Origin of the sequence: Frigidibacter sp. SD6-1 (assembly GCF_030143255.1) — a bacterium.
GTDB lineage: Bacteria > Pseudomonadota > Alphaproteobacteria > Rhodobacterales > Rhodobacteraceae > TMP-24.
In genome coordinates, this window is record NZ_JARJNR010000001.1 from 840,081 (window position 1) to 896,349 (window position 56,269).

Annotated in this window: 53 protein-coding genes and 1 other RNA gene (2 of these 54 only partly in view); 31 read left to right on the forward strand and 23 right to left on the reverse strand. The window is 66.2% G+C overall.

Annotation, left to right across the window (positions count from 1 at the left end):
• The 4 genes from P0645_RS04055 to P0645_RS04070 all read left to right on the forward strand — a co-directional run.
• Positions 1 to 198: the 3' portion of a hypothetical protein gene (locus P0645_RS04055; RefSeq protein ID WP_284163272.1), read on the forward strand. Its footprint begins 537 nt before the window's first position; 198 of the gene's 735 nt are visible here — the last part of the coding sequence; the start codon falls outside the window, past its left edge; it ends in the stop codon at positions 196 to 198.
• Positions 199 to 210: 12 nt separating this feature from the next.
• The gene (locus P0645_RS04060; RefSeq protein WP_284163273.1) at positions 211 to 894 is read left to right on the forward strand and encodes an N-acetylmuramoyl-L-alanine amidase; all 684 of its coding nucleotides are present in this window, start codon (positions 211 to 213) and stop codon (positions 892 to 894) included.
• Between the two features lie 11 nt (positions 895 to 905).
• Positions 906 to 1,326: RNase P RNA component class A (gene rnpB, locus P0645_RS04065), an RNA gene on the forward strand.
• A 157-nt stretch (positions 1,327 to 1,483) separates the two neighbouring features.
• Positions 1,484 to 3,304: an ATP-binding cassette domain-containing protein gene (locus tag P0645_RS04070; RefSeq protein WP_284163274.1), complete on the forward strand. Its 1,821-nt coding sequence runs from the start codon at positions 1,484 to 1,486 to the stop codon at positions 3,302 to 3,304.
• 114 nt (positions 3,305 to 3,418) lie between these two features.
• On the opposite strand, the gene P0645_RS04075 is transcribed toward P0645_RS04070, so the two are convergent.
• The 10 genes from P0645_RS04075 to P0645_RS04120 all read right to left on the reverse strand — a co-directional run bounded on the left by P0645_RS04075 (position 3,419) and on the right by P0645_RS04120 (position 12,840).
• A complete protein-coding gene (locus P0645_RS04075) occupies positions 3,419 to 3,970 on the reverse strand; it encodes a fasciclin domain-containing protein (RefSeq protein ID WP_284163275.1) in 552 nt (183 codons plus the stop codon).
• 96 nt (positions 3,971 to 4,066) lie between these two features.
• A complete protein-coding gene (locus tag P0645_RS04080) occupies positions 4,067 to 4,723 on the reverse strand; it encodes an anti-sigma factor (RefSeq protein WP_284163276.1) in 657 nt (218 codons plus the stop codon).
• The gene (locus P0645_RS04085) at positions 4,720 to 5,262 is read right to left on the reverse strand and encodes a sigma-70 family RNA polymerase sigma factor (protein WP_284163277.1); all 543 of its coding nucleotides are present in this window, start codon (positions 5,260 to 5,262) and stop codon (positions 4,720 to 4,722) included. Before P0645_RS04085 ends, P0645_RS04080 begins: the two co-directional genes overlap by 4 nt.
• A gap of 65 nt (positions 5,263 to 5,327) precedes the next feature.
• Complete coding sequence (locus P0645_RS04090; protein ID WP_284163278.1) at positions 5,328 to 6,965, reverse strand: vWA domain-containing protein; 1,638 nt, start codon at positions 6,963 to 6,965, stop codon at positions 5,328 to 5,330.
• 160 nt (positions 6,966 to 7,125) lie between these two features.
• Entirely contained in the window at positions 7,126 to 9,162 is a 2,037-nt protein-coding gene (locus P0645_RS04095; protein ID WP_284163279.1) for an ASKHA domain-containing protein, read from the reverse strand.
• Between the two features lie 213 nt (positions 9,163 to 9,375).
• Positions 9,376 to 9,696 (reverse strand): hypothetical protein, encoded by a 321-nt coding sequence (locus P0645_RS04100; RefSeq protein ID WP_284163280.1) that lies wholly within the window; start codon positions 9,694 to 9,696, stop codon positions 9,376 to 9,378.
• A gap of 46 nt (positions 9,697 to 9,742) precedes the next feature.
• Positions 9,743 to 10,390, reverse strand: coding sequence for an aquaporin (locus P0645_RS04105; RefSeq protein ID WP_284163281.1), 648 nt, complete (start codon positions 10,388 to 10,390; stop codon positions 9,743 to 9,745).
• Complete coding sequence (locus tag P0645_RS04110) at positions 10,387 to 10,866, reverse strand: arsenate reductase ArsC (RefSeq protein ID WP_284163282.1); 480 nt, start codon at positions 10,864 to 10,866, stop codon at positions 10,387 to 10,389. Before P0645_RS04110 ends, P0645_RS04105 begins: the two co-directional genes overlap by 4 nt.
• A gap of 43 nt (positions 10,867 to 10,909) precedes the next feature.
• Positions 10,910 to 11,026 (reverse strand): entericidin EcnA/B family protein, encoded by a 117-nt coding sequence (locus tag P0645_RS04115; RefSeq protein ID WP_284163283.1) that lies wholly within the window; start codon positions 11,024 to 11,026, stop codon positions 10,910 to 10,912.
• Between the two features lie 2 nt (positions 11,027 to 11,028).
• Complete coding sequence (locus tag P0645_RS04120; RefSeq protein ID WP_284163284.1) at positions 11,029 to 12,840, reverse strand: extracellular solute-binding protein; 1,812 nt, start codon at positions 12,838 to 12,840, stop codon at positions 11,029 to 11,031.
• A 339-nt stretch (positions 12,841 to 13,179) separates the two neighbouring features.
• Between P0645_RS04120 and P0645_RS04125 the strand changes: the two genes are divergently transcribed.
• From P0645_RS04125 to P0645_RS04145, 5 genes are all read left to right on the forward strand, one after another.
• Positions 13,180 to 13,953: a 3-hydroxybutyrate dehydrogenase gene (locus P0645_RS04125; protein WP_284163285.1), complete on the forward strand. Its 774-nt coding sequence runs from the start codon at positions 13,180 to 13,182 to the stop codon at positions 13,951 to 13,953.
• Between the two features lie 159 nt (positions 13,954 to 14,112).
• Positions 14,113 to 14,502 carry a response regulator transcription factor gene (locus P0645_RS04130; protein ID WP_284163286.1) on the forward strand — a complete coding sequence of 130 codons (390 nt, stop codon included), beginning with the start codon at positions 14,113 to 14,115 and terminating at the stop codon, positions 14,500 to 14,502.
• 3 nt (positions 14,503 to 14,505) lie between these two features.
• Positions 14,506 to 14,793 (forward strand): hypothetical protein, encoded by a 288-nt coding sequence (locus tag P0645_RS04135; RefSeq protein ID WP_284163287.1) that lies wholly within the window; start codon positions 14,506 to 14,508, stop codon positions 14,791 to 14,793.
• Complete coding sequence (locus P0645_RS04140; RefSeq protein ID WP_284163288.1) at positions 14,793 to 17,522, forward strand: ATP-binding protein; 2,730 nt, start codon at positions 14,793 to 14,795, stop codon at positions 17,520 to 17,522. The genes P0645_RS04135 and P0645_RS04140 overlap by 1 nt, the downstream gene beginning before the upstream one ends.
• A 72-nt stretch (positions 17,523 to 17,594) precedes the next feature.
• Positions 17,595 to 18,680: a FliM/FliN family flagellar motor C-terminal domain-containing protein gene (locus tag P0645_RS04145; protein WP_284163289.1), complete on the forward strand. Its 1,086-nt coding sequence runs from the start codon at positions 17,595 to 17,597 to the stop codon at positions 18,678 to 18,680.
• 72 nt (positions 18,681 to 18,752) lie between these two features.
• On the opposite strand, the gene P0645_RS04150 is transcribed toward P0645_RS04145, so the two are convergent.
• From P0645_RS04150 to P0645_RS04160, 3 genes are read right to left on the reverse strand one after another with little or no spacing between them, the layout of a single operon-like run.
• Positions 18,753 to 19,160 (reverse strand): protein tyrosine phosphatase family protein, encoded by a 408-nt coding sequence (locus tag P0645_RS04150; protein ID WP_284163290.1) that lies wholly within the window; start codon positions 19,158 to 19,160, stop codon positions 18,753 to 18,755.
• A 14-nt stretch (positions 19,161 to 19,174) separates the two neighbouring features.
• Positions 19,175 to 19,612, reverse strand: coding sequence for a DUF6691 family protein (locus P0645_RS04155; protein ID WP_284163291.1), 438 nt, complete (start codon positions 19,610 to 19,612; stop codon positions 19,175 to 19,177).
• A gap of 1 nt (position 19,613) precedes the next feature.
• Positions 19,614 to 20,039 carry a YeeE/YedE family protein gene (locus P0645_RS04160; RefSeq protein ID WP_284163292.1) on the reverse strand — a complete coding sequence of 142 codons (426 nt, stop codon included), beginning with the start codon at positions 20,037 to 20,039 and terminating at the stop codon, positions 19,614 to 19,616.
• A gap of 130 nt (positions 20,040 to 20,169) precedes the next feature.
• Between P0645_RS04160 and P0645_RS04165 the strand changes: the two genes are divergently transcribed.
• On the forward strand, positions 20,170 to 20,529 hold the full coding sequence (locus P0645_RS04165) for a TraR/DksA family transcriptional regulator (RefSeq protein ID WP_284163293.1): 360 nt from the start codon (positions 20,170 to 20,172) through the stop codon (positions 20,527 to 20,529).
• Positions 20,530 to 20,593: 64 nt separating this feature from the next.
• Complete coding sequence (locus P0645_RS04170) at positions 20,594 to 22,687, forward strand: enoyl-CoA hydratase-related protein (protein WP_284163294.1); 2,094 nt, start codon at positions 20,594 to 20,596, stop codon at positions 22,685 to 22,687.
• A gap of 93 nt (positions 22,688 to 22,780) precedes the next feature.
• Here P0645_RS04170 and P0645_RS04175 read toward each other — a convergent pair whose 3' ends face one another.
• Entirely contained in the window at positions 22,781 to 24,826 is a 2,046-nt protein-coding gene (locus tag P0645_RS04175; protein WP_284163295.1) for a glycosyltransferase family 39 protein, read from the reverse strand.
• Between the two features lie 8 nt (positions 24,827 to 24,834).
• Positions 24,835 to 25,830: a glycosyltransferase family 2 protein gene (locus tag P0645_RS04180; protein WP_284163296.1), complete on the reverse strand. Its 996-nt coding sequence runs from the start codon at positions 25,828 to 25,830 to the stop codon at positions 24,835 to 24,837.
• 307 nt (positions 25,831 to 26,137) lie between these two features.
• Between P0645_RS04180 and bcoG the strand changes: the two genes are divergently transcribed.
• The 6 genes from bcoG to P0645_RS04210 all read left to right on the forward strand — a co-directional run bounded on the left by bcoG (position 26,138) and on the right by P0645_RS04210 (position 33,431).
• Positions 26,138 to 27,055 (forward strand): 3-dehydrocarnitine:acetyl-CoA trimethylamine transferase BcoG, encoded by a 918-nt coding sequence (bcoG, locus tag P0645_RS04185; RefSeq protein WP_284163297.1) that lies wholly within the window; start codon positions 26,138 to 26,140, stop codon positions 27,053 to 27,055.
• 68 nt (positions 27,056 to 27,123) lie between these two features.
• Entirely contained in the window at positions 27,124 to 28,575 is a 1,452-nt protein-coding gene (locus P0645_RS04190; protein WP_284163298.1) for a carnitine 3-dehydrogenase, read from the forward strand.
• Positions 28,572 to 29,324: an SDR family oxidoreductase gene (locus P0645_RS04195; RefSeq protein ID WP_284163299.1), complete on the forward strand. Its 753-nt coding sequence runs from the start codon at positions 28,572 to 28,574 to the stop codon at positions 29,322 to 29,324. The genes P0645_RS04190 and P0645_RS04195 overlap by 4 nt, the downstream gene beginning before the upstream one ends.
• 11 nt (positions 29,325 to 29,335) lie before the next feature.
• Positions 29,336 to 30,499: an acyl-CoA dehydrogenase family protein gene (locus tag P0645_RS04200; RefSeq protein ID WP_284163300.1), complete on the forward strand. Its 1,164-nt coding sequence runs from the start codon at positions 29,336 to 29,338 to the stop codon at positions 30,497 to 30,499.
• 73 nt (positions 30,500 to 30,572) lie between these two features.
• Positions 30,573 to 32,624 carry an acetate--CoA ligase family protein gene (locus tag P0645_RS04205; protein ID WP_284163301.1) on the forward strand — a complete coding sequence of 684 codons (2,052 nt, stop codon included), beginning with the start codon at positions 30,573 to 30,575 and terminating at the stop codon, positions 32,622 to 32,624.
• 3 nt (positions 32,625 to 32,627) lie between these two features.
• Positions 32,628 to 33,431: a carnitinyl-CoA dehydratase gene (locus P0645_RS04210; protein ID WP_284163302.1), complete on the forward strand. Its 804-nt coding sequence runs from the start codon at positions 32,628 to 32,630 to the stop codon at positions 33,429 to 33,431.
• Positions 33,432 to 33,552: 121 nt separating this feature from the next.
• Here the strand turns inward: P0645_RS04210 and betC are convergent, their stop codons facing one another.
• Entirely contained in the window at positions 33,553 to 35,055 is a 1,503-nt protein-coding gene (gene betC / locus P0645_RS04215) for a choline-sulfatase (protein WP_284163303.1), read from the reverse strand.
• A 95-nt stretch (positions 35,056 to 35,150) separates the two neighbouring features.
• Here betC and P0645_RS04220 point away from each other — a divergent pair, with 95 nt between their 5' ends.
• The 6 genes from P0645_RS04220 (at position 35,151) to P0645_RS04245 (ending at position 43,450) form a co-directional block, all read left to right on the forward strand.
• Positions 35,151 to 36,044 carry a LysR substrate-binding domain-containing protein gene (locus tag P0645_RS04220; RefSeq protein WP_284163304.1) on the forward strand — a complete coding sequence of 298 codons (894 nt, stop codon included), beginning with the start codon at positions 35,151 to 35,153 and terminating at the stop codon, positions 36,042 to 36,044.
• On the forward strand, positions 36,041 to 38,035 hold the full coding sequence (locus P0645_RS04225) for a CocE/NonD family hydrolase (protein ID WP_284163305.1): 1,995 nt from the start codon (positions 36,041 to 36,043) through the stop codon (positions 38,033 to 38,035). The genes P0645_RS04220 and P0645_RS04225 overlap by 4 nt, the downstream gene beginning before the upstream one ends.
• A 95-nt stretch (positions 38,036 to 38,130) precedes the next feature.
• Positions 38,131 to 39,717 carry an ABC transporter substrate-binding protein gene (locus P0645_RS04230; RefSeq protein WP_284163306.1) on the forward strand — a complete coding sequence of 529 codons (1,587 nt, stop codon included), beginning with the start codon at positions 38,131 to 38,133 and terminating at the stop codon, positions 39,715 to 39,717.
• A 304-nt stretch (positions 39,718 to 40,021) separates the two neighbouring features.
• Positions 40,022 to 40,978 carry an ABC transporter permease gene (locus P0645_RS04235; RefSeq protein WP_284163307.1) on the forward strand — a complete coding sequence of 319 codons (957 nt, stop codon included), beginning with the start codon at positions 40,022 to 40,024 and terminating at the stop codon, positions 40,976 to 40,978.
• The gene (locus P0645_RS04240; RefSeq protein WP_284163308.1) at positions 40,975 to 41,808 is read left to right on the forward strand and encodes an ABC transporter permease; all 834 of its coding nucleotides are present in this window, start codon (positions 40,975 to 40,977) and stop codon (positions 41,806 to 41,808) included. Before P0645_RS04235 ends, P0645_RS04240 begins: the two co-directional genes overlap by 4 nt.
• Position 41,809: 1 nt before the next feature.
• A complete protein-coding gene (locus P0645_RS04245; RefSeq protein WP_284163371.1) occupies positions 41,810 to 43,450 on the forward strand; it encodes an ABC transporter ATP-binding protein in 1,641 nt (546 codons plus the stop codon).
• A 74-nt stretch (positions 43,451 to 43,524) separates the two neighbouring features.
• Here P0645_RS04245 and P0645_RS04250 read toward each other — a convergent pair whose 3' ends face one another.
• Entirely contained in the window at positions 43,525 to 43,743 is a 219-nt protein-coding gene (locus tag P0645_RS04250; protein ID WP_284163309.1) for an N-(5'-phosphoribosyl)anthranilate isomerase, read from the reverse strand.
• A gap of 64 nt (positions 43,744 to 43,807) precedes the next feature.
• On the opposite strand from P0645_RS04250, the gene P0645_RS04255 reads away from it, so the two are divergent.
• Entirely contained in the window at positions 43,808 to 44,641 is an 834-nt protein-coding gene (locus P0645_RS04255) for an alkaline phosphatase family protein (protein WP_284163310.1), read from the forward strand.
• Positions 44,642 to 44,645: 4 nt separating this feature from the next.
• Here the strand turns inward: P0645_RS04255 and P0645_RS04260 are convergent, their stop codons facing one another.
• The 3 genes from P0645_RS04260 to P0645_RS04270 form a co-directional block, all read right to left on the reverse strand.
• On the reverse strand, positions 44,646 to 45,398 hold the full coding sequence (locus P0645_RS04260; protein WP_284163311.1) for a class II aldolase and adducin N-terminal domain-containing protein: 753 nt from the start codon (positions 45,396 to 45,398) through the stop codon (positions 44,646 to 44,648).
• Between the two features lie 11 nt (positions 45,399 to 45,409).
• Positions 45,410 to 46,354 carry an alpha/beta hydrolase gene (locus tag P0645_RS04265; protein WP_284163312.1) on the reverse strand — a complete coding sequence of 315 codons (945 nt, stop codon included), beginning with the start codon at positions 46,352 to 46,354 and terminating at the stop codon, positions 45,410 to 45,412.
• 84 nt (positions 46,355 to 46,438) lie between these two features.
• Positions 46,439 to 47,110, reverse strand: coding sequence for a hypothetical protein (locus P0645_RS04270; protein ID WP_284163313.1), 672 nt, complete (start codon positions 47,108 to 47,110; stop codon positions 46,439 to 46,441).
• Positions 47,111 to 47,317: 207 nt separating this feature from the next.
• On the opposite strand from P0645_RS04270, the gene P0645_RS04275 reads away from it, so the two are divergent.
• Positions 47,318 to 47,920 (forward strand): outer membrane protein, encoded by a 603-nt coding sequence (locus P0645_RS04275; protein WP_284163314.1) that lies wholly within the window; start codon positions 47,318 to 47,320, stop codon positions 47,918 to 47,920.
• A 55-nt stretch (positions 47,921 to 47,975) separates the two neighbouring features.
• Here the strand turns inward: P0645_RS04275 and P0645_RS04280 are convergent, their stop codons facing one another.
• A complete protein-coding gene (locus tag P0645_RS04280) occupies positions 47,976 to 48,824 on the reverse strand; it encodes a TPM domain-containing protein (RefSeq protein ID WP_284163315.1) in 849 nt (282 codons plus the stop codon).
• Positions 48,825 to 49,032: 208 nt separating this feature from the next.
• Here P0645_RS04280 and P0645_RS04285 point away from each other — a divergent pair, with 208 nt between their 5' ends.
• Positions 49,033 to 49,668 (forward strand): DUF6778 family protein, encoded by a 636-nt coding sequence (locus P0645_RS04285; RefSeq protein WP_284163316.1) that lies wholly within the window; start codon positions 49,033 to 49,035, stop codon positions 49,666 to 49,668.
• 14 nt (positions 49,669 to 49,682) lie between these two features.
• Here the strand turns inward: P0645_RS04285 and P0645_RS04290 are convergent, their stop codons facing one another.
• Positions 49,683 to 50,027 carry an MmcQ/YjbR family DNA-binding protein gene (locus P0645_RS04290; protein WP_284163317.1) on the reverse strand — a complete coding sequence of 115 codons (345 nt, stop codon included), beginning with the start codon at positions 50,025 to 50,027 and terminating at the stop codon, positions 49,683 to 49,685.
• A gap of 211 nt (positions 50,028 to 50,238) precedes the next feature.
• Between P0645_RS04290 and cysS the strand changes: the two genes are divergently transcribed.
• The 3 genes from cysS to P0645_RS04305 all read left to right on the forward strand — a co-directional run bounded on the left by cysS (position 50,239) and on the right by P0645_RS04305 (position 54,195).
• A complete protein-coding gene (cysS, locus tag P0645_RS04295) occupies positions 50,239 to 51,651 on the forward strand; it encodes a cysteine--tRNA ligase (RefSeq protein ID WP_284163318.1) in 1,413 nt (470 codons plus the stop codon).
• Between the two features lie 151 nt (positions 51,652 to 51,802).
• On the forward strand, positions 51,803 to 53,422 hold the full coding sequence (gene cimA, locus P0645_RS04300; protein WP_284163319.1) for a citramalate synthase: 1,620 nt from the start codon (positions 51,803 to 51,805) through the stop codon (positions 53,420 to 53,422).
• A complete protein-coding gene (locus P0645_RS04305) occupies positions 53,419 to 54,195 on the forward strand; it encodes a squalene/phytoene synthase family protein (protein WP_284163320.1) in 777 nt (258 codons plus the stop codon). The genes cimA and P0645_RS04305 overlap by 4 nt, the downstream gene beginning before the upstream one ends.
• A gap of 70 nt (positions 54,196 to 54,265) precedes the next feature.
• Here the strand turns inward: P0645_RS04305 and P0645_RS04310 are convergent, their stop codons facing one another.
• Complete coding sequence (locus P0645_RS04310; RefSeq protein WP_284163321.1) at positions 54,266 to 55,486, reverse strand: MFS transporter; 1,221 nt, start codon at positions 55,484 to 55,486, stop codon at positions 54,266 to 54,268.
• A 93-nt stretch (positions 55,487 to 55,579) separates the two neighbouring features.
• Here P0645_RS04310 and P0645_RS04315 point away from each other — a divergent pair, with 93 nt between their 5' ends.
• On the forward strand, positions 55,580 to 56,209 hold the full coding sequence (locus tag P0645_RS04315; protein WP_284163322.1) for a DNA-3-methyladenine glycosylase family protein: 630 nt from the start codon (positions 55,580 to 55,582) through the stop codon (positions 56,207 to 56,209).
• Positions 56,206 to 56,269 carry the 5' portion of an alpha/beta hydrolase gene (locus P0645_RS04320; RefSeq protein WP_284163323.1) on the forward strand. The gene runs 599 nt beyond the window's last position, so only the first 64 of its 663 coding nucleotides appear in the window; it begins with the start codon at positions 56,206 to 56,208; its stop codon lies off the right edge, out of view. Before P0645_RS04315 ends, P0645_RS04320 begins: the two co-directional genes overlap by 4 nt.

The following is a 56,269-nucleotide window of genomic DNA, read 5'->3' on the forward strand; positions in this document are numbered from 1 at the left end:
CAGCCGATCTATGACCGCCGCTCGGTGAAGGCCGAGGATCATCAGCGCGCCTGCCAGAATTACACCAGTGACGAATCCGCCCAGGAAGCCTTCCTCAAGGCGGGCGGACCCAAGCGCGATCCCAAGAAGCTCGATCCCGACGGCGACGGCTATGCCTGCGGCTTCGACCCGACGCCCTACCGCAACGCCGGAAACTGAGCGGGCGCGCCGGTGACGCTGCGGCCGCTGCCCTCCCCGAACTTCGGCGAACGGCGGGGCGGCGCGCGGCCCGATCTGGTGGTGATCCATTATACGGCGATGCCGACGGCCGCCGAGGCGCGGGCGCGGCTCTGTGACCCGGCGGCGGAAGTGTCTGCCCATTGGCTGATTGCCGAGGACGGGACGGTCGAGCAGCTCGTGGACGAGAGCTGCCGTGCCTGGCATGCCGGGGCAGGGGCCTGGGGTTCAGTGACGGACGTGAATTCCCGCTCGATCGGCATCGAGCTGGCCAACGCGGGCGACGCACCCTTCCCCGAGCCGCAGATGGCGGCGCTGGAAGGGCTGCTCGCGGCGATCCTCGCGCGCTGGTCGATCCGGCCCGAACGGGTGGTCGGCCATTCCGACATGGCGCCGGGGCGCAAGCGCGACCCCGGCCCGCGCTTCGACTGGCGGCGGCTGGCGCTGCAGGGTCTGTCGGTCTGGCCGGGCGCCTCCGGCGCTGGGTGGACGCCCGGGCCGCTTCGCGGCGCGCTGGACGCCTTCGGCTATCCGGAGGTGGGTGATGATATCCTGCTTGCCGCCTTCCGGCTTCGCTTCCGCCCCTGGGCGGACGGGCCGGAGGATGCGGAGGACCGGGCGCTTGCCGCCGACCTCGCCCGCCGCTTTCCCGTTGACGGCGGCGGGAGGAGCGCCTAACTCGACAGCGCGCGGAGGGCCGGGCGATCGCGGTCCCGGACCTGGTCCGGGGACGAGGAAAGTCCGGACTCCCTGAAGCAACGGTGCCGGGTAACGCCCGGCGGGGGCAACCCCAGGGAAAGCGCCACAGAGAAGAGACCGCCCCTGACCCCGGTCAGGGGTAAGGGTGAAACGGTGGGGTAAGAGCCCACCGCGGGACTGGCAACAGGACCGGCAAGGCAAGCCCCACCGGGAGCAATGCCGAATAGGGGTCTCGCGCGGGGCCTGGTCCCGGATCACGGTCCGGGATACCGCCGCAGGGCAGCTTCGGCCCGAGAGACCCGGGTTGGCAGCTTGATCCCGCCGGTAACGGCGGGGCGAGAGGAATGATCGCCCAGCCCCGGATCATGGGTCCGGGGTGGACAGAATCCGGCTTACAGGCCCTCCGCGCATTCTGGATCCCCCCGGGGCGGGGACCGCAGGCAAGGCCGGGGGCCAGCCCCCGGACCCCCGGGATATTTCGAAACGGAAGAGAGGCAAGCGGTTGCGACGCCCCCTTGCTGCACGGTTCACCGTTGACCGCCGCCGGGCGCGCGGATAGCTGACGCCCATGGCACGCGCACCGCTTCTTCAGCTCTCCTCGATCTCGCTCACCTTCGGCGGCAATCCGGTCTTTGACGGGGTCGACCTGACCGTGCAGCCCGGCGACCGGCTGGCGCTGGTCGGCCGCAACGGCTCCGGCAAGTCGACGCTGATGAAGGTGATGGCGGGGCTCGTGGAGCCCGACAGCGGCGCGCGCAGCGTGCCGCCGGGCGTCAGCGTCGGCTATATGGAGCAGGAGCCGGATTTCGGCGCCTTCGACACGCTTGGCGCGTTCGCCGCCTCGGGCCTGCCCGAGGGCGAGAGCTACAGGGTGTCGGTGGTCGCCGAAGGGCTGAAGTTCGATCCCGCAACGCCGGTCGCCGCGGCATCGGGCGGCGAGCGGCGGCGCGCGGCGCTGGCGAAGCTTCTGGCCGAGGCGCCGGAACTGATGCTTCTGGACGAACCGACCAACCATCTCGATATCGAGGCCATCGGCTGGCTGGAACGCGAACTGTCTGAAACCCGCGCGGCCTTCGTCGTGATCTCGCACGACCGGGCGTTCCTGAGGGCGCTGACGCGCGGCACGCTCTGGATCGACCGTGGTGATCTGCGCCGCAGCGACCGGGGTTTCGAGGGCTTCGAAGACTGGCGCGAGACGATCTGGGCCGAGGAGGACCTCGCCCGCCACAAGCTGGACCGCAAGATCAAGGCCGAGGCGAAATGGGCGGTCGAGGGGATTTCCGCCCGGCGCAAGCGCAACATGGGTCGGGTGCGCGCGCTGCAGGCGATGCGGGCCGAACGCGCATCGCTGATCCGCCGTAAGGGCACGGCCGACATGGCGCTGGAGGCGGGCCAGACCTCCGGGCGGCTGGTCGTGGAAGCGAAAGGCATTTCAAAAGCTTTCGGCGACAAGCTCATTCTCAGGCCGTTTGACCTGACGGTCCTGCGCGGCGACCGCGTGGCCTTCGTCGGCCCGAACGGCGTGGGCAAGACCACGCTTCTGAAGATGCTGACGGGCGAGGTCGCGCCGGACAGCGGCAACGTCCGCCTCGGCACCAACCTCGACATCGCCGTCTTCGATCAGGCCCGCGCCGCGCTCGATTTCTCGATGACGCTCTGGGACGGGCTGGTGAACGATCCCGACATGGCGGTCTCCGGCCGGTCCGACCAGGTGATGGTGCGGGGCGAGCCGAAACATGTGGTGGCTTACCTCAAGGATTTCCTTTTCGACGAGGCGCAGGCGCGGGCGCCGATCGGCTCGCTGTCGGGCGGCGAACGGGCGCGGCTTCTTCTCGCCCGCATCATGGCGCGGCCCTCGAACCTTCTGATCCTCGACGAACCGACCAACGATCTGGATGTCGAGACGCTGGACCTTCTGCAGGATATCCTCGGCGACTATGACGGCACCGTGCTTCTGGTCAGCCACGACCGGGATTTCATCGACCGGCTGGCGACCACGACCGTGGCGATGGAAGGGGACGGGCGCGCGACGCTCTATGCCGGTGGCTGGAGCGATTGTCAGGCGCAACGGGGGCCGAGGCCCGAGGAACGGCGGACACCGGTTGCGAAACCCGCGACCGACGCGACGCAGGCTGGTGCGGAGAAGGTGAGGAAAGGCGCGCAAGGCCTTACCTTCACAGAAAAACACCGCCTCGAAACCCTTCCCTCGCTGATCGAGAAGCTGGAGGCGGAGATCGGAAAACTGTCGGATTTCCTGTCCGATCCCGACCTGTTCGCCAGGGCGCCGGACAAGTTCCGCAAGGCCTCTGAAGGGTTGGCGGAGCGGCAGGCGGCGCTGAGCGCCGCCGAGGAGGAATGGCTGACGCTGGCCGAGAAGGCCGAAGCCTAGGCCGGAAAGCCGGAAGCCGCCTCTTTCGAGGCGGCCCCGCACCCGGCAAACCAAAGGTCGTACTGAAAAAGCACCCGGTCTGCGGTACGGCCCCGGCGGGGGCCGATCGCGGTCTTACATCTTCGGCAGAAGCACCGTGTCGATCACATGGATCACGCCGTTCGACTGCATGACATCGGCGATGGTCACCGTCGCCCAGTTGCCCTGTTCGTCGCCGATCATCACCCCGCCGCCCTCGGACTTGGCCCAGAGCTTGCAGCCGCCCACGGTGTCGATCTCATGCTTGCCGCCGTCCTGCTGGATCATCGCCTTGACCATTTCGGAATTGGCCTTTGCTGCAACGACATGGCAGGTCAGGATCTTGGTCAGCATGTCCTTGTTCTCGGGCTTCAGCAGATTTTCCACCGTGCCCGCGGGCAGCTTCGCGAACGCGTCATTCGTCGGCGCGAAGACGGTGAACGGACCTTCGCCGGCGAGCGTGTCGACGAGACCCGCTGCCTTCACCGCGGCGACGAGCGTGGTGTGGTCGGCCGAGTTCACGGCATTCTCGACGATATTCTTGGTGTCGTACATCGCGGCGCCGCCGACCATCGGGTTTTCGGCGAAAGCGGGCAGGGCGGTGCCGAGCGCGAGGGCGGCGATCGCGATGCGGAAGGTCGTTTTCATGGGTCTCTCCTGTCATGGCCGGAGGGACCATCCCCCCGTTCCTGACCGAAGTTACGGACGCTGCCAGAGGGAAGTTGCAGGCGGGACGAAATTTTTTCAGCTATCGCCGATCACGGCGGCAACGAGCAGCGGTCCCTGGGCCACGCCGGTGGGCGAGCCGCCCGTCGTCTCGAGCGTGACGGCGAGCGTCGTGCCGGGCGGCAGGTCGGCCACCGGCACCCTGACTTCCCCCTCTCGCAGGACGCCAAGCGAGATGGCGGCCTGTCCGGCAGGGATGATCCAGAGTTCATAGTCCTGCCCTTCGGCAGCGGCGGGGCCCGAGGCGCGGACGAAGGAAAGCTCGCCTTGGTCCTCGTAGAAGGCCGCGGCAATCGTCAGTGGCTGGTTCTCGCCGGTGAGCGTCGCGGTCAGCGTCGCCTGCGGCCGGGTCGCGGGCATGAAGGCGACGATGGCGACGGCGAGAAGCCCTGCCGTCAAGGCGCCGAAGAGTGGCAGGCGCCAGCGCCGGACCGGCGTCGCCACGGGGAACAGCCGTGTCTCGATCCGTTGAAGCAGGTCCGGTGGCGGATCGACCGGCGCATATTCTGCATCGAGCGGCGCGAGATGCGCCTGCCAGCGCGCGACGAGCGAGGCGAAGTCCGGATCGGACGCGATCAGCCGCTCGGCCTGAAGCCGGTCGGGCAGGGGCAGGGTGCCGAGCGCATATTCGGCGGCCAGCCCGTCGCGGTCGTCCATGTCCGGACCCTCGCTCATGCCTCAAGACACTCCCTCAGTCTCATCAGCCCCCGGCGCAGCCAGGACCGCATGGTATTCAGCGGCACCGCGTGGCGCGCCGCCAGTTCCTCATAGCTCGACCCGTCCAGATAGGCGCCACGGATGGCGTCGGCGCGCGCGGGCTCCAGCGTGCCGAAACAGTCTGATATTCGTCCCGCCTCTTCCTTCGCGATCAGTTGCGCCTCGGCACCGGGCGACGGATCGCGGATGGCAAGCGCGGCCTCATCGCCCTCGGATGCCGCCGGGCGGGCGCGCAGACGGTCGATTGCATGATTGCGGGTGATGGCGATCGCCCAGGTCATGCCGCGCGCCTTGGCGGCGTCGAAGCGCCGCGCGTTCAGCCATATCCGTGTGAAAGCTTCCTGCACCGCATCCTCGGCTTCGCTTCTGCTGCCAAGGATACGGAAGGCGACGCCGAAAAGTTTCGCTGAGGCCGCCGAATAAAGCGCGCGGAAGGCGGCGCGGTCGGCATCGGCCACGCGAAAGATCAGGTCTGCGATCGGATCGCCTTCATTCACCTGCGTCCCGGCCTCCTGCGCCGGCGCCGCGATCTTGCCGGTTCAGACATGGACAGTCCAGCGCTTCATGGCAGGCTGACGGCCGTTTCGGTTCGCTCGCCCGGCTTGACCACGGCCGGTGTCTCCAGTTCGGTCTCGCCCTTGCGGGTCAGGACGATGACATCGCCCGCCGGTATCGCGACATTGATCGCCTCGCCATAGGCATAGTGAAGCGACTTGCGGTTGCCGTTGATGTCGGTCCTGGCCTCGAACACTTCGATATATTCCGCGCCGGGGGCAGTGACGGCGAGGACGCCGGCATTGAGGTCGACCTTCACGTCGCTGCGCTCGCCGACCTTGATCGCGAAGGGGGTCTCGGCCTTCGCGGCGCCAAGGCCAACGACCGCAACATAATCGCCTGCGGGCAGATTGAACTGGGCACCCGCGCCGTAGGTGTAGGCCACGGACTTGCGGTTGCCGTCAATGTCCTTCTTCGCCTCGAATATCTCGACAAAATGGTCGCCGCCTTCGACCATCAGATCGCCGGAATAGAGCGCGTCGACCACGGCAAGACCGGTGCCAAGGATGACCTCCCTGGTCAGGGTCTGACCGGCCTCGATCACGATCGTCTCGTTGACCTCGGCGGCGCCGAACTGGGCCTTCAGAGCATATTCGCCGGCAGGGAAGACCCATTCGGTCTGGCCGTAGCCAGATTCGCCGACATCCTCGGGGCCGCGCACCTCCCAATAGGCGTCCTTCTCGACCTCGCCCTCGGCCGTCGCCTTCAGCGTAAGCTTCAGTATGCCGGCGTCGAGGATGACGGTCGGTTCGGTCATGCCTTCGGGCGTGACGGTCACATCCTGGGTCACGACCGCATCGTGAAGGTGCGTTTCCATCCGGTAGGTGCCCGGCGGAACAGTGCCTTTCGAACGGCCATAGATCGTGATGACCTGTTCCGAAAGTGCGCCGTCGGCGCCGACCAGCCGCAGGTCGAAATAGCCATCCTTGACCAGTTCGGGTTCCTCTCCCCCTTCGATCAGCACGGCCTTGGGGTCGAAATTCTCGGCCAGCGGGGCGGGTTCAGGTTCGGGTTCGGGCGCCGGGGCGGGCGGGGGTTCGGCGACGGCGGTCTTCAGGGCCTCGGTCAGGCTGCCCGCGTCCTTGGCCTCGATATATCTGCCGCCGGTATTCTCGGCGAGGCAGGCAACCTCGCGGCCTTCTTCCTTCGTCAGGCCGAAGCCTACGACATGGGCGGTGAAGTCGACGCCTGAGGCTTCGAGTTCGGTCCCGAGTGCGCAGGGATCGGCGTTGCAGGTCTCGATCCCGTCGGTGATCAGGATGACGGTGGCCTTTTCCTCGGTCGAATGCAGTTCGGCGGCGGCCTGGCGGACGGCATCGGAGAGCGGCGTCTTGCCGAGGAAGTTCAGATTGTTCGCCGCCTCGGTGATGGCGGCGGCGGTGCCGGGGGCGGGCGGCACGATCAGTTCGATGTCGCCACAATTGCCCTTCTCGCGATGGCCATAGGCCATGAGGCCAAGTTCGGTCGCGGGGTCGATCCCGGCGAGCACGGTGCCGAGCGCCTCGCGGGCGATCTCGAGTTTCGCGCGGCCGTCGATCTGGCCCCACATCGACCCCGAACCGTCGAGGACGATGATCGAGCGGCCGTCGGCCTGGGCGAGCGTGGGCATGAGGAGGAGGGCAAACAGGACAGAACGGGCGAGCATGGCAAACCTCGGGGCTGGACAATTGGCGCGACAGTAGACGCGCTTTCATGCGCTGTCAGCGGGAATATCGTCTTGCCTGCGGCGGGCCGATCCGGCGGGAGGGCGCTGCCCTCCCGGACCCTCCCGGAGTATTTCGGGACAGAACGTAAAACCGCCGGGATCAGCCCCGGCGCCGGCGGCGGCCGCCGTCGCCATCGCCGCCGCCGGTGTTGAACGACACGTCGGGCAGGGTGACGATTTTCATCAGCTCGGGGAAGGGGGCGGTGGCGTGCGGGATGGCGTTCGCCGCGACGAAATGTTCCTGGAAGCGCGGTTCGATTGCGGTCTCGACCTTGTGGATGCGCTTGACCTCGGCCTCGATCGCGGCGCGGGAGCCGACATTGCACAGCGCGATGCGGGCGCCTGTGCCCGCCGCATTGCCCGCCGAAGTGACCTTGTCGAGCGGCACGTCGGGGATCATGCCCAGGACCATCGCATGTTTCGGCGAGATATGGGCTCCGAAGGCCCCGGCGAGCGTCACCCGGTCGACCTTGTCGATGTTCAACTCGTCCATCAGCAGGCGCGCGCCCGCGTAAAGCGCGGATTTCGCGAGCTGGATCGCGCGGATGTCGCCTTGCGTCACGGTGATCAGCGGCCCGCCGTCGGCGGTGCCGTCGTGAAGCACATAGGCATGGGTGCGGCCCGTGGGCACAGAGCGCGCCGTGCCGGTCTGGTCGGCCGAACCGATGAGGCCCGAGGGATCGAGAAGGCCCGCGAGGCGCATTTCGGCCACCACTTCGATGATGCCCGATCCGCAGATGCCGGTGATGCCGGTCGTCGCCGTGGCGGCGGCGAAGCCCGGATCGTCGGACCAGAGGTCGGAGCCGATGACGCGGAAGCGCGGTTCCTTCGTCACCGGGTCGATCTCGACTCGTTCGATGGCGCCGGGGGCGGCGCGCTGGCCCGCGCTGATCTGCGCGCCCTCGAAGGCGGGACCGGTGGGCGAGGAACAGGCGAGCACGCGCGCCGCGTTGCCGCACAGGATCTCGGCATTGGTGCCTACATCAACGATGAGGACCATGTCCTTGGATTTGTTCGGCTCTTCCGACAAGGCCACGGCGGCGCAATCCGCGCCGACATGGCCCGCGATGCAGGGGAGCACATAGACCTGCGCCTTGTCGTTCAGCGCGGTCAGTTCGAGAGCGGAAGCCGGGATCGACAGGCTTTCCGAGGTGGCGAGCGCGAAAGGCGCCTGACCCAGTTCGACCGGGTCGATGCCAAGAAGCAGATGGTGCATGACCGGGTTGCAGACGAAGACAGCCTCGACGATATGGGCGGGATCGACATTCGCCTCGGTCGCGATCGACTGGGCAAGACCATTCAACGCCTGACGCACGGCCTGCGTCATCTCGCGGTCGCCGCCCGGGTTCATCATCGCATAGGACACCCGGCTCATCAGATCCTCGCCGAAGCGGATCTGGGGGTTCATCAGGCCCGAGGAGGCGAGCACCGCACCATCGGTCAGGTCGCAGAGATGCGCCGCGATCGTGGTGGAGCCGAGGTCGATGGCGAGGCCGTAGAGATGGCCTTCGAAGAAGCCGGGCCAGATGTCGATCAGCTTCGCCTGGCCGTGATGGTCGCGGTGGATGGCGACCGTGACTTTCCATTCGCCCTTGCGCAGGACGGGCTGCAGGCGCGAAAGGAGGTGAAGATCGGCCTCTAACCCCTCGATCTGCCATTGTTCCTTCAGCGCGTCGCTGAGACGCTGGAAGTCGCCAGAGGGCTCGTGCATGTCGGGCTCGGCCACCTCGACGTAATAGGTGCGGGTGGCGGGGTCCATGGTGATGTCACGCACGGTCGCCGACTTGCGGATCACCTGGCGGTGGACCTGGCTTTCAGGCGGCACGTCGATGACCACATCGCCCATCACCTTGGCCTGACAGCCAAGCCGACGGCCTGACGCAAGCCCACGGATGCGGTTGTAGCGATCCTCGACCGCGTTCCATTCCGACAGTGCGCCTTCGCTTACGGTCACGCCATGTTTGGGAAACTCGCCATAGCCCGGGGTGATCTGGCATTTCGAACAGATGCCGCGCCCGCCGCAGACCGAATCGAGGTCGACGCCGAGTTGACGGGCCGCCGTCAGGACGGGTGTTCCAAGGGCAAAGCGGCCGCGCTTGCCCGAGGGCGTAAAGATCACAAGAGCGTCTTCGGTCATGGTCGGTCTTTCGAACTGTTCGCCTGCCCTCGATAGCGCGATTTGCGGCAGGCGCAATGTCTGCAGGCGGCAAGTCGCTGTCAGGAGGCGTCAGGCGCGGGGTGTCACGACCTGACCGACGGGCACGGTCGTGCCGCGGTGTGCCGCACCAGGCGCCTGTCGCTGTCGGGGCGGCGCGCCGGGTGGTCGCAGACCAATTGCACGGCCGCACGGTCAGCGGCCGTCATCGCCGAAGCGGGCGTCGTCGTCTGATTCGTCCTCGCCCTCGGGCAGGAATTTCCCCGACAGAAGGATGGAATGATCGTCATGGGCGGGGTCCATCACCACGTCGGACGGCAGCTCGCCCGCCAGCCAGTCCTTGATCTCGTCGCGGGCGTCCTCGGGCGACTGGCCGGTCACCTCGGCGATATGCAGGACGAAGGCGCGCTGGTCGCCGTCGATATCCTCAAGCGTATCCTCGTCGCTTTCGGGCCAGCGGTCGATGATCGCCTCGAAGAAGGCGGGCCAGTTCTCGGCGACATGATGCCATTTCATGACCGGATCCTCGGATGTTTCCGGTCATCAGTGTGCCCCCAAACGCTTATCGCGAAAAGAGTTTTGGCAAGGTCAGGGCCGCAACAATCGCCGCTGCGAGTTGAGCGGCGATATAGGCGGGGGCGTGGGCGGGCAGGATGCCGGTGAACGTGTCGGAGAACATCCGCGCGACGGTGACGGCGGGGTTGGCAAAGCTCGCCGAACTGGTGAACCAGAAGGCGGCCGCGATCCAGGCGCCGACCAGCGCCGGGAGTTGCCGCGGCGCATGCAGGCGCGCACCGGCGATGGTCAGGCAAAGGCCGAAGGTGGCGATGGCCTCGCCAAGCCAGAGGCCGGGCGCGGCGCGTCCTGTCGCCGCTGTCTGCACGACCGGCTGGCCGAACATCAGATGGGTCAGGGCAACGGCAAGCAGGGCGCCCGCCAGTTGCGCGGCAACATATCCGCCCGCGCGGGCGGGGCCGATCTCGCGCGACAGAAGGAAATAGAGCGTGACGGCGGGGTTCATATGGGCGCCGGAAATGGGTCCGAGGATCGTGATCAGCAGATAGAGCACGAGGCCCGTCGCGAAGGCATTTGCGAAGAGCGCGATGGCAAGGTTGCCCTGCGCAAGGTCGGTACCCATGATTCCGGTGCCGATCCCGCACATGACGAGGATCAGCGTTCCGATCAGTTCGGCGGCATGGATGCGGGTCACGCGATGGTTCCGATGCGGGCGAGTTCGGGCTGGAGTGCGGCGCGGCTCAGCCGGTCGGGCTCAAGTGCCAGAAAGGCTTCGGCGCGGCGGCGAAGGCGGGCATAGGCGGCCTCGAATGCCGCTTCCTGATCCTCCGGGGCAGCGGCCGCCGGATCGTCCACACCCCAATGGGCACGCAGCGGGGTGCCGGGCCAGACCGGGCAGGCCTCGCCCGCAGCCGAGCCGCAGACGGTGATCACCATACCCATCGCAGGCGCGGACGTGCCCGCGAATTCGTCCCAGCTTTTGGAGCGAAGGCTGGCCGTGTCGTACCCCTTCGCGGTCAAAAGCCTCAGCGACCGGGGATGGACAGCCCCGGCAGGACGTGATCCGGCCGAAAAGGCCGCGATGCCTCGCGCCTGGCCGATGCGGTTCAGGATGGCTTCCAGCAGGATCGACCGCGCGGAATTTCCGGTGCAGAGGACGAGGATGTTCATGCGCGCCCTCATGCCCGGAAAATGTAACGGTCGTGCGACAGGATCAGTTCAGGGCGTTTTGCGTCGCCCGCGCGCCACCCGAAATGTCGTCGCCGATTCCGGCGATGGTGTTGCACCCGGCAAGTGCCGCAAGAAGCCCCAGAAGCATCAGTTTCTTCATGTCTATTCCTCGTACCACCAGACATCGGGCTGAAAACCCGGCCAGTCGCCATATAGCGGAATGCGGTCCGGATGGTGAAGATGTTTTGAATAGGCAAGGCGGGAGGCCTTGGAATACCAGACCGGGATCACATAGCGCCCGGCCAGAAGCGCCCGGTCGAGCGCCTGGGTCGCGGCGGTGAAATCGTCGGTCGAGCGCGCGCCGACCATGGCGGCGATCATCGCGTCGATCGCGGGCGACTTCGCCCCCATAAGGTTGCGAGACCCGGGGCTGTCGGCCGCAGCAGTGCCCCAGTAAAGCGCCTGTTCGTTACCGGGTGAGAGCGACAGGGTGCGCCATATCCACGTCATGTCATAGGCGAAATTGTTGGTGCGCTCCTTGTACTGCGGGCCGTCCACCAGGGTCACGGTCGGCGTGATCCCGATCTGCTTGAGCGATTCCAGATAGATGTTCACGGCGGCTTCCGGATCGGTCGATCCGGCGGCCAGGACGATCTCGAAGGTGAAGGGCTTGCCGGTGGCATCCTTCATGACGCCGTCCTGCACCGTCCATCCCGCTTCCTCCATGAGGGCGATGGCCTTGCGGATATTGCCCCGGTCGGTCGGCTTGGCCGGATCACTCACCGGCAGGTCGTAGCCTTCGAGCGTGCCGGGAAAGAGGTCGGCGGCGAACGGCTGCAACAGTTCGGCGACCTTGCCCTGGGCAGGGCCATGGTCAGCAGCAAGGAAGGAGTTCGAGAAATAGGAGGTGATGCGCGGCTCGGTGCCGCCATTGACCGTCTGGTTCACGAATTCGAAGTTGAAGGCGAGGATCATCGCCTCGCGCACCCGCCAGTCGGCGAAAACCGGGCTGCGGCTGTTCATCACCAGCCCTTCGATGCCGGACGGCCGCTGGTGGGGGATTTCCTCCCTGATCACATCTCCCGACGCGACAGCCGGAAGGTCGTAGGCGGTGGCCCATTTCTTGGCGCTGAATTCCCGGAAGGAATCGGTCTCTCCGGCGGTGAAGGCCTGGAAGATCACGTCGCCATCGCCGAAATAATCATAGCTGATCACGTCGAGATTGTTCACACCGCGGGTCAGGGGCAGGTCCTTGCCCCAGTAGTCGGGATTGCGGCGATAGGTGATGCGCTTGCCGGGATCGACCTTGTCGATGATGTAGGGACCGGAGCCGATCGGCACCTGCATCGAGCTTTCCTCTATATTGCGTCCCTCCCAGTCCGCCTTCTTCAGGACGGGGCGCAGGCCCATCAGAAGCGCCAGTTCCCGGTCGGCGACATTGAAGGTGATCTTCACCTTGCGCTCGCCGGTCTGTTCGATCTTCTCGACCTTCTTCCAGGTGCCCGCATAGCGCGGGTTGACGGTGCCGAGCGTCTCGAAGCTCCAGATCACATCCTCGGCCGTCACCGGGCTGCCGTCGGAAAATCTCGCCTCCGGCCGCAGGGTGAATTCCACCCAGGTCCGGTCCTCGTCGGTCTCTATCGATTCGGCCAGGAGCCCGTAAAGCGAGAAGGGTTCGTCCATCGACCGCGCCATCAGTGTTTCTATGGTGAAGACGGTGATGCCATAAGGTGTCGTGCCCTTGACCGAGAACGGGTTGAGGCTGTCGAAGCCGCCCGGTTCGCCGAACCTCAGCCTGCCGCCCTTGGGTGCGTCCGGGTTGGCATAGGGCAGCGCCACAAAATCGGGTGGAAGGGCGGGGTCGCCATACATAGCTATGCCATGTTTCGGTGCCGCCGCGAGCGGGCCCGCGCCAAAGAGGAAGAGGAGCGCACAGGCTGCCACAATCGATCGTTTCAGGAACTTTGCCCGCATTTCATCCCCCTGTCTTATTGTTCGTTCATGCGCCGACACTAGCCGCTAGCCAGGCAGCTTTCAAACTTTTCGCTTGGACAACCGGCAACTTACCGCGTATAACGAAGGCACTGCTCGATAGGTTTCTTGCCTGTATGAAACCTGCCTCAATGACTGAACGCCCGCCTTGTGCGGGCGTTTTTTTCTGGGGTGTCAGGCGGGCCGCTCTTCGGTCGCCCTGCTTCCTCATCGCTGGCGAATCGGTCGTCTTCCCGGGCAGGCCGTCGGGTGAAATTTCCCCTCGACCTTTCGCACCCGCGGCACATATTCTCTGCCCCGCAGCATCAACGGGGACGGCGCATGGCACTTTCAGGCAGAACGGCAATCGTCACGGGGTCGAATTCCGGTATCGGTCTGGGCGTGGCAGAGGCGCTTGCGGCGGCGGGTGCCGATATCGTGCTGAATTCCTTCACCGACCGCGACGAGGACCATGCGCTGGCAGAGGCGCTCGGCCAGCGCCACAAGGTGAGCGCCCGCTATATAAAGGCCGACATGTCGCAGGGCGCGGACTGCCGGGCGCTGATCGCGGCGGCGGGCGGGTGCGACATTCTGGTGAACAATGCAGGCATCCAGCATGTGGCGCCCGTCGAGGACTTTCCGGTCGAGAAATGGGACCAGATCCTCGCGATCAACCTGACATCGGCCTTCCATACCAGCGCCGCCGCGCTGCCCGGCATGCGCGCGAGAGGCTGGGGGCGGATCGTCAATATCGCCTCGGCGCACGGGCTGACCGCCTCGCCCTACAAATCGGCCTATATCGCCGCCAAGCATGGCGTCGTCGGCCTGACGAAGACCGTGGCGCTCGAGGCGGCGGGGCAGGGGGTGACCTGCAACGCGATCTGCCCGGGCTATGTGCTGACGCCGCTCGTCGAGGCGCAGATCCCCGATCAGATGAAGGCCCACAAGATGGACCGCGAGACGGTGATCCGCGAGGTGATGCTTCTTCGCCAGCCCTCGCGCCAGTTCGCGACGGTCGAGCAAGTCGGCGGCACGGTGGTCTATCTCTGTTCTGCCGCCGCCGATCAGGTGACCGGCACCACGATCAGCGTCGACGGCGGCTGGACGGCGCTCTGACATCGGATGGACGGAAAAATCTTCGCGAAGATTTTTCCGTCGTCCGTCCCGTCCGGAAGGATTTTCGCGAAAATCCTTCCGGGGCATAGGTCGTGCGAGAGCGGCTTTGACAGGCAAGCCGCACCTGTCCGATAGTGGCCGGGGGAAGAGAGGCGAGAGATGTCGCAAAGCCTGCTGGTGATCGAGGACGAGGCCCATATCGCCGAGGCGCTGCGCTTTCTTCTGTCGCGGGCCGGCTGGCAGGTCGAGGTCCATGCCGATGGCGCAACGGCGGTCGAGACGATCCGGCGGCTCCGACCTTCGGCGCTGGTTCTCGACGTGATGCTGCCGGGCCGCTCTGGATACGAGATTTTGGAGGAGTTGCGCGCCGATCCGGCGCTTCGGGATCTGCCGGTCCTCATCCTGACGGCGCGCGGGCAGGAGCGGGAAAAGGCGCTGGCCGGGATCAAGGGCGCGAGCCTTTTCATGACCAAGCCTTTCGCCAATGACGAGCTGATCGCCAATCTGAGGCGCCTCGCGGGCGATCCCGCCGCCGCCCGGGCGGGCTGACGGATGCGCCAGCCGCTCTTTCTCGCCCGCAAGTCCTATCGCCTGAGGCGGCTTGTCGATGCGGCGCGGCTTTTGCCGTTCCTTGGGGCCTTTCTTTTCCTCCTGCCGGTCTTTTGGCGCGACCCGGCGAGCGGGCAAAGCCGGACGGCGCCGGGCGCGGTCTTTCTCTTCATCGCCTGGGCGGCGTTGATCGCCGCAAGCGCACTGATCGCGCGCCGGCTTGCGCAGACCGAAAGCGGCGGTCCTGACGCGGCCGCCGGACCGGGCGGATCGGAGGAGCATCAGGGCTGATGTCCTTCAACCTTCTCGTCATTGTCTGCCTCCTCTATGTCTCGCTCCTTTTCGCCGTGGCCTTTCTGGCAGAGCGGCGGGCCGAGGCCGGGCAGGGCGGCTGGCTGCGCTCGCCGCTGGTCTACACGCTGTCGCTGTCGATCTATTGCACGGCCTGGACCTTCTATGGCGCGGTGGGCTATGCGGCGCGTTCGGGGCTTGAGTTCGTGACGATCTATCTCGGGCCGACGCTCGTCTTCGCGGGCTGGCTCTGGATCGTGAGGAAGCTCGTCCGCATCGGGCGGCGCGAGAGGGTAACGTCGATCGCCGACCTGATCTCGGCGCGGTATGGCAAGTCGAACCTCCTCGGCGTCGTCGTCACCCTGATCGCGGTCGCCGCCTCCACCCCCTATATCGCACTGCAGCTTCAGTCGGTGACCCTGTCGGTCGCGGTCTTCGCCGCCGACCAGCCGCCGGCATGGGCGCTGCCCGACAGCGGCGCGACGGCAGCCTGGGTGGCGGGGGGGCTTGCGCTTTTCACCATCCTCTTCGGCACCCGCAATCTCGATGCCGACGAGCGTCACCACGGGGTCGTCACCGCGATCGCTCTTGAGGCGGTGGTGAAACTCGTGGCGCTTCTCGCGGTCGGTATCTTCACGGTCTGGACGGTGGCGGACGGCTGGGCCGACATCTACGCCCGGATCGAGGCCTCGCCGGTTGCCGAATGGCCCTTGCAGCCGGGCCGCTGGATCGGCCTGACCTTCGTCTCCGCCGCCGCCGTCCTGACCCTGCCGCGCATGTTCCAGGTGATGGTGGTCGAGAATGTCGACGAGCGTCATCTTTCTACCGCCGCCTGGGCCTTTCCGGCCTACCTTCTCCTGATGAGCCTCTTCGTCCTGCCGATCGCCGTGGTGGGGCTTGAGCGCTTGCCCCAGGGCGCCAATCCTGATCTTTTCGTCCTGACCCTGCCCCTGGCCGAGGGACGCGGCGATCTGGCGCTGCTTGCCTTCCTTGGCGGGTTTTCCTCGGCCACCTCGATGGTGATCGTGGCCGCCATCGCGCTGGCGACGATGGTGTCGAACCATGTCGTGGTGCCGCTTTGGCTCACGCTTCGCCCTGCGGGCGCACGAGATGCGGGCGATGTGCGGGGGCTCGTGCTTCTGTCGCGGCGGCTGTCGATTGCCGCCATCCTCGGGCTCGGGCTGCTCTATTACCGCCTGTCCGGCGGCTCCGCCGCGCTGGCCGCTATCGGGCTTATCGCTTTTGTCGGTGTCGCGCAGATCCTGCCTGCGATGATCGCGGGCCTCTTCTGGCGCGGTGCCACCCGGGTCGGCGCGGGCCTCGGGCTTGCGACCGGTTTCCTTGTCTGGCTCTACACACTCTTCCTGCCCTCGTTCGGGGCGGATGGCATCCTGTCCGCAGACATCATGGCCAATGGGCCGTGGGGCATCGGCTGGCTCAGGCCACAGGCGCTCTTCGGCACCGCGGCACTCGACCCGCTTCTGCACGCGCTCTTCTGGTCGCTCGGGCTGAACAGTCTGGCGCTTGTGATCGGATCGCTCCTTTCCTTCCCCGGCCCGGTCGAACGGATCCAGGCGCTTGCCTTCGTGCGGGTGTTCGAGGGCGACCGGGCGCGGCGCGGATGGTCGCAGGGGGGCGCGGACGCAGAGGAACTGCTGACCCTCGCACAGGGCATCCTCGGCGCCGATGACGCTCTGGCCTTCTTTCAGGCCGAGGCCGCCTTTCAGGGCAAGGCGGGCTTCCTGCCCGACACCACGCCCGATTTCATCGAGGCGCTGGAGCGCCGCCTTGCCGGCGCGGTCGGCGCGGCCACGGCGCATGCGATGGTCGCCCAGTTCACCGGCGCCGCCACCGTGTCGGCCGAGGAACTGATGGCGGTCGCCAGCGAGGCCAGGGAGATCATCGAATATTCCGCCGAGATCGAGGCCAAGTCGGCCGAACTGGCCCGCACCGCCCGCGCGCTTGGCGAAGCGAACGACAAGCTGCGCGATCTGTCCGTGCAGAAGGACGCTTTCCTCAGCCAGATCAGCCATGAACTGCGAACCCCGATGACCTCGATCCGCGCCTTTTCCGAGATCCTCGGCGATCCCGACCTGCCGCCCGATCTGCGTACCCGCTATACCGGTGTGATCCGGGAGGAGGCGGTGCGGCTCACGCGCCTCCTTGACGATCTGCTCGACCTCGCGGTTCTGGAAAACCGCAAGCTGCAGATGAATGTGAAGGCCGGAAATCTGCATGACCTTCTCAGCCGCGCGGTCGAGGCGGCCTCGAACACAAGGCCCGAGCGCCAGATGGTGGTGCGCCGCGATCTGGGGGCGGAGTTCCTGCCGGTCTTCACCGATACCGACCGGCTGGTGCAGGTCTTCATCAACCTGATTTCCAATGCGCGGAAATATTGCGATGCGCCGCAACCTGAGCTGAAGATCCGTGCCCGCCGCAAGGGCGGGCGGATCATCGTCGATTTCATCGACAATGGCGCCGGTATCCCGAAGAAGGATCAGGGCCTGATCTTCGAGAAATTCGCCCGCCTGACCGACACGGCGAAGGCGGGCGGCGCGGGTCTTGGTCTTGCGATCTGCCGCGAGATCATGGTCAATCTCGGCGGTTCCATCGCCTATCTGCCGGGGCAGGGGGGCGCGGCCTTTCGCGTGACCTTGCCGGTGCGCCCGCAGGTCTCGGCGGGGGCGGAGGCTGCTGAGGGGCCTGCGCCGACGGAAACGCTTTCGTAACCCTGATCAGGCAGGCTTTGTCCGAGCCCCGCGCGCTCGCTGAAGCGTCCGGGCGGCAGGATGAACGGGACGATGGACGCAAGCGAAGACGAGACGCCTCTTGCCCGCAAGATCGCGGCGCACCGGACCCGCCCGGCGGAGGGTGGCTTTCGCCTTGAACGCGCGCTCTTTACCGCGCTCGCGCGGGTGGCGGAACGGCAGATGCACCTGCCCGTCGCGCTGCGCGACAGCGGCCTGGCCAGCCGCACAGCGCCCGAGATCGCCGAGCTGCTGCCCGATCAGGCTCTCGTCCTCCTGATCGAGGGGCCGGAGGGCGCGCTTGGCACAGCGGTGCTTGATCCGGGTGCCCTCTCGGGTCTTTCCGAACAATTGATGCTCGGCCGGATCGGCGCGACCCCGCCCGACCCGCGCAAACCCACGCGCACCGATGCGGTGATGATGGCGGGTTTCCTCGATGCCGTGCTCGCCGAGTTCGACCTGCTGGTGGCCGAGGAAGGCACTTCGGGCGCAGACTGGGCCACGGGTTTCCGCTACAGCGCCCATCTCGCCGACCCGCGCCCCCTGGCGCTGATGCTCGAGGCGCCGCTCTATCACAGCTTGCGCCTCTCGCTCGCGCTCGGCGGCGCCGAGGGGCGCGCTGCGCTTCTCTCGCTCTCCATGCCGGCGCGGGGCGGCCTGGCGCTGGCGCCTGCGGCGGGCGCGTCGGCCACGGCCGCTGTCGCGGCGGACCCCTGGGGAGAGCCACTTTCTCGGGCGGTCGAGCGGGTGGAGGCGGAGGTCGAGGCGGTACTGGGCAGGGTAACGCTGCCGCTTGCCGATCTTTTGCGGCTCGAGCCGGGCCATTCGCTGCCCCTGCCGCGCCAGGCGCTCACGATGGTGCAGGTCGAGGGCGGGGACGGCAGTCTCATCTGCCTTGCCCATCTCGGTCAGGGCAACGGCCATCGCGTGCTGCGGCTGAGGCCCGCCGAGGAAGGTCAACCGCCGATCGGCCTCGCCGTCGGTCCGACCGTCGCGGTGCCCGCGTCCGAACAGCCACTCATGCGCCCGCCCGCCCATGCCTGGACCGCACCCGAGGATGATCCGCTCGCCGCCGATCTCGCAAGCGCCGGTGGCGCGGGCAATGCCACGCCCGCCGCCTTGTCGGAAAAGGTCGCCTGAGCGGCGCTGAGTGGCGCATCCGCCCTGACAGGCGCCTTCGCCGCGAAGAGGGCTGAAAGGCCCGACGAGCGGCTAGCCCAGCATCGGGCGCAATTGTTCCAGATTGTAGCCCCAGCGCGCCGCCGCGCCGATTAGCTCGTCGGCCGGGCGCTTGCCCGCCTGGGTCAGGGCCCAGGCGATGGACGACCGGTTGCCGGATGCGCAATAGGCAAAGACCGGGCCGCCTGCGGCCATCGCCTCGGCCTGGCGGGCAAGGATCGCGGGCGAGAAATCGCCCGGCGCGATCTGGTTGTCGACGAAGTCGAGCCCCGCCGCCTCGACTGCCTTGCGCATCGCGTCCGACTGCAGCTCGGGCGGGATCTCCCGGTCGGGGCGGTTGCAGATCACCCGCACGAAGCCCGCCGCCTTCAGGGCCGCCACATCCTCGGGCGCGATCTGCGGCGAGACCGCATATGTCTCTGTCAGATGCCGGATTTCCATGTACTACCCTCCGCTCAGGCCGCCGCGCCGAGCCGGGCGATCCGGGTCTTGAGGGCAGGCGCCGCGACCATACCCGCCACCATGGCGAGAAGGAAGAGCAGACCGCCCGCGCCGGAGAAGGTCGCCGTCGCCATCGCTGGGCCGGGGCAGAGGCCCGCCAGCGCCCAGCCCGCGCCGAAGAAGATCGAGCCGACGATCAGGTTCGGGTCAAGCCGCACATCGGGCTTCGTCGGGAAAGCGGTGCCGAGGACCGAGCCGCCGCGCAGCCTTGTCACCCGCCAGGCCAGCGCCATCGGCAGGATCGCGCCCGCCATCACGAAGGCCAACGTCGGGTCCCAGGCGCCGAAGAGGTCGAGCCAGCCCTGCACCTTCAGCGTGTCGGTCATGCCGGAGAGGAGAAGCCCCAGCCCGAAGGTCGCGCCCGCGAGCGCAGCGTACAGATTGCGCTTCACCTCAGATCGCTCCCACCAGATGACGGAAGAACAGCATCGCAGCGCCGCCCGCCAGAATGAAGGTCACGGTCGCGGCGATCCCGCGCAGCGACAGCCGCGAGATGCCGCAGACGCCGTGGCCCGAGGTGCAGCCGTTCGCAAGCCGCGTGCCGACACCGACCAGAAGCCCCGCCGCGACGATGACCGCAAGATTGTCGGTCAGATGATTGTCATAGCCGCCCTGCAGCAGCACGACCGCGCCCGGCACCAGAATGAGCCCTGCAAGAAAACTCAGCCGCTCGGCCGCATTGCCCCAACCCGAGCGGTCGACAAGCCCGCCGATCAGGCCCGACGCCCCCATGATCCGCCCGTTCACCAAAAGAAAGATCGCCCCGGCGAGGCCGATCACCAGCCCGCCCGCAAATCCGAATATCCAGTCCTGTTGCATCTTTCGCGCCTTTCAGACGTTTCGCGTTCTACATATATTGAAATCAGAATATGACAAGGGCCGAAAGGTTTGACTTGCGTCAAGGCCCGCGCTTTTGCAGCCTCATACTCAGGCAGACGAAGGAGTTGCCATGAATTCGCCCGACACATCACTCGACGCCCGCCGCACGCAACTGACCGGACGGCAGTCGTTTCTGCTCAGGCGCCTCAACAAGATCGAGACCGAGCTTGATGCGCATGAAGCCAAGGATTTCGAGGAAATGGCGACCGAGCGCGAGGGCGACGAGGTTCTCGAAGACCTTGGCCATTCCTCCCAGCATGAGCTGAGGATGATCGAGGCGGCGCTGAAACGGATGGAAGAGGGCGAATACGGCTATTGCACGACCTGCGGGTCGGAAATCGACGCCCACCGGCTCGACCTCATTCCCGCGACGCCTTTCTGTGCCTCCTGCGCCTCACGCCACGATGCCGATCGCGCGCGTCAAGGATAGGGCGTTGAAATTGCCGCCGGTCTGACAGAGACTTGCCTTTACAGGCGAATAATACCGGGGCGTCATGGGAGATCTGGGCGGCGATCTGGTCGGATACGACCTTGCGGGCGGCGTGGCGACGATCACGCTGAACCATCCGCCTCTGAATGCCTTGTCGCATGCCTTGCGCGCGGGCCTCCTCGCAGCACTGACCCGCGCCGAGGACGACCCGGCTGTCGGCGCCATCGTGATCGAGGCGGCGGGGCGGAGCTGGCCCGTCGGCGCGGATATCCGCGAATTCGGCCACCCCCCGAAGGCGCCGGGCCTGCCGGACCTCTGCGCCCGGATCGAAGCCTGCCCAAGGCCGGTGATCGCGGTGATGCATGGCACCGCGCTCGGCGGCGGGCTGGAACTGGCGCTGGCAACCGCCTACCGGGTCGCCCAGTCGGCGCTGAAGGTCGGCCTGCCCGAGGTGACGCTCGGGCTTCTGCCCGGTGCGGGTGGCACCCAGCGCCTGCCGCGCCTGATCGGGCCCGAGGCGGCGCTGGAAATGATGCTCGACGGCGCACAGATGGGCGCGGAAAAGGCGCTGGCGCTTGGACTCATCGATCTTGTGGTCAACGAAAACCCCGGCGAGGCGGCGCGGCGGCGGGCCGCCGATCATGTCAGCGGCAAGCGCCCGCTGGCGACGGCTGCAGAACGCACGGCGCGCGGCGCCATGCCTGCCGGTCGCTATCTTCAGGCCATCGAGGATGCGCGGGTCGAGCCGCGCGGCGCGCATGAGAAGGCCGCCCCCCTGATCATCGATTGTGTCGAGGCGGCGCTCCTCCTGCCGCCCGCGCAGGGTCATGCCCGTGAACGGGCGGCGTTCGAGGATCTCATGGCGACGGCGGAATCGCGGGCGCTGCGCCATGCTTTCCTTGCTGAACGGATTGCGGCGAAAAGCTTCGCGGCACCCGCCAACCTGCCGCAGATCGCCCGCGTCGCCATCATCGGCGGCGGTGGCATCGGTGCGAGCCTCGCGCCGATGCTGTTGCGCAAGGGCATGAGCGTCACGATCATCGAGACCGACGCCACGAGCCTCGCGCGCTCGCTGACCCTGATCGCACGGGCCGAGGAGGCTGCGGTGGCGCTTGGCGACCAGACCGAGGCGGAACGCGAATCTTCCTGGGCGCGGCTCAGCGGCGCCCATGGCGCGATGAATGCGGCGGCGGCGGCCGATCTGGTGATCGACGCGACCGCTGACGATCTAGCGCGCCGCGCGGCACTTCTGGCGACGCTGGGCGGGCTTTTGCCGCACGAGGCGCCGATCCTGTCGGTCACCCGCGCGCTCGACCCGGTGGCGCTGGCCGGTGCGACGGGCGACGCCTCGCTTCATGCCTCGCTCTATCTGCGCGAGCCGGTGCGGCGGCAGACGCTCCTCGAGGTGGCGGCGGCGGACGAAGCGGGGCCGGCCGTCATGGGCGCGGTGGCGGCCCTTGCGCGGCATCTTGGCTGGCGGGTGGTCAGGGCGGGGCCGATACCCGGCTTCATCGCGCCCTGGCTCGACAGTGCGCTGGCCGATGCCGCCGACCGCTGTCTGGGGCGCGGCGCGTTGCCGGGCGAGATCGATCGCGCCTGCAGGCAGCTCGGGCTCGTCTCGGGCGCCTATGAGGCAGAGGATTTCTACGGGCCAAGCCATCCGCTCGTCCTGCACCGGCTGCGGCGCGCGGGCGTGGGCGAAGAGCCGGTGGCGGGCGACCTGCGCCGCTGGCTGGTGGCCGAGGGCCGGACCGGCCGCCGCCAGGGCAAGGGCTGGCATATCTACCGCGCCGACGGCAGCTGGCAGGCCGATCCGGCGATCGAGGCGGAGCTTTCGGGCGAGCGGCCGCGCTTCCGGTTCCTGCCAGAGGATCTGCAACGCCGGCTTCTGGCCGCGCTCGCCAATGCCGGCGCCTGGCTGCTGAGCGAAGGCCGCGCCCGTCGCCCGGCCGAAGTTGATGCGGTGGCCATGGCGCACGGCTTCCCGCGCTGGCGCGGCGGGCCGATGCGGGCCGCGGACGAGACGGGGCTCCTCCTCCTGCGCGACGATCTGCGCCGATGGGCGGATGAGGCCGGGGACGGGTTCTGGACCCCTGCGCCGATCTGGGACGATCTGATCCGCGAGGGCCGCGGCTTCGGCGATCTCGACCGTGACTGACGCCCCGTCCGCCGGGAAGGCGCCGAAATCTTTCGAAGATTTCGGGCCGGACCCTTTGAAAGGGTCCGGTCCGGATTTCGTGGCGAAATCCGGCTACCGTCCCGTCCAGTCCGGGCGGTAGCGCACGATCTCGCGCCCCGGGAAGGCCGCCGCAAGCGCCGCCTCGTCGAGTGCCTCGGCGTCGGCAAGCCAGATCGTGCCGCCGAGCCAGGGATCGTTCAGCATCAGCGCCGATCCCATGTCGCCGTTCCGTTCGACGATCACGATCTTGCCGTCGAACCGACCATCGGCCGCATCCTCGCGCACTGTCGGATGGAAGCCGTTGTATTCGTAGTATTTCGTCACCGCCCGCCAGGGCAGGAAGACGCAGATGCCGAAGATGCAGGCATACCAGAACAGCGCGTCGATCTGCACATGCGCCTCCTCGCCCCGGTCGGGGAACCGTTCGCGCAAGGCCATGTAGCCGCGCGCCGACAGGTAGAAAAGCGGGAAGGCGGCGAGGAACCAGTAGCGCGGGCCGATGTAATAGCTGTCGGCGAACCAGTAGAAATACATGGCAAGGACGACCGTGGCGATCACCGCGATCATGGCCCAGTCGGTGCGGTTCGGGCGCTGCCAGAGGAGGAAGGCGAGGACCAGCGCCAGCGAGCCGACCGACCAGCCCATCATGTCGAACTCAAGGCTCGCGGCGAGGTTGATCACATTCACCAGCCCCTCGGTCGCCGAATGGCCGGGCCAGAGGTCAAGCGCGCCCCAGCCGCCCGGCGGCCCGATCTCGGCCCCGAAGCCATAGGCATTGGCGCCGGGCGCCCAGTGCCGGTCGATGTAGAGCGTCAGCGGCTGCAGGAAGGCCGATCCGGTGACATGCTGATTGTAGAACAGCACGACCGATCCGGTCAGCGCGCAACCCGCGCCATAGATCAGTGCCCGCCCCGGCCCGCCCATCGGCGCCAGAACCAGAAGCCAGAGCCCGGTCAGCCCGCCCGCAATCAGCCCGTCAAGCGGCCGGGTAACGAAGATCCAGCCCATCGCGAGGCCCGCAAGGAAAAGCCGCCGCAGCGCCCCGCGCGGCCCGTCGCCGGCCCTCAGGATCAGCCACCAGGCCAGAAGCATCAGGAAGAGCGTCAGCGTGTGGGTCATCAGCGAGGCCGCCATCGCGGCCAGCCAGGGCGAAGCCGCCATCATCATCGCCACCAGATCGGCCTCGTCGCGCCCGGAAAGCCGCCGGGCGATCGCATGGCCAAGCAGAACCGACAGCGCCGCCAGCACCGGCCCGATCAGCCAGGGCACGCCCGCCAGGACCCCAAGCGCGAGCACGGCAGGCCAGCCCGGCGCGGTTGCCGCATACCAGCGGCCGCCGGTCTGGTCGAAAAGGTAATAGTCAAGGCCCGGCGCCGCAGCCTCCGGCGGGGCAGGGGCGGTCAGCGCGCCGCCCGCGAATGTCTTGGCCTGGAAAAGATAGGCGACCTCGTCCTCGACATGCGGCATCCGCTCGAACGCATAGAAGGACAGAAGCAGGCTGACGACAAAAGCCACCACAGCCGGGGCAAGGGCCGTCAGCCGGTAAAGCCCGCTGATCGGGCTTTTCACCTGGCTCATCGCCGCGAAGACCAGGAAATGCACCAGCGTCAGCGCGATGCCCACGACCACATGCGCGGCATAGGCGGCAGCGGCACCCCGCGCCATGTACCCCAGAAGCGGCACCGACAGAAAGCCGGTCATCAGGATGAAAAGCGCGATCTGCCCGAGCCCCAGCCTTTCGTTTGCCGTCTGCAGCACACGGCCCAGACCGGCGCGCCCCAGCACCAGAAGCGCCACCAGCGCCTCGGCCGCGATCACGCCCCCGGTTGCCCATTCCTTCCAGTTCTTGGGCGACAGGTGGATCGCCGGGAACCATTCCGGTTCGGTGATATAGAGCTGCGCCGCGCCGCCGGTGACGAGGAAGAAGGCAAGGACCCCGAAGACCAGCGCCCCGCGCCGCGCGCAGATTCCGAAGGCGATTGCCGCCACACCGCCCACGGTGAAATACCAGCGGTCGATCAGCGCCGAAGGCCGCCCGTACATCTCGTCTGTCACAAGGATCGCCCCGACGATCAGAGCGAGCCCGAGCCAGATCGCGGCTGCGCCGAAACCACGCATCCCCGCCATCATGCCCGCGCCTTCGCCCGGGCGATCCGCTGAGGGGGCGCCTCGACATTGCCCTCGTCGCCGATATTGACCAGCTCACGCTCGATCACCATCGGCCCGCCCCGCACCTGATTGTGGATCGAGGTGATATATTCGCCAAGCATCCCGATGAAGAGAAGCTGGATGCCGGAGAGGAAGAACAAGGCCACGATGATCGTCGTCGTCCCGCGCGGGCCGACGCCGATGCCAAAGAGATAGGCCACGACCGAGAAGAGCGCGAAGAGGATCGAGGCGGCGGCGATGCCGGTGCCGACGAAGGTGCAGGCCCGCATCGGCGCCTTGGTGAAGGCGAAGATCGCGTTCAGCGCCTGATCGACCAGCATGAAGAGATTGTGCTTCGAAACACCGCGCTTTCGCGCCCGCCAGGTATAGGGGATGATGATCCGCTTGAACCCGACCGAGGCGATGATGCCGCGGATATAGGGGTAATGGTCATTGTGCTTCAGCACCGCTTCCAGCACCTTGCGGTCGATCAACTGGAACTCTCCGACATCGGGGCTCAATTCAAAGTCAGACAGCGCATTTACCAGACGATAGAATATCTTGCGGGACGTTCTTAAGGCAAACGTCTCTTCCCGCGTCGACCGGGCGCCCGCCACGATTTCATAGCCCTGTTCCCAGAGCTTCACGAATTCCGGCAAAAGCTCCGGCGGGTCCTGCAGATCGACCGGCAGCATCACGAGTGTCGCATCGCCCGTGGCGTGGCGAAGCCCGTTGAAGGTCGACCGGAAGACGCCGAAATTCCGTGCATTCACCACGATCTTGACGCTCGGGTCCTGTGCGGCGATGCCTTTCAGGATCTCGACCGTGCGGTCGGACGAGCAATTGTCGATGAAGATGTGCTCGCGCTCGTACCCCGGCAGCTCGCGTTCGAAGATTGCCCTGACCGTCTCGTGGCAGGCTTCGACATTGTCCTCTTCATTGTAGCAGGGCGAGACGATCGTGATCTTCTTCATGGGCTGCATCAATCTGTCGGGAAATGAAATGGGCACGACTCGGTAACGCTACGGGATTATTGTTGCACGGTTCTAGCACGGTCAGCGGCGCGCACAGCACTCAGGCGACAATTGTTGCCGAAAACGCGCGCTTCGGCGTCACAGAGCGAAATTGTCACTCTGGCACAGGAATGCGACGCGGGGCCGCGTGCCTGTTTGCGCTCCGCTCCGATCGGTTGAAACTTGCGCAATCTGTCTAGAACCATTCGTTTTCCGGTGAGTGTCCGCCGATTCCTCAGCTATCCTTCCGCAAAACGAGGAGGATTCCATGCCGCTTGCCATGAACCGCGACGTCTTCATCACCTGCGCCGTCACCGGATCGGGTGGCACCCAGGACCGCAGCCCGCATGTGCCGCGCTCGCCCGAACAGATTGCGAAATCCGCGATTGACGCGGCCAAGGCCGGTGCCGCCATCGTCCATTGCCACGTTCGCGATCCCGAAAGTGGCAAACCCTCTCGCGATCCGAAGCTCTACCGCGAAGTCACCGAACGCATCCGCGACAGCGCGACCGACGTCGTCCTGAACCTGACCGCCGGCATGGGCGGCGACATGGTGTTCGGCGACGTCGAAAACCCGCTGCCCCTGAACCCCAGGGGCACCGACATGGGCGGTGCGACGAACCGGATGGAGCATGTCGTCGACTGCCTGCCGGAAATCTGCACGCTCGACTGCGGCACGATGAACTTCGCCGAGGCCGATTATGTGATGACCAACACGCCCGGCATGCTGCGCGCGATGGGCGGCATGATGACGGCGGTCGGCGTGTTGCCGGAGATCGAGGCGTTCGACACCGGGCACCTGTGGTTCGCGAAGGAACTGGTGAAAGAGGGCGTCCTGAAATCCCCCGCGCTGGTCCAGCTTTGCATGGGCGTGCCGTGGGGGGCGCCGAACGACCTCAACACCTTCATGGCGATGGTCAACAATGTGCCCGCCGACTGGAACTGGTCGGCCTTCTCGCTCGGCCGCGACCAGATGGCCTATGTCGCCGCCGCCGTTCTGGCGGGCGGCAATGTCCGCGTCGGGCTCGAGGACAACCTCTGGCTCGGCAAGGGGCAGCTCGCGACCAACGCCCAGCTTGTCGAACGGGCGGTGACGATCATCGAGACCATGGGCGCGCGGGTGATCGGGCCAGACGAGGTACGGGCGCGGCTGGGGCTGACCAAGCGGGCGCCGCGCGCGCGCTGATTGTCGGGACGCTGTCGGGACGGCTGCCCGACGCGGGCGGGACGGAAAACAGACGGGTAGGAACGGATATGGCAAGGAAAGCGGCAATCATCGGCGGCGGGGTCATCGGCGGCGGTTGGGCCGCGCGGTTTCTGCTCAATGGCTGGGACGTGGCGGTCTTCGACCCCGATCCACAGGCCGAACGCAAGATCGGCGAGGTGCTGGCGAACGCCCGCGCCGCCTTGCCCGCGCTCTCGGACGTTCCGTTGCCGCCGGAAGGCCGGATCAGCTTTTGCGGCACGATCACCGAAGCCGTGGAAGGTGCTGACTATATTCAGGAATCCGTCTCCGAACGGATCGAGTTGAAGCATCGCGTCTTCGCCCAGATCCAGCAGTCCTCGCACGGCGTTCCGATCGGCTCTTCGACCTCGGGTTTCAAGCCCTCGGAGCTTCAGGAAAATGCCGCCGATCCTTCGGTGATCTTCGTCGCCCACCCGTTCAATCCGGTCTACCTTCTGCCGCTGGCCGAAGTGGTTCCAAGCGCGAAGTCCGACGCTCAGGTGATTGAAAAAGCAAAGGAAATCCTTCGCGAGATCGGCATGTTCCCGCTGCATGTAAGGAAGGAAATCGATGCCCATATCGCCGACCGTTTCCTCGAAGCCGTCTGGCGCGAGGCGCTGTGGCTGGTGAAGGACGGCGTCGCCACGACCGAGGAGATAGACGAGGCGATCCGCATGGGCTTCGGCCTGCGCTGGGGCCAGATGGGCCTATTCGAGACCTACCGCATTGCCGGCGGCGAAGCGGGCATGAAGCATTTCCTCGCCCAGTTCGGCCCCTGCCTGACCTGGCCCTGGACCAAGCTCATGGATGTGCCCGAATTCAATGACGAACTGGTCGATCTGATCGCCGGCCAGTCCGACGAACAATCTGGCCATCACACAATCCGCGAACTGGAACGGATCCGGGATTCGAACCTCATCGGTTTCATGCGGGTCCTGAAAGATCGCAACTGGGGCGCGGGGAAGGTGCTGAAGGAGCATGACAGGATGCTTGCCGCCAAACTGCCCGCGCCGCCGAAGCCAGAGCCGTTGGCGATGGCCCACATGCAGGTCCTGCCCGGTTGGATCGACTATAACGGCCACATGACGGAGAGCCGGTATTTGTTCGCGTCGTCAGAGACTTCCGACAATTTCCTCAGGTTGATCGGCGCCGACATGGACTATGTCGCGGGTGGCCACAGCTATTATACGGCCGAGACGCATATCATGCACCTTGGTGAGGCGAAGCTTGGCGACCGGCTTACGGGTTCGGTGCAGGTGCTGCATGCCGACGAGAAGCGGCTTCATGTCTTCATCCGCATTGCCCGTGGCGACGAGGTCGTGGCGAGCCTCGAACAGATGCTTCTGCATGTCGACATGAAGGCGGGCAAGACCTGCCCGGCAGCGCCGGAGGTTCTGGCCAAGCTCATGCCCATCGCCGAGGCGCACAAGGCGCTTCCCCTGCCGAAGGACGCGGGCCGGTTCTGCGGGCAGCGCAAGTGAGGCGGGTCCTCATCACAGCGGGCGCGAACGGTATCGGGCTGGTGATGGCGCAGGCCTTCGCGGCCGCGGGCGACCGGGTCTGGGTGACGGATGTGGACGCCGCGGCTGTTGCTGCGGTTCCGGCCCCCATCCGGGCCAGTGTCTGCGACGCGGCCAACGAGGGCCAGATGGCGACATTGTTCAAAGAAATCAGCGCCGAATGGGGTGGCCTTGATGTTCTTTGTTCGAACGCCGGGATCAAGGGGCCGACGGCCCCGATCGAGGATATGCCGCTGGACGGCTGGCACCAGTGCCTTGCCGTGAACCTGGATGGCGCAATGCTGGCGGCAAAGCATGCGGCCCCCCTGATGAAGGCCCGGGGGGCGGGGGTGATGATTTTCACTTCCTCGACCTCCGGGCTCTACGGTACACCCTTCCGCGCGCCCTATGTGGCGGCGAAATGGGCGGTGATCGGGCTGATGAAGACCGTGGCGATGGAGCTTGGCCCCTTCGGCATCCGCGCGAACGCCATATGCCCGGGTTCGGTCAACGGCCCGCGTATCGACCGGGTGATCGAGGCCGAGGCGGAAGCCAAGGGGATGACGCCGGAGGCGGTGCGGCAGGGCTATGCGGCCGGCACGGCGCTGAAGCGGCTGTCCGACCCCGAGGATGTGGCCGACATGGCGCTTTTCCTCGCCTCGGACGCGGCGCGCATGATCTCGGGTCAGGCGCTTGCCGTCGATGGCATGACCTACAACGTTGATCCGTAAGGAGAAAAGCGATGCATTTCGGATTGACCGAAGAACAGCAGATGATCGTCGACACGACGCGGGCCTTCGTCGAGAATGAGCTCTACCCGCATGAGATGACGGTCGAGCGGACGGGTCGCCTGCCTCTGGACCTGATCAGGGAGGTCCAGAAGAAGGCAATCGAGGCGGGGCTTTACGCGGCGAACATGCCAGCGGAGTTTGGGGGCGCGGGCCTCGATACGCTGCAGTGGCTGCTTTACGAGAAGGAACTGGGGCGGGCCAATTATGCGCTGCACTGGACTTGCGTGGCGCGGCCGTCGAACATCCTTCTGGCCGGGAACGAGGAACAGCGCCAGCAGTACCTTCACCCCTGCATCCGGGGCGAGACATGGGATTGCCTTGCGATGACCGAGCCCGGAGCGGGGTCGGACCTCAGGGGGATGAGGGCCTCGGCCCGGCAGGACGGCGACGACTGGATTCTCAATGGAACCAAGCACTTCATCAGCCATGCTGACATCGCGGGCTTTGCCATCGTCTTCATGGCGACCGGCGAGGAAGAGACGCCGCGCGGAGTGAAGAAGAAGATCACCGCCTTCTTCGTCGATAAGGGGACGAAGGGTTTCACCGTGCGCGACGGTTACCGGAACGTATCGCACCGGGGTTATACGAACGCGGTCCTCGAATTCGACGATTGCCGCCTGAACAAGCGCCAGATCCTGGGCGAAGTGCACAGGGGGTTCGAGGTCGCGAATTCCTGGCTGGGGGCGACGCGTCTGCAGGTTGCCTCGACCTGCCTCGGGCGGGCGGAACGGGCGTTGGGGCATGCGATTTCCTACGCGGCGGAGCGGGAACAGTTCGGCCAGAAGATCGGCAAGTTTCAGGGAATTTCCTTCAAACTCGCGGACATGGCGATGGAACTTAAGGCAGCCGAGCTGCTGACGCGGGAGGCCGCCTGGAAATATGATCAGGGTTCGGTGACCGAGGCCGACATGTCGATGGCCAAACTGAAGGCGACCGAAGTGCTGGCGATGATCGCCGACGAGGCGATCCAGATCCATGGCGGCATGGGGCTGATGGACGAACTGCCGCTGGAGCGGATCTGGCGCGATGCGCGGGTCGAGCGGATCTGGGAGGGGACGAGCGAGATCCAGCGGCATATCATCAGCCGGGAGTTGCTGCGCCCGCTCGGGGCGTGAGTTTCCGGGGCAAAGGCCGGGGGGCTGTCTGCCCCCCGGACCCCCCGAAGGTATTTGAGCCAAGATGAAAGACATGAGCGACAAGATGGCACGGCGTGATCTGGGGCGGCTTTTCAGGCCGAAGTCGATTGCGCTTTTCGGCGGGGGCTGGGTGACCAATGTCGTGGCGCAATTGCAGAAGTCGGGCTTTGACGGGCCGATCTGGCCGGTCAACCCCAGGCGCGCCGATATTCTGGGCGTGCCCTGTTTCGCGTCGATCGACGATCTGCCGGGTGCGCCGGACGCGGCCTTTGTGGGCGTGAACCGCGAGGCCTCGGTCGGGGTGGTTGCGCGTTTGTCGGCGATGGGGGCGGGGGGCGCGACCTGCTTTGCCTCCGGCTTTGCCGAGAGCGAGGCCGAGGGCACGGGCGGCGCCGATCTGCAGGCCGAACTGGTGGCGGCGGCGGGTGACATGCCGATCGTCGGGCCGAACTGCTATGGGTTTCTGAATTACCTCGACAATGTGACCTTCTGGCCCGACCAGCATGGCGGGCTGACGGTCGAGAGCGGCATCGCCATCGTCGGGCAATCCTCGAACATGGCGATCAACATGACGATGCAGGCGCGCGGCCTGCCGATTGCCTATGTGCTGACCGCCGGGAACCAGGCGCAGACCTCGCTGTCGGAATTGGGGATGATGGCGCTGGACGATCCCCGTGTCACCGCCCTTGGCCTTCATATCGAAGGCTTCGGCGATATCCGCGCCTTCGAGGCGCTGGCGGCGCTGGCGCGGGAGAAGGGCAAGCCGGTGGTCGTGCTGAAGTCGGGCCATTCGGAGGCGGCGCAGGCGGCGACCATGACCCATACTGCCTCGCTTGCCGGGGGGGCTGCGGCCTCGTCGGCCTTGATCGAACGGCTGGGGATGGTCGAGGTAAGATCGCTGACCACCTTCCTGGAAACGCTGAAGCTTTTGCACTTCGGCGGTCCGCTTGGGGATGCGGGCATCGGGTCGGTCAGCTGTTCGGGTGGCGAGGCGAGCCTGATGGCCGATTGCGCGCTGGGGACGGCGATCGACTGGCCGGCCTTTTCGGCTGCGGGCAAGGCCAGGCTGAACGCGATCCTCGGGCCGATCGTGACGGTGGCGAACCCGCTTGACTATCACACGTTCATCTGGGGCGACACGGACCGGATGACCGACTGTTTCGCGGCGGTTCTGGACGAAGAGCGCGCACTTTGTGTCTTCGTGCTGGATCTGCCGCGCCCGGATCGTTGTTCGCAGGCAGGCTATCGCTGCGCGGTCGATGCGATCATCGGGGCGGCGCGGCGGACGGGAGCGCGGGCGGCGGTGCTCGTCTCGATGCCCGAGAATCTGACCGAGGATCTTGCGGCGGAATTCGCGACGGCGGGCGTGGTTGCGCTGTTCGGCATGGTCGAGGGGCTTGAGGCCATCGACGCGGCGATCCGGGCGGGGCGGCTGAGGGCGCGCCCGGTTGCAGCGCCTGTGTTGCTGCGCGGGGCATCCCGGGATGGCACGGTTTTGTCCGAAGCCGAGGCCAAGGCGGCGCTTGCGCTGCACGGGCTTGACGTGCCGCAGGCGGTGACGGCGGCGACGCCCGAGGCGCTTGGCGCGGCGGCGGCGGGCCTGAGGGTGCCCCTGGCGGTGAAAGGGCAGGGGATCGCCCACAAGACCGAGGCGGGGGCCGTGCGGCTGAACATCGGTTCGGCTGGCGAGGCCGCGGACGCGGCGCGGGCGATGGCGGGCGCGACCGGCTATCTGGCCGAGGAAATGGTGACGGGGGCGGTTGCCGAACTGCTGGTCGGCGTGACCCGCGATCCGACCGGGCTGATGATGCTGACGCTTGGCGCGGGCGGCGTGATGGCCGAATTGCTGGCCGATACCTCCTCGATCCTGCTGCCGGCGACGGATGATGACATCCGGGTGGCGCTTGGCAGACTGAAGGTGGCGAAGCTGCTGGCCGGCTGGCGGGGCGCGCCTGCCGCAGACATGAGTGCGATCGTTCGCGCCGTGCAGGCGATTGCCGCCTATGCGGCGGCGGAGCCGGGGCTTCAGGAACTGGATGTGAACCCGCTGATCGCGACGCCCGACCGGGCGGTGGCGGTCGATGCTTTGATACGAAAGGCGTGAGAGATGGCTGAGATGCAGATGCGGACCGAAGGGCCGGTCAGGACCCGGCGGGAGGGGGCGATCCTCGAAGTGACGCTGGAGGCGGGCAAGGCCAATGCGATCAGCCTCGCGACCAGCCGGGTGATGGGGCTGGTCTTCCGCGACTTCCGTGACGATGACAGCTTGCGGGTCTGCATCCTGCGCGCGGCGGGGGAGAAGTTCTTTTGCCCGGGCTGGGACCTGAAGGCCGCGGCCGAGGGCGATGCCGTCGATGGCGATTACGGCGTGGGCGGCTTTGGCGGGTTGCAGGAACTGCCCAATCTCAACAAGCCGGTGATCGCGGCGGTGAACGGCATCTGCTGCGGCGGCGGGCTGGAGCTTGCCCTCTCGGCCGACCTGATCCTCTGTTCCGACAATGCGACCTTCGCGTTGCCCGAGATCCGGTCCGGCACCGTGGCCGATGCCGCCTCGATCAAGCTGCCCAAGCGCATCCCCTATCATGTGGCGATGGACCTGCTTCTGACCGGGCGCTGGTTCGATGCCGAGGAAGCGCATCGCTGGGGGATCGTGAAGGAGATCACGACGAAGGAAGAGCTGCTGCCCAAGGCCTGGGCGCTGGCGCGCTTGCTCGAAAGCGGGCCGCCCCTGGTCTATGCGGCGATCAAGGAGGTGGTGCGCGAGGCCGAGAACATGCGTTTCCAGGATGCGCTGAACCGGATCACCAAGCGGCAGATGCCGACGGTCGACAGGCTTTATTCCTCGGAAGACCAGCTGGAGGGGGCGCGGGCCTTTGCCGAAAAGCGGGATCCTGTCTGGAAGGGGCGGTGACGCTTGCGAACGCGAGCGGGGGTTTCACACCCCCGCACCCCCGTGAGGTATTTGAGCCAAGATGAAAAGGGCGGGCTTCAGCGTGGTCCAGATATCCCCGCCGGAGGCATTGAAGTCTGCATCATTCCCCACGGGGAAAGCGTTTGGAGTCTTCGAGAACATTTAGGTCCATGTGGTTGCGCATGTATCGTTCCGAGGCGGCGCGGAGCGGCTGGTAATCCCAGGGGAAGTAGGCGCCGTTCCTGAGCGCTTCATAGACAACCCAGCGGCGGGCCTGGCTTTGGCGGACCTCCTCGTCGAAGCGGGCGAGATCCCAGCGCGCGTCGGCCTGCGCGCGCAGCCGCGCGAGTGCCGGGGCGGCGGCGGGGTCGGCGGCGCGGTTCGTCCGTTCGGCGGGGTCGTCGTCGAGGTTGAAGAGCATCTCGGGATCGGCCGCGCAGCGGATGTATTTCCAGGGGCCGTCGCGCAAGGCGACGAGCGGAGCGATGGAGCCTTCCGCTGCATATTCCATGGGCACTGGAGCGCGCGCGCCACCGGCCGCGACCGGCATAAGGTTTTCGCCCGCCGTCCAGGGCGCGACCTCGTCGAGCGAGAGGCCGGCGAATGCGGCGAGGGTCGGGGTCACGTCGAGGGTCGAGACCGGTGTTGCGACACTGCCCGCCGCGATCCCCGGTGCGGCGATCATCAGGGGCACCCGGGCCGATCCTTCGAAGAAGTTCATCTTGAACCACAGGCCCCGCTCGCCCAGCATGTCGCCATGGTCGGAGGTGAAGAGGATCACCGCCTCTTGCCGGGTGGCATCGAGCACGTCGAGAATTTCGCCCAGCTTGTCGTCGATATAGCTGATATTGGCGAAATAGCCGCGCCGGGCGCGTTCGACATGGGCAGGCGTGACCTCGAGCCCGCGCCAGTCGCAGGCATCCATCAGCCGCTGCGAATGGGGATCCATCGCCTCGTAGGGTATGGGTTCGGGGGCGGCGAGGTGCGGGCAATCCTCGTAGAGGTCCCAATATCTGCGGCGCGCGACGTAGGGATCGTGCGGATGGGTGAAGCTGACGGTCAGGCACCAGGGGCGGGGGTCGGCGCCGCGCGACAGGTCGTAGAGTTTCTGGCAGGCATGGAAGGCGACATCGTCGTCATATTCATACTGGTTGGTGATCTCGGCCACGCCCGCCCCGGTCACGCTGCCCAGATTGTGATACCACCAGTCGATGCGCTCGCCGGGCTTGCGGTAGTCGGGGGTCCAGCCGAAATCGGCCGGGTAGATGTCGGTCGTCAGCCGTTCCTCGAACCCGTGCAGTTGGTCGGGCCCGACGAAATGCATCTTGCCCGACAATGCGGTCTGATAGCCCGCGCGCCTGAGGTGGTGGGCATAGGTCGGGATGTCCGAGGCGAATTCGGCGGCATTGTCGTAGACGCGGGTCTTCGAGGGCAGCTGCCCCGACATGAACGAGGCGCGGCCCGGCGCGCAAAGCGGCGAGGCGGTGTAGCAGGTCGAAAAGCGTGCCGAGCGGTCGGCGAGGCGCCTGAGATTGGGCGCATGCAGCCAGTCGGCCGGGCCATCGGGAAAGAATGTGCCGTTCAGCTGATCGACCATCAGGATCAGGATATTCGGGCGCGGCATCGCAAGCCTCCTTTTTCTCTGGCCATATCATTCAGAGCGCATATAGTGTGCGGCGAAAAGCCCTTGAATCATAATGGGCATCATAAGCAGGGATTATGGAAAAGCTCGACCTCGGAGCGCTTGACCTTGTCGCGGCGATCGTGCGGGCGGGAACGCTTACCGGCGCGGGGGACGCGCTTGGCATGAGCCAGCCTGCGGTCAGCACGCAACTCAGGCGGATCGAGGCGGGCCTTGGGCGCGCGCTTTTTCATCGGTCACCGGGCGGCTGCCGGTTGACGGCTGCGGGCGAGATCCTGTGGCGGGCGGCAGAGCCTTCGCTGGTCCGGGTTGAAGCGGCTGTCGATGAGATCGCGGTCATGGGGCGCGACGAGATCTTGCGCGTCACGACCGATTTCGGTTTCGCATCCCTATGGCTTCTGCCTAATCTGGGTGCGTTCCGCGAGGCCCATCCGGGATTGGAGCTGCAGGTCATCGCCTCGCAGGCGCCGATGGCGCCGCGCGTGGGCGAGGTGGCGGTGCGGTTTGCGCGCAAGGGTGCGGTGACGGCGGACGCACGGCTCTTGATCGAGGAGCGCGCCATGCCGGTTTGCGCGCCCGGCCATCCGGCAGCGCGCCCGGGGCTCGACGGGGCGACGCTTCTGCATCTGCAGGCAAGGACCGATGCGCCCTGGCTGGATTGGGATGGCTGGTTCGCCGATCGGGGGCAGACAGCCCGACCGGGGCGGGGAGACCTCAGGCTGAATACCTATGATCTTGTCGTGCAGGCGGCGCGGGCCGGGCAGGGCGTGGCGCTTGGCTGGCTGCCTCTCGTCGAGCCCTTCCTCAGGGATGGATCGCTTGTGGCGGCGGGACCGGTCGTGCACCGGCAGGACAGCGGCTATTGGCTGGAAGTGGGGCCGGGCGGCGGCCGGGCGGCGGCGGCCTTCGCCGACTGGCTGCGCGGCATGGTGCCCGAGGCGACGACGCAAACAGAGTTGGAGACGGCATGAAGGTGCGGACGGACTTTCCCCGCAAGGTGGCGGAAACAGCGGACATGGGCATTGTCCTGCAGGACGGGACGCGCCTTTCCGCGCGGGTCTGGATGCCGGAGGATGCCGCCGACGATCCGGTGCCGGCGATCCTGGAATATATCCCCTATCGCAAGCGCGACGGGACACTGGCCCGCGACGAGCTGATGCATCCCTATTTCGCCGGTCACGGCTATGCGGCCGTGCGCGTCGACATCCGCGGCAACGGCGACAGCGACGGGCTGATGGAGGACGAGTACAGCGAGCAGGAACTGGCGGACGCCTGCCAGATCATCGACTGGCTGTCGCGCCAGCCCTGGTGTTCCGGCGCGGTCGGCATGATGGGCAAGAGCTGGGGCGGCTTCAACTGCCTGCAGACCGCCTTTCTGCAACCGCCGGCGTTGAAGGCCGTCCTGTCGGTCTGCTCGACGACCGACCGCTTCGCGGACGATATCCATTTCAAGGGCGGCTGCCTTCTGGGCGAGAATTTCGGCTGGGGCATGGTGATGCTGTCCTATTCCTCGCGCCCGCCCGATCCGGCGCTGCGGTCCGACTGGCGGGAGGAATGGCTGAAGCGGCTGGAGGCGGAGCCCTTTCTCACCCCGCTCTGGGCCAGCCATCAGGCGCGCGACGATTACTGGAAGCACGGTTCGGTCTGCGAGGATTATTCCCGCATGACCGTGCCGGTCATGGTGGTTGGCGGCTGGGCCGACAATTACATGAACACGGTCGCGGCGCTGTGCGAGAATGTGCCCGCACCGGTGCAGGGGCTGGTCGGGCCCTGGGTTCACCAATATGCCCATCAGGCCGTGCCCGGGCCGGCGATCGGCTTTCTGCAGGTGGCTCTCAGATGGTGGGACCGCTGGCTGAAGGACATCGGGAACGGGGCGGAGGCGGATGGCGCCTACCGCACCTGGATGCTGCATTCCGCGCCGCCGGACGCCTGCGCGCGGTATCGGCCCGGCCATTGGCTGGTCGAGACGGACTGGCCATCGCCGCGGGTCCGGCGCGAGGTCTTGGGACTGGCGCCAGGCCGACTGGGCACGGCGGCGGCACTCGACATGCATGTCGCGACGCCGCAGCATCTGGGGATGCGGGCGGGCAAGTTCTTCCCCATGGGCCTGAATGCCGAAATGGCGGGCGACCAGCGCGAGGATGACGCGGCCTCGGTCTGCTTCGATGGCGCGGTGCTGGATGCGCCGCTCGATCTCATGGGCGCGGCGCGGCTGCGCCTGACCCTGTCGGCCGACCGGCCCAGGGCCAACCTCATTGCGCGGCTGTGCGACGTGGCGCCGGACGGATCGTCGGTCAGGATCGCGCATGGCATGCTGAACCTCTGCCACCGGCACGATCCGGGCGCGCCGGTGCCCATGGTGCCGGGCAAGGCCGAGGAGGTGACGCTGGACCTTGACCAGATGGCCTATCGGCTGTTGCCCGGTCACCGGCTGAGGCTTGCGCTTTCGACAACCTACTGGCCCTTCGTCTGGCCCGCGGCCGAAGTCGCCACCCTGACGCTGTCGGCAGGCAGCCTGGAATTGCCCGTCCACGCGGGCGGAACAGGCGATGAATGGCAGCCGCCGGAACCGGAAAGCGCGCGCCCCTGGAACCATCGCACCCTGCGCGAGGCGCGGGCGACGCGGCGGATCGAGCGTGACCTGACCAACGGGCGTCAGGCGCTGGTGGTCGAGGAAGACGGCGGCGAGCGGGAAAATCTCGACCACGGGCTGATCAGCGGCGAGACGATGTCGGAGCGGTGGGAAATCGACCCAGAGGACCCCTTGTCGGCACGCGCAACGATCCGCTGGGAGCAGCGGCTGCGGCGCGGCGACTGGAACGTCCGGACCGAAGCCACGGGCGAGATGACCGCAACCGCCGACGCGCTCGTCACAAGGGCGCGCCTGACGGCGTGGGAGGGCGAGACGATCGTCTTCCAGCGGGACTATGAGGATCGCGTGCCGCGTGTGCATCTATGAAAATTTGCTCAAGGCGGCATTTTTTGTTGTCAAACCAACGTGTCAATGCTCATGATTGACTCGCAAATCAACAAAACCAAACCAGGGAGATGAGAATGAAGGACGATCTGGCCAAACTGCTGGATTTCATCGATAGCGCCGGCCTCAGCCGCCGCAGCTTTCTGACACGCAGCGCCGCGTTCGGGGCGACCGCCGTGGTGGGCACCGCGCTGGCCACCGGCCGCGCCTCGGCCCAAGAGCCCAAGAAGGGCGGCATCCTCAAGATGGGTCTCGGCGGCGGTGAAGCCACCGACACGCTCGATCCGGGTCTTGCCGACAGCCAGGTGCCCTTCGCGCTGAACCGTAACTGGGGCGACACGATCGTGCGCGTCACGCCGGACGGCCAGATCGAGCCGCGGCTGGCCGAGGCCTTCTCGTCCAACCCCGAAGGGACCGAATGGACCTTCACGATCCGTCAGGGCGTCAAGTTCCACGACGGCAGTGACATGACGGTCGATGACGTGGTCGCGACCTTCAAGCGCCATTCCGACGAGAATGCGAAGTCCGGCGCGCTTGGCATCATGAAGGGCATCAGCGACATTTCGGCCGACGGCCAGAATGTGGTTATGAAGATGGAAACCGGCAATGCCGACCTTCCCTATCTTCTGTCGGACTATCACCTTGTCATTCAGCCGAAGGGTGGCGTCGACAATCCCGCCGCGGGGATCGGTACCGGCGCCTACAAGGTCGTCTCGGCCGAGGCGGGCGTGCGCTATGTGCTTGAGAAGAACGCCGACGACTGGGATACGTCGCGCGGCCATTACGACGGGGTCGAGATCCTCGTCATCAACGATTCGACGGCGCGCAACTCGGCGCTGCAGGCCGGTCAGGTCCATATGATCAACCGGGTCGATCCCAAGGTGGCGCAGCTTCTGTCGAAGACGCCGGGTGTCGTGGTCACCAACATTTCCGGCCCGGGGCACTATGTCTTCATCATGCATTGCGACACCGCGCCCTTCGACAACAACGACCTGCGTCTGGCGCTGAAATATTCGATCAACCGTCAGGAAATGGTCGACAAGATCCTCAACGGCTACGGCGGCGTCGGCAACGACATTCCGATCAACGGATCCTATCCGCTGTTCGACGAGACCATGGAGCAGCGGCCGTTTGACCTTGCCAAGGCGGCCGAGCATTACAAGGCCTCGGGTCACGATGGCAGCCCCATCGAGCTTCTGGTGGCCGACGGCGCCTTCCCGGGCGCGGTCGATGCGGCGACGCTCTGGCAGGCGAGCTGCGAACAGGCGGGCATCCCGCTTGTCGTCAAGAAGGTGCCCGACGATGGCTACTGGTCGGATGTCTGGAATGTGAAGCCCTTCTGCGCCAGCTACTGGGGCGGCCGCCCGGTGCAGGACCAGATGTATTCCACCGCCTATCTCTCGACGGCGGAATGGAACGACACCCGGTTCAAGGATCCGGAATTCGACGCGCTGATCCTGCAAGCGCGGGCCGAGACCGATACGGCCAAGCGCCAGGAGTTGTACAGCAAGATCGGCCATATCCTGCACGACAATGGCGGCGTCATCGTGCCGATGTTCAACGACTATATCGACGGTCATTCCGATACGGTCGCGGGCTGGCTCGAAGACCCGACCACCGAGATGATGGGCGGCTGGGCCGCGCAGAAGACCTGGTTCGCCTGACCGGCAGACTGCTTCCGCCCGGGGTTTCCCCGGGCGGAATCCATCCGGCGACAGATCGGGGCAGAAAAGGCTTGCGAATACTCATCATGCGAATAGCGTGATCGGGGGATAAGATAATTGTTCTGGGGACTGTTCAACGAGTTTGTCGAAGCTGTTTCCGACGCGATCAGCGGCTGGCAAACCGATCCGAACGGCGAGCCGATGAACGGCCGCGCATGACCAAGTGCTGGCTGGCCTGATGGCCGGTCCAAGAAGACTGTCCGGCTGGCCGATGCGTCGGCCGGATCAAAAACCCGGGGGGACGATGCATCCAGTCGTGAAACTCATAGCCCAGCGTCTCTCGTTGGGCCTCCTTCTTCTCCTCGCCGTTTCGGTGCTCATCTTTGTGGGCACCGAGATGTTGCCGGGCGACGTGGCGCAGGCAATCCTCGGCCAGTCGGCCACGGAAACGGCGCTGAGGAACTTGCGCGAGGAGATGGGGCTGAACCAGCCTGCGATCACCCGCTATTTCCAGTGGCTCGGCGGCATTCTGCAGGGCGATCTCGGCACGGCATTGTCCAACAAGAAGGATATCGCCACCGAAATCGGCGCGCGGCTCGGTAACACGCTTTTCCTCGCCTTCTGGGCGGCGGCGATTTCCGTTCCGCTCGCCATCGGGCTCGGCCTTCTGGCGGTGCGTTACCGCAACCGCTGGCCGGACAAACTGATTTCCGGCGTGACGCTGGCGACGATCTCGCTGCCGGAATTCGTGGCGGGTTACATCCTGATGTATCTGCTGACGGTGAAATTCCGCATCTTCTCGCCGATCTCGACCATCTATGACAGCATGTCCTTCGCCCAGAAACTGAATGCGATCGCGCTGCCGGTCATGGTGCTGGTGCTGGTGGTTCTGGCCCACATGATGCGGATGACGCGGGCGGCGATCCTCAACGTGATGCAGTCCGCCTATATCGAGACGGCGGAACTGAAGGGCCTGAGACCCCTGACCATCATCGCCCGCCACGCATTCCCCAACGCAATCGCCCCGGTCGTCAACGTCGTCATGCTGAACCTCGCCTATCTGGTGGTGGGCGTCGTCGTCGTCGAGGTGGTCTTCGTCTATCCCGGCATGGGCCAGTATCTGGTCGACCATGTGACCAAACGTGACGTTCCGGTGGTCCAGGCCTGCGGCCTGATCTTCGCCGCCGTCTACATCGGCCTGAACATCTTCGCCGATGTAATCTCCATCCTGGCAAACCCGCGTCTGAGGCACCCGAAATGAGCCGCATTCCTCTGTCCGCGCTCATCGGTCTTTTCATGACCGGAGCGTTCTTCTTCACCGCGATCTTCGCGCAATGGCTGGCCCCCTACGGGCTGAACGAGGCCGTGGGCCAGGTCTGGGAAAATCCCTTCTGGTCGTCCGAGCCGTCGGAATATCTTCTCGGCACCGACAATATCGGCCGCGATCTTCTCAGCCGCATGATCTATGGCTGCCAGATCACCATCCTGCTTGCGACCGCTTCCTCGGCCGTGGCCTTCCTGACCGGCTCGATCCTGGGCTTTACCGCGGCCGTTGTCGGTGGCTGGGTCGATCAGGCACTCTCGCGCTTCGTCGATCTTTTCATGTCGCTGCCGTCGCTCATCCTCGCGCTGGTGATCCTGTCGGTCCTGAACGTGACGCTGCCCGTACTGATCCTGGTGATGGGGCTTCTGGATTCCACCCGCGTCTACCGTCTGGCCCGGGCGGTCGCGGTCGATATCGTGGTGATGGATTATGTCGAGGCTGCGCGCCTCAGGGGCGAGGGGACGAAATGGATCATCTTCCGCGAGATCCTGCCAAATGCCCTGTCTCCGCTGGTCGCGGAACTGGGGCTCAGGTTCATCTTCGCCGTTCTCTTCATTTCCACGCTCTCTTTCCTCGGGCTCGGCGTCCAGCCGCCGCTCGCCGACTGGGGCGGCATGGTGAAGGAAAACAAGGACGGGCTCGTCTATGGCATCTCGGCGGCGCTGGTGCCGGCGATTGCCATCGCGGTCCTGGCGATTTCGGTCAATCTGGTGGCCGACTGGGTCCTGAACCGGACCACGTCGCTGAAAGGAGGTCGCGGTGCGTGACATGGCAGACAAACCGCTTCTCGATATCCGCGATCTGAAGATCGAGGCGACCGTCTATCCGCCGGGCGAGAAACCAAAGACGATGACTTTGGTCCATGGCGTTTCGCTGACGGTCGAGAAGGGCAAGGTTCTTGGCCTTATCGGCGAGTCGGGCGCGGGCAAATCGACCATCGGCCTGTCGTCCATGGCCTACGGGCGCGGCGGGGTGAGGATAACGGGCGGCGAGATATTCGTGAACGGCCGCGACATCCTGAAGGGTGGCGCGCAGGGCTTGCGCGAGTTGCGCGGCAAGGAAGTGACCTATGTCTCGCAATCCGCCGCCGCCTCGTTCAACCCCGCCAAGCGTCTGATGGAACAGGTGATCGAGGCGTCTCTCGTCCATGGCCTCATGTCGAAATCCGAGGCCGAGGCACGGGCCGTCGGCCTCTTCCGCAAGCTCGGCCTGCCGAGCCCCGAGACGTTCGGCGACCGCTATCCCCATCAGGTCTCGGGCGGCCAGCTACAGCGGGCGATGACGGCGATGGCGCTCTGTCCCAAACCTGACCTCGTGGTCTTCGACGAGCCGACGACCGCGCTTGACGTGACGACCCAGATCGACGTCCTGATGGCGATCAAGGAGGCGATCCGCGATACCGGGGTTGCGGCACTTTACATCACCCATGACCTTGCCGTGGTCGCGCAGGTGTCGGACGACATCATGGTGCTGCGCCATGGCAGGCTGGTGGAATGGGGGACGACCGACCAGATCATCAACAAGCCGCGCGAGGACTATACCCGCGCGCTTGTCTCGGTCGCCTCGCACGAACATGCCGAGAAGCCATCGGCCGGCAATCCGGTCCTGAAGGTCGAGGCGGTGACGGCGCGCTACCGCTCGGTGCCGATCGACGTCTTGAAGAATGTCTCGGTCGAGATCGAGCCCGGTCACACGCTGGCCGTGGTGGGGGAAAGCGGGTCGGGCAAGTCGACGCTGGCGCGCGCCATTACCGGCCTTCTGCCGCCGATGCGCGGGCAGATGATCTTCAACGGACGCAAACTGTCGAACGATCTCGCCGGGCGGACCAAGGAAGACCTGCGCGAACTGCAGATGATCTACCAGATGGCCGACGTGGCGATGAACCCGCGCCAGACCGTCGCAACGATCATCGGGCGGCCCCTGGAGTTCTATTTCGGCCTGAAAGGGTCGGAGCGTGACCGCAAGGTGCAGGAACTGCTCGACCAGATCGAGATGGGCAAGGGTTTCGCAGACCGCTATCCGGCCGAACTGTCGGGCGGCCAGAAGCAGCGGGTCTGCATCGCCCGCTCGCTCGCGGCCAGGCCCAAGCTCATCATCTGCGACGAGGTGACATCGGCGCTAGACCCGTTGGTGGCCGAAGGCATCCTGAACCTGCTTCTCGATCTTCAGAAACAGGAGAAGGTCGCTTACCTCTTCATCACCCATGACCTCGCCACGGTACGCGCCATCGCCGACAGTATCGCGGTCATGTACAAGGGGCAGGTGGTGCGCTACGGCGCCAAGTCCGACGTGCTGGCGCCACCCTTCGACGATTACACCGACCTTCTTCTCTCCTCAGTACCGGAACTCAGGCTCGGCTGGCTCGAGGAGGTGATCGCACATCGCAAGATGGAAAGCGCCGGAAATTGAGCACAGCGCCGGTCACCGAAAATTCTTCGCGAAGAATTTTCGGTCCGGAAGAATTTTCGCGAAAATTCTTCCGCTCAACAGACGATGCGCAGGTCGCCCGGCGTGCAGATGACGACATACTGCCCGCCGCATTCCAGCAGGTGAAAACCGCGACGGCGCACTTCCAGTTCGAAGAGCTGGCGCCCGATCCGGCGATCGACGTCGCGCGCCGCGCGTCTGACCACGCCGCCCGTCCGGGCGGCCTGCGATGTGAAAATCTCACCGAGCCAGCGTTCGCGCTGATATGTGGACAACGGGGCGGTCATGCGAGCGACGCTCGCAGATCAAGGTTAACGAAGTCTGAAACGGACCCCGACAATGCCTGACAAACTTCTGCTGATCGTCCTCGATGGCGTGCCATACGCCAACTGGCGCCGCCTCTTCGGCAATCTCGAAGGCTGGGTCGAGGCGGGAGAGGCGCAGGTCTGGCGCATGCGCTCGGTCCTGCCGTCGACTTCGGCTTCTTGCTATGCCTCGATCCATACCGGGCTGACACCGCAGGTCCACCGGATCTGGGACAATGCCGACATCAGGCGGCTCGAATTTCCCGATATATTCTCCGAGGCGACGAAGGCCGGACTGAAGACCGGCGCGGTCACCCACAGCTACTGGTCGGAATTCTTCAATCGCGCACCTTTCGATGTGGTGCGCGACATCGAATATGACGAGCCGGGCGGGCCGATCACCCATGGCCGTTTCCATACGATGAAGGGTTATGGCCACGACAATCAGATGACACCCGCCGATTACGACCTTTTCGGAACGCTGACGCGGCTTTGCGAGGTCAAGGGTATCGACTACGGCATCCTGCACACCTGCACGCTCGACAGCATGGGGCACCGGTTCTACCACGATTGCGAGGCGATGGACCACGCCTGCTTCGCCATGGACGCAACACTTGCCCCCTTCATCGACCGCTGGCGGCGCGGCGGATACGAGGTGATCGTGACCGCCGACCACGGTCAGGACGGGCGCGGCCATCATGGCGGCACCGGCGAGGCGCAGCGCGATTTCGCGCTTTACTATTTCGGTTCGGCGGAAGGTCCCGCACCCGACGTGCTGCTTGACCAGTTGCAGCTTGCGCCCACGGTGCTGGCGCGCCTCGGCGTGCCGCAGCCCGAAACCATGAAAGGCGAGAGTTTCCTGTTCTGAGGTCTCAGGACCGGTAGTCCGAGCCCTCGTCGTCGAGGATCGCCCTCATCTCGCTCAGATGCGCCTCGGCGAAACCGGGGTAGCTCTCCCATTCGCGGGCGGTCTTTTCGGCGATTTCGTCGGGCAGCACCCGCAGCGGTCTGCCGGTCTGCAAGGCGCGGATATAGGTCTCGGCCGCGCGTTCGAAATAATAGAGCCGGTGGAAAGCCTCGGCGATGGTAGGGCCGATGACCAGCACGCCATGATTGCCCATGACCATGGTGGTGATCTTCGGGTCTGCAAGCATCGCCGCGCAGCGCGCGCCTTCCTCCTCGAACGCCATGCCGCCGAAATGATCGTCCACCACATGGCGCCCGAAGAACATCGCGGTGTTCTGATCGATCGCGGGCAGGCGCGAGTCCGCAAGGCTCGCCAGCACCGTCGCATGAATGGAATGGACATGCATCACCACCCGCGCATGCGGGCAGGCGCGGTGGACCGAGCCATGCAGGCCCCAGGCAGTCGGGTCGGGCGCGTCGGAACGGTCCATGGTGGCGGGGTCGTTCGCGTCGATCTCCAGCAGGTCCGAGGCGCGGATGCGCGAGAAATGCCGCCCGTTCGGATTCATCAGGAAGCGCGAACCATCCGCAGTCACCGCGCAGGAGAAATGGTTGGCGACGGCCTCATGCATGTTCAGACGCGCCGTCCAGCGGAAGCAGGCGGCAAGGTCGGTACGTTCGGCCAGATGGCTGAGGTTCGGTCGTTCATGCTGGGTCATGCTTGCTCCTTTCACAAGGCGCCGCGCCAGGGGATCTCTCCGCGCCCGAGCGCGCGGATGCCCTCGATGATAAGGGCAAAGCTGCGTTCCGCGCGACCGACGGTGCGGCGGGCGCGGAGATATCCGTGGACGAGGCCGGGTTCGATCACGCAATGGGCCTGCCCTCCCGCGCGCCGGACCTTCTCGGTATAGGCCGGTCCGTCGTCGGCGAGCGGATCACATTCGGCGACATGGATCAGCGTGGGCGGCAGGCCGGCGAAGTCGTGATCGGCGAGCGGCTGCGCGGTCGGGTCGCTTTGGGGCTCTACGCCACTCTCGTAGCGGACAGTACCGTAGAATAGCACATCGTCACGGGTCAGCATCGGCGCCTCGGCATGGTCGATGTAGCTGCCCTTGTCCTTGTCGCCGCCAAGGCCCGGATAGATCAGCACCTGGCCGCGAAGGGGCAATCCGAGCTTCCGCGTGGCATGGGCCACGGCGGCCGCGAGGTTGCCGCCCGCGCTGTCACCCGCCAGGACAAGAGGGCCGGGAAAAGCCGCCGCCACGGCGCGGAAAGCCGCCAGCGCATCGTCGAAATGTGCCGGGTGGCGGTGTTCCGGCGCAAGGCGATAGTCGGCTGCGACCACGCGGTAGCCGCTGTGAACCGCAATCTCGGCGCAGACATCGTCGTGGCTTTCCAGCCCGCCGACCACGAAGCCGCCGCCGTGAAGATAGACAACCGTCGCGGCGGGTGCAGGCGCGCCGGGGCAGTAGACGCGACAGGGAACGCCACCAAAGGGGCGATCCTCGACCGAAAGACCCGGCGGATAGCCGCGATGGAAGGCGCGGCACATTGCGTCATAGATCGCGCGCTGGCGGTCGATCGGGTAGGTTGCGGTTTCCGGCGGATACCAGCTTTCGCTTTCCCGTATGAAGGCCCAGGTCTCGGCGTCGATCAGTTTCTGATAGTCGGGCAAGGGCGGCTCCTCTCCTCGTTCAGAGTTCCACTGCCGGGCGCGAAGGGCGCGTGCGTTTGCGACAGGAGAGGGCGGTAAGCGGCCTCAGCCTGCCGATGGATGGAGCACGGGCTGGTACCCAGCGACGAGAATGCGGACAAGCGGCGCAGGCGTCAGCACCGTGACCGGGCCGCGCGGCGGGCGGGGCAGGGCGGGTGCATAGCCGCCGGGACGCCAGGGCAGGAAACGGCCGCGATGCTTCAGAAGGGGGAGGTCGTCGCCCAGCGCGAAGGCACCGTCGGGCAGCGCGTCGGCATCCGCCCGGTGATGGCGCTGCTGCCCGGTCGCCGGATCGAGCCGGGCCGTGTGCAGGACAAGGTCCATGGCGTCGGCCCCCGGCGCTTCAGGCAGGCCCGCCGCGCGCCAGGCGGCCTGAAAGCGCCGGTAATCGTCGCGACGACATTCCGCGCAGGGACGATGTCCGGCGGCAAGCGCGACCGCCTCGTCAAGGAAGAACAGCTCGGTATAGCGGCCGGGTTGCAGGAGCGCGCGCCTGCGGCCCTTGAAGCGGGTCAGGCAGGTGATCCAGCGCTTGCCCGCGTAAGCGCGGATGATCTGACCGTCCGCACGATGCAGGCAGCCGCGATTGCCCATGAAGAGGCCACGCGCCGGATCGGCGATGACCGAGGAGAAAGGGGTCGTGCGGTTCTGGTGCGACATCTGCGACCTCGGGCGGCGGCGGCGGTCCGGCTGAACCTTGCCTGCGGGCGTCAGCATGGGCAGGCTTTCGCCGATGCGGCAAGCCGAAAGATGCCGACCGCAGGACAGTTGCCGCCGTCCTCATCACGCTTGCGTGCCCGCCTCTTGGCAGAGGGAAAGCATGGCGCCATGTGGGAGAGGACCGCAGGCCCGGCACTTCCCGACGGAGCATCGCTCCCTTCCCCTCCGACCCGGCCGGGTCTGCGGCAACCAAAGGAGAAGAGAATGAAAGAGGCATTTTTCAGGACCGGGCTGGCACTCGCCCTTGGCGCCGGGCTCGGCCTTCCGGCCAGCGCAGGCGGCCTCGCCGCGCCTGAGCCCGAGGCGCCCGTCGTCGCGCCTGCGCCGGTGATTGCGCCGAGCGCGGACTGGACCGGCGGCTGGGTCGGCGCGAAGCTCGGCTATGGTGACGCGTCGCATGGCGCCAATGACGGCACCGGCGCCACCTATGGCATCGCGGGCGGCTATGACTGGGATTTCGGCCAGTGGATCGCCGGTGTCGGCCTCGATTGGGACAAGACGAATATCGACCTCGGCAACGCGGGCGACACTCTCGATTCCATAGCGCGCCTGAAGTTCCGCGCCGGTGCCGATCTTGGCCGGACCTTCCTTTACGGGACCGCGGGTGCCGCGCGCGCCAAGGCCGATATCGGCGGGGCGAGCGTCAGTGACAATGGCTGGTTCGGCGGTGTGGGTCTTGACTATGCTCTCACCAATCAATGGACGCTGGGGGGCGAGGTCCTGACCAACCGGTTCAATGATTTCGGCAACACCGGCACCGATCTTGATGCCACGACCGCGAGCGTCAATCTAGGCTTCCGCTTCTGACCCGACCGCCGGATGCGGGCATGCACCGGCCTGCATCCGGCCAGCGACCGGGCCATCACCACCGCCCGGTCGCCCCTCCGCCGGAGGAACGTCCACCACCGAACTTGCCGTCGTTGCGGTCACCGCCTGCATGGTGCGAAGCTCGCGCGCGGCCTTCGTCGCGCCAGTCGCAGTTGTCGCAGCGGGCGAGGTGGCGACCGGCCATCTCGTCACCAGGTGCGGCATGTTCGCGATGCAGACCCCGGCGCCCGCAAGCCGGGCAGCGACGCCAGGGAAGCATCCAGCCTTCGATCCGACGGCGGAATATCGCGAGAACCATCACGCCCGCGCTTGCAATCCCGATCAGTACCGAGATCAGGTCGTGACGGCTCCTGCCCTTCTGCGAGGGCAGCGCCTCGGGCGGCAGTTCGGCCAGATGGCGGCGAACGACACGCCTGATCAACTCTTCGACGCCCGCCGAGATGGCGGCTGCGGCGCGCCCGGCGCGCATCTCCGGCACGATCCAGCGGCTGACGATATCCTGCGCGGTCACATCGAAGCCCTGATCATAGCCCGTGCCAAGCTGCACCCGCACGGTGCGATCCTCGCTGAGAATGAGAAGCATGATCCCGTCGTTCAGATCGGGCCGCCCGACGCCCCAGCGATTGAACAGGTCCTGCGCGAAACGCTCGACCGCGACGCCCGGGTCATAGTCCGCCTGCGATGGCAGGGTGACGACCGTCACCTCGACCCCGGTTTCCGCCTTCAACGCGCGAAGCTTGTCGCGCAGTGCGGCGGCGTCGGTTTCCGGGAGGAGGCGCGCCAGATCGGTCAGGTATATATCCGACGGTTCGGGATAGGTCGCGGCGACGGCTGGGCCTGTCAGGCAAAGGGCCGCAAGCAGGGCAAGAACGACACGCACCATCATCGACCTCCGATCCCCGTTCAGCAGTGTGTAACCGGCAGCAGCACCCCGCGGCAATGCTGAAGGCCATGTCGCACGACCGTCGCGCTTTCGCGCCAATTCCGACATTTTCTCCTGAGAGATACCGCTAGGTCATTGTTCATGATATTGACGCATCATCGGGCGGAATTTCCGCCCCAACCAACGAAGAACAGTAACGAGGTTTGACATGTCACTTTCACGCAGGGCATTTCTCGGAACGGCGCTCTGCGCCCTCGGTGTGACCGCCGGCTGCGTCGGCGGCGGGGGGGAAGCCTTCCGGACCTACTACGACCAGCCGGTCCCGGCCGATGTGGCGCGCAGCTGGCGCCTGGCGAACGTCGTGGTGACGGCGCCACGTTCCCTCTCGGTCTCCGAGCAGCGCAGCTACGAGCCGAAAGCGGACATCGTCTGGCGCGAGGACCCCGAAGGTGATCGCCATGCGCAGGTCGAGAAGCTCATGCGCGACGCGATCGCGCGCGGCGCGAGCGGGCTGCGCGGATCGACGCCAGTGCGGTTCGAGGTCACCATGACCCGCTTCCATGCGCTGACGTTCGAGGCGGAAGCGCTGCCCTACAAGAATATCGGCGTCCACAACGTCAACTTCATCATGAAGGTCGTGAACGCGCGCACCGGCGAAGTTCTGGTCGGACCCTCTGAAATGGAGGCGTCGCTGCCCGCGTTGACCGGCCGCGAGATGATCGAGGCGCGTGTCCGGGGCGAGACGCAGAAATCACAGATCCAGGCGCATGTGGCGCGCACGATCCAGGCCTGGCTGAGCCTCGCGCCCGACAATCGCGGCAGCTTCAGCCGCGCGGGCGCCTGAAGCGGCGTGTCACGCTAGTCGAACGGGGCAAGCACGGCCTGAACCTTCCGCGCAAGCCCCGCCCGCACGATCCGGTAGGACTGCGCCAGCCTGTGGCGCAGTTCCTCATCAGGGATCGTTTCCGGCAGATAGATCCACGAGCGATGGAAATAGGGCGCGCGGATGCCGATCCCGGCGGCGATCAGCATCTCGGCGGCCTCGATGGAATCGGTCTTGACCGAGACGCCTGTCTGGATGGCGCCCACGCAGGCGAACATCTTGCCCCCCACCTTCCAGGCATCATGCCCGCCACCCCAGGGGTCCGAGACCTCGGCACCGGGGAAGGTCGCGCAGATGCGGTTCACACGTTCACGGCTCATGGTATGAACTCTACGCCCGCAGGATGCGCGAGAAAAGCCTTGCGTTCCTGCGCGGTTGGGGGCATGCATTCCGTCATGACGACGAACGGCATCATCTGCATTTGCTGCATTACCCTCTGACTTCGTCAGGCGGGCCGTTCCTCTGTTTCCCAATCCAAGTGAACAAGGTATGTCCCGCCCCAGGGCAGATGCGCGTGCGTAAGGGACGGACATGACCGATATCAGGCTTTACAATACCAAGACCCGAACGAAGGAGACCTTCGCGCCGATCGACCCAAAGAATGTCCGCATGTATGTCTGCGGACCGACCGTCTATGACCGCGCGCATCTGGGCAATGCCCGGCCCGTCATCGTCTTCGACGTGCTCTACCGGCTTCTGCGCCATGTCTATGGCGCGGGTCATGTGACCTATGTGCGCAACTTCACCGATGTGGACGACCGCATCAACGAAACCGCGCAGAACCGCAAGGCGGCAGGCGCGGCGGGTACGCTGGAAGAGCTGATCCGCGAGCGGTCGAATGAGACCATCCGATGGTATCACGACGACATGGATGCACTCGGCGCGCTCCGCCCCGACCACGAGCCGCGCGCGACCGAATTCATCCCCCAGATGGTGGCGATGATCGAAGGGCTGATCGCCTCGGGTCACGCCTATGAGAAGGAGGGCCACGTCCTCTTCCGCGTCCGGTCGTACGCCGAATACGGCAAGCTCTCCGGCCGGTCGATCGACGACATGATCGCGGGCGCCCGGGTCGAGGTCGCGCCCTTCAAGGAGGATCCGATGGACTTCGTCCTGTGGAAACCCTCGGACAAGGACCTGCCCGGCTGGGACAGCCCCTGGGGTCGCGGCCGCCCCGGCTGGCACATCGAATGCTCAGCCATGAGCCATGATCTTCTGGGCGAGTCGTTCGACATTCATGCGGGCGGGATCGACCTGCAATTCCCCCACCACGCGAACGAGATCGCCCAATCGAAATGCGCCCACCCCAAGGCGGAGTTCGCAAAGGTCTGGATGCATAACGAGATGCTGCAGGTCGAGGGCAAGAAGATGTCCAAGAGCTTGGGCAATTTCTTCACCGTCAGGGATTTACTGGACAAGGGCGTGCCGGGCGAGGTGATACGGTTCGTGTTCCTGCAGACGCATTATTCCAAGCCAATGGACTGGACGGAGGAGAAGGCGCGGCAGGCGAAAGAGACGCTTTGGAAATGGCGACAACAAACGAGCCACGTTTCTGTCAGGAAGCGACCATCGGTTACGCCAGATAGTGTGTACGCCGCCCTTTGCGACGATCTGAACACATCGCTTGCGATTTCTCGTTTGCACCAGCTTTCGGCGCAAGGTGATGCAGATGAATTGTTGGCGTCGTTGGAGCTCGTGGGCTTTGGTGAAGACTGGCAGGACGATCTTCGCAATGACATGGCAAACATGCGCGTCCTTTTGGCTCACGAAGCACGTTTCGGAGAACTGCGCCAGCACGCGCTCGCGAGCAAGGATTTCTCGCTCGTTGATCAACTCAAAGCGCGGTTGCTTGCAGCAGGCGTCGAGGTGCGAATGTCGAAAGGTGGAGTGGAACTCGTTCCTGGCCCGGACTTCGACCCCGCAAAACTTGAGGCCCTGAAATGACCCGCGCGCTCCAATGCAGGGGCGGCGCAGGCTCGGCAGGACGCGCCCGTGCGAACCGTCCGACATGCAAAGCTCCCCCCGTCCCGGGCTTGACCCGGGACCTCCTGGCGTTTCACGAGGCCCCGGATCAGGTCCGGGGCGGGTGTGCGCGATGACCCGCGAGCGCCTCTACCTCTACGACACCACGCTGCGCGACGGGCAGCAGACCCAGGGCGTGCAGTTCTCGGTCGCCGAGAAGGTCCAGATCGCCCAGGCGCTCGACGAGTTGGGCCTCGACCATATCGAGGGCGGTTGGCCCGGTGCCAATCCGACCGACAGCGATTTCTTCGCCGCACGCCCCCAGACCCGCGCCACCTTCACCGCCTTCGGCATGACCAAGCGGGCAGGGCGGTCTGCGGCGAATGACGATGTGCTGGCGGCCGTTCTGAATGCCGGAACGCCTGCCGTCTGTCTGGTCGGCAAGACCCACGATTTTCATGTCGCGACTGCCCTCGGCATCACGCTCGACGAAAATCTTGAGAACATCCGCGCCTCGATCGCCCATCTGGTCGCCCAAGGGCGCGAAGCACTCTTCGACGCCGAACATTTCTTCGACGGCTACCGCGCCAACCCCGCCTATGCGCTTTCCTGCCTGAAGGCCGCGCACGACGCGGGCGCCCGCTGGATCGTCCTTTGCGACACGAACGGCGGCACGCTGCCTGCCGAGGTCGGCCGGATCACCGCCGACGTGATCGCCGCGGGCATCCCCGGCGACCGGCTCGGCATCCATACCCACAATGACACCGAAAACGCCGTGGCGGCCTCGCTCGCCGCCGTCGATGCGGGGGCGCGCCAGATCCAGGGCACGCTCAACGGTCTGGGCGAGCGTTGCGGCAACGCCAATCTTACCGCTCTGATCCCGACACTCCTTCTCAAGGAGCCCTACGCCAGCCGCTACGAGACCGGCGTGACCCCAGAGGCGCTGACCCATCTGACACGCACAAGCCGCATGCTCGACGACATATTGAACCGCGTGCCGCTCAAGGCCGCCGCCTATGTCGGCGCCTCGGCCTTCGCCCACAAGGCGGGGCTGCATGCGAGCGCGATCCTGAAGGACCCCGCCACCTACGAACATGTCGACCCCGCGCTGGTCGGCAACGACCGGATCATCCCGATGTCCAATCAGGCGGGTCAGTCGAACCTCCGCGCCCGCCTCGCCGCCGCCGGAATCGAGGCGCCGGACGCTGGCGCCCTCTCCCGCATCCTTGATGAGGTCAAGCGGCGCGAGGACGAGGGCTATGCCTATGACGGGGCACAGGGATCGTTCGAACTTCTTGCGCGGCGGGAACTCGGGTTGCTGCCCGACTTCTTCGAAGTGAAACGCTACCGCGTCACGGTCGAGCGGCGGAAGAACAAGCATAACGAGATGGTGACGCTGTCCGAGGCGGTCGTCGTGGTGAAGATCGGCGGCGAGAAGATGCTGTCGGTCTCGGAATCGATGGACGAGACCGGATCGGACCGCGGCCCGGTCAACGCCTTGTCGAAGGCGCTGGCCAAGGACCTAGGCCCCTACCAGCGCTATATCGCCGACATGAGACTGGTGGATTTCAAGGTCAGGATCACGCAAGGCGGCACCGAGGCGGTCACCCGCGTCATCATCGACAGCGAGGACAGCGCGGGCCACCGCTGGTCGACCGTCGGGGTCAGCCCCAACATCGTCGACGCCTCGTTCGAGGCGCTGCTGGATGCGATCACCTGGAAGCTCGTCCATGACGGGGCGGTGCCGGTGTGAGCCTCACCGGTTGCGCTTCCCTGGTTCAGGCGGGCGATCCGGTCCGTTTTGCGGCCACGATGGCGGCGCCTGTCGCGGCGCGGGCCACGCTCTGGCCACTCTATGCGCTTAATCTCGAGATTGCCCGCGCGCCCTGGGTCTCGGCCGAACCGATGGTCGCCGAGATGCGCCTGCAATGGTGGATCGATACGCTCGAGGGGCTGGGGCAGGGCCGGGCACGGAACGGCCATCCGGTGACCGGGGCGCTCCTGCCGCTGCTCAGCGGCAAGGCCGAGCTGACAACGCTCCTGACCGGCCTGGCAGAGGCCCGGCGTTGGGACTGCTGGAGCGAGGCCTTTGCCGACCGCGGGGCTTTCGACGCCTATCTCGATGCCACTTCGGGAAACCTGATGTGGGCCGCCGCCCGCCTGCTCGGCGCGCCCGATCAGGCAGAAGCGGCGGTCAGGGATTTCGCATGGGGCGCGGGGCTTTCGGCCTATCTGATGGCCGCGCCGGAACTGGAAAGGCGCGGCCGCCTGCCCTTCGCCGATGGCCGCCCCGCGGCGCTCGGCCTTCTAGCGCAGGAAGGGCTCGGCCGGATCGCCGCGGCGCGGAAGTCAGCGCCGACCATCCCGCGCGAGTCCGTTCCCGCCCTCTGGCCCGGCGCATCGGCGGCGGCGATCCTCCGCCGCGCCGCCCGCCGCGCCGCGCTCATTGCCGCCGGGGCACTGGCGCCATCACCCTTCGCCCGGCACTGGCACCTCGCCACACGGGCACTTCTCTGGCGCTTCTGACCCCTCTTCCGTTCTCAAATATCCCGGGGGAGTCCCGGACCGCAGGTTCGGGACGGGGGCAGCGCCCCCCTCAGCGCTCCACCGGACGCAGCGCGAGCCAGATGAGCGAGGCGCCCGCCAGCACCAGAAAGGGCAGCATGGCGATATTGACCGCATTCCAGCCCGCAACGACATCGGTGCCAGAACAATTCATCAGGACGCCGGACGAGAGGGAGGCGGCGGTGACACCGCCGAAGACGACGAAATCGTTGATGCCCTGGATCCGGCCCTTCTCCTCTGGCCGGTGGGCCGAAGACAGAAGCGTCGTCGCGCCGATGAAACCGAAGTTCCAGCCAAGGCCGAGCAGGATCAGCGCGACATAGAACTGCTCGATCTGAACCCCGGTCAGGGCGACGGCTCCGGCGCCCGCGAGGATTGCAAGTCCCGTGCCGATGATCATGGGCGCACCGAACCGGTTGATCAGATGGCCGGTGAAGAAGGCGGGTGCGAACATCGCCAACACATGGGCGCGGACGATATCGGCGGCATTGCCGGTCGAATAGCCGCAACCGACGACGGCCAGCGGCGTCGAGGTCATCACGAGGTTCATCAAGGCATAGGCGACCATCGCACAGACCATCGCGACCAGAATGGTCGGATCGCGCAGAAGCGCGCGCCGGCTGCGGCCGGGCAAAGCGCCGTCCGCCGCGCGCGCGGGTTTGGGAATGTCGAGGCCGAGGAAGAGGAGCGAACCCACGAGGTTCAGCGCCACCACCGCCAGATAGGTGCCAAGGAAGGTGACGGCCATCGCGTCATTGGTGTGCTTGGCCAGTTCCGGCCCGACAAGCGCCGAGGCGAGGCCGCCCGCCATCACGTAGGAAATCGCCTTCGGGCGGAACTCGGGGCTCGCGGTGTCGGCGGCGGCGAACCGGTAGAAGCCCTGCGCGGACATGTAGGTTCCGGTCAGCAGAGAGCCCGCGAGAAAGAGCGCGAAGGAGCCTTTGGTCAGTGCGACCGCCGCGACCCCGGCCCCGAGCGCACCGAAAAGCGCGCCCGCGACAAAGCCCGCCGCACGGCCGTAGCGCGCCATCAGTGCGGACAGGGGATTGGCCGACAGCATCGAGCCGAGCACGATCATCGAAATGGGCAGCGTCGCCCAGCAGCGGTTCGTTGCCAGCATCTGTCCGGCAAGACCGCCGACGATGAAGATCATCGGCATCTGCGAGCCCATGATCGCCTGCGCGGCCACGAGCACCATCACATTGCGGCGGGCGCGGCGGTCGTCAGACTGGGGAAGGCTCATGTCGGTCATGGGCGGAGCTAGAGCCGAAAGTTCAGGCCTCCGCAAGGCGAAAGCGCTTTCGCCACGGTGCCCCAGCCGTTAGGTGAGGGCAGGGGAGGCGCCATGGTCGGACGGATCATCGAAACGGCGGACGATCTGGCGGAGGGTGCAGCCTGGCTTTCGGCCCGCGACCCGCGCCTCGCGCGCGCTTTGGCAGATGTCGGCCCCTTGCCCCTGCGCCGTAATCCCGGCGGCTTTGGTGCCCTTCTGGACGCGATCATGTCGCAACAGGTTTCGGTCGCTTCGGCCGATGCGATCTGGCGGCGGCTGGAGGCGCAGGGCCTGACCGAGGCCCCGGCGGTCGCCGCGGCGGGCGAGGCGGCCTTGCGCGCCTGCGGCCTGTCGCGCCAGAAGATCCGCTATGCGATGGCGCTTGCCTCGGCGGGCCTCGATTTCGACGGGCTCGCCGCCCGCTCCGACGAAGAGGTGATCGCGGCGCTGGTCGCCCTGCCGGGGATCGGGCGCTGGACGGCGGAAATCTATGCGATGTTCTCGCTCGGCCGCGCCGACGTGTTTGCGCCCGGCGATCTCGCCCTTCAGGAAGCGGCGCGGATGCTGTTCGAACTGGAAGACCGGCCATCGGATAGGGCGCTGCGCGCCATGGCCGAGGACTGGTCGCCCTGGCGGGCGGTTGCGGCGCGCGCGCTCTGGGCCTACTACCGCCATGTGAAAAGCCGGGAAGGGATCAGATGACGCGCGATCTGCAATTTGCGACGAAAGAGGCCCGGTCGGGCAATGCGAGCTCGCTGGTGA

Coding starts and splice junctions, on each gene's coding strand:
- P0645_RS04315 (WP_284163322.1), top strand. CDS start 55,580: ATGGTCGGACGGATCATCGAAACGGCGGACGATCTGGCGGAGGGTGCA.
- P0645_RS04240 (WP_284163308.1), top strand. CDS start 40,975: ATGAGCCGCATTCCTCTGTCCGCGCTCATCGGTCTTTTCATGACCGGA.
- P0645_RS04120 (WP_284163284.1), bottom strand. CDS start 12,840: ATGCGGGCAAAGTTCCTGAAACGATCGATTGTGGCAGCCTGTGCGCTC.
- P0645_RS04275 (WP_284163314.1), top strand. CDS start 47,318: ATGAAAGAGGCATTTTTCAGGACCGGGCTGGCACTCGCCCTTGGCGCC.
- P0645_RS04100 (WP_284163280.1), bottom strand. CDS start 9,696: ATGAAATGGCATCATGTCGCCGAGAACTGGCCCGCCTTCTTCGAGGCG.
- betC (WP_284163303.1), bottom strand. CDS start 35,055: ATGCCGCGCCCGAATATCCTGATCCTGATGGTCGATCAGCTGAACGGC.
- P0645_RS04220 (WP_284163304.1), top strand. CDS start 35,151: ATGGAAAAGCTCGACCTCGGAGCGCTTGACCTTGTCGCGGCGATCGTG.
- P0645_RS04235 (WP_284163307.1), top strand. CDS start 40,022: ATGCATCCAGTCGTGAAACTCATAGCCCAGCGTCTCTCGTTGGGCCTC.
- P0645_RS04200 (WP_284163300.1), top strand. CDS start 29,336: ATGCATTTCGGATTGACCGAAGAACAGCAGATGATCGTCGACACGACG.
- P0645_RS04110 (WP_284163282.1), bottom strand. CDS start 10,866: ATGAACATCCTCGTCCTCTGCACCGGAAATTCCGCGCGGTCGATCCTG.
- P0645_RS04190 (WP_284163298.1), top strand. CDS start 27,124: ATGGCAAGGAAAGCGGCAATCATCGGCGGCGGGGTCATCGGCGGCGGT.
- cysS (WP_284163318.1), top strand. CDS start 50,239: ATGACCGATATCAGGCTTTACAATACCAAGACCCGAACGAAGGAGACC.
- P0645_RS04115 (WP_284163283.1), bottom strand. CDS start 11,026: ATGAAGAAACTGATGCTTCTGGGGCTTCTTGCGGCACTTGCCGGGTGC.
- P0645_RS04075 (WP_284163275.1), bottom strand. CDS start 3,970: ATGAAAACGACCTTCCGCATCGCGATCGCCGCCCTCGCGCTCGGCACC.
- P0645_RS04070 (WP_284163274.1), top strand. CDS start 1,484: ATGGCACGCGCACCGCTTCTTCAGCTCTCCTCGATCTCGCTCACCTTC.
- P0645_RS04245 (WP_284163371.1), top strand. CDS start 41,810: ATGGCAGACAAACCGCTTCTCGATATCCGCGATCTGAAGATCGAGGCG.
- P0645_RS04140 (WP_284163288.1), top strand. CDS start 14,793: ATGTCCTTCAACCTTCTCGTCATTGTCTGCCTCCTCTATGTCTCGCTC.
- P0645_RS04270 (WP_284163313.1), bottom strand. CDS start 47,110: ATGCTGACGCCCGCAGGCAAGGTTCAGCCGGACCGCCGCCGCCGCCCG.
- P0645_RS04095 (WP_284163279.1), bottom strand. CDS start 9,162: ATGACCGAAGACGCTCTTGTGATCTTTACGCCCTCGGGCAAGCGCGGC.
- P0645_RS04180 (WP_284163296.1), bottom strand. CDS start 25,830: ATGAAGAAGATCACGATCGTCTCGCCCTGCTACAATGAAGAGGACAAT.
- P0645_RS04230 (WP_284163306.1), top strand. CDS start 38,131: ATGAAGGACGATCTGGCCAAACTGCTGGATTTCATCGATAGCGCCGGC.
- P0645_RS04080 (WP_284163276.1), bottom strand. CDS start 4,723: ATGAGCGAGGGTCCGGACATGGACGACCGCGACGGGCTGGCCGCCGAA.
- P0645_RS04205 (WP_284163301.1), top strand. CDS start 30,573: ATGAGCGACAAGATGGCACGGCGTGATCTGGGGCGGCTTTTCAGGCCG.
- P0645_RS04170 (WP_284163294.1), top strand. CDS start 20,594: ATGGGAGATCTGGGCGGCGATCTGGTCGGATACGACCTTGCGGGCGGC.
- P0645_RS04225 (WP_284163305.1), top strand. CDS start 36,041: ATGAAGGTGCGGACGGACTTTCCCCGCAAGGTGGCGGAAACAGCGGAC.
- P0645_RS04175 (WP_284163295.1), bottom strand. CDS start 24,826: ATGCGTGGTTTCGGCGCAGCCGCGATCTGGCTCGGGCTCGCTCTGATC.
- P0645_RS04130 (WP_284163286.1), top strand. CDS start 14,113: ATGTCGCAAAGCCTGCTGGTGATCGAGGACGAGGCCCATATCGCCGAG.
- P0645_RS04260 (WP_284163311.1), bottom strand. CDS start 45,398: ATGACCCAGCATGAACGACCGAACCTCAGCCATCTGGCCGAACGTACC.
- P0645_RS04290 (WP_284163317.1), bottom strand. CDS start 50,027: ATGAGCCGTGAACGTGTGAACCGCATCTGCGCGACCTTCCCCGGTGCC.
- P0645_RS04280 (WP_284163315.1), bottom strand. CDS start 48,824: ATGGTGCGTGTCGTTCTTGCCCTGCTTGCGGCCCTTTGCCTGACAGGC.
- P0645_RS04090 (WP_284163278.1), bottom strand. CDS start 6,965: ATGCTCGCCCGTTCTGTCCTGTTTGCCCTCCTCCTCATGCCCACGCTC.
- P0645_RS04310 (WP_284163321.1), bottom strand. CDS start 55,486: ATGACCGACATGAGCCTTCCCCAGTCTGACGACCGCCGCGCCCGCCGC.
- P0645_RS04125 (WP_284163285.1), top strand. CDS start 13,180: ATGGCACTTTCAGGCAGAACGGCAATCGTCACGGGGTCGAATTCCGGT.
- cimA (WP_284163319.1), top strand. CDS start 51,803: ATGACCCGCGAGCGCCTCTACCTCTACGACACCACGCTGCGCGACGGG.
- P0645_RS04160 (WP_284163292.1), bottom strand. CDS start 20,039: ATGCAACAGGACTGGATATTCGGATTTGCGGGCGGGCTGGTGATCGGC.
- P0645_RS04135 (WP_284163287.1), top strand. CDS start 14,506: ATGCGCCAGCCGCTCTTTCTCGCCCGCAAGTCCTATCGCCTGAGGCGG.
- P0645_RS04210 (WP_284163302.1), top strand. CDS start 32,628: ATGGCTGAGATGCAGATGCGGACCGAAGGGCCGGTCAGGACCCGGCGG.
- P0645_RS04165 (WP_284163293.1), top strand. CDS start 20,170: ATGAATTCGCCCGACACATCACTCGACGCCCGCCGCACGCAACTGACC.
- P0645_RS04150 (WP_284163290.1), bottom strand. CDS start 19,160: ATGGAAATCCGGCATCTGACAGAGACATATGCGGTCTCGCCGCAGATC.
- P0645_RS04255 (WP_284163310.1), top strand. CDS start 43,808: ATGCCTGACAAACTTCTGCTGATCGTCCTCGATGGCGTGCCATACGCC.
- P0645_RS04145 (WP_284163289.1), top strand. CDS start 17,595: ATGGACGCAAGCGAAGACGAGACGCCTCTTGCCCGCAAGATCGCGGCG.
- P0645_RS04285 (WP_284163316.1), top strand. CDS start 49,033: ATGTCACTTTCACGCAGGGCATTTCTCGGAACGGCGCTCTGCGCCCTC.
- bcoG (WP_284163297.1), top strand. CDS start 26,138: ATGCCGCTTGCCATGAACCGCGACGTCTTCATCACCTGCGCCGTCACC.